At 64.5% G+C, this 56,696-nt stretch carries 58 protein-coding genes and 1 tRNA gene (1 of these 59 running past the window's edge); 11 read left to right on the top strand and 48 right to left on the bottom strand.

The genetic code is table 11. The features are described 5' to 3' along the window. The coding region (locus O3684_RS00005) for a tetratricopeptide repeat protein (protein ID WP_500064197.1) at window positions 1-811 on the top strand (811 nt) is incomplete at its 5' end. Between the two features lie 57 nt (window positions 812-868). On the opposite strand, the gene O3684_RS00010 is transcribed toward O3684_RS00005, so the two are convergent. Both O3684_RS00010 and O3684_RS00015 read right to left on the bottom strand, forming a co-directional pair. Further along, window positions 869-942: transfer RNA gene (locus O3684_RS00010), tRNA-Val, on the bottom strand. A 101-nt stretch (window positions 943-1,043) separates the two neighbouring features. Then, a complete protein-coding gene (locus O3684_RS00015) occupies window positions 1,044-1,445 on the bottom strand; it encodes a DUF3052 domain-containing protein (RefSeq protein WP_034496539.1) in 402 nt (133 codons plus the stop codon). Between the two features lie 323 nt (window positions 1,446-1,768). Between O3684_RS00015 and aceE the strand changes: the two genes are divergently transcribed. Both aceE and O3684_RS00025 read left to right on the top strand, forming a co-directional pair. Further along, window positions 1,769-4,513 (top strand): pyruvate dehydrogenase (acetyl-transferring), homodimeric type, encoded by a 2,745-nt coding sequence (gene aceE, locus O3684_RS00020; protein ID WP_500064199.1) that lies wholly within the window; start codon window positions 1,769-1,771, stop codon window positions 4,511-4,513. Window positions 4,514-4,663: 150 nt separating this feature from the next. Beyond that, the gene (locus tag O3684_RS00025) at window positions 4,664-5,233 is read left to right on the top strand and encodes a flavin reductase (protein WP_500064201.1); all 570 of its coding nucleotides are present in this window, start codon (window positions 4,664-4,666) and stop codon (window positions 5,231-5,233) included. A 73-nt stretch (window positions 5,234-5,306) separates the two neighbouring features. Here O3684_RS00025 and aspA read toward each other — a convergent pair whose 3' ends face one another. The 18 genes from aspA to rpsB form a co-directional block, all read right to left on the bottom strand. Next, window positions 5,307-6,719 carry an aspartate ammonia-lyase gene (aspA, locus tag O3684_RS00030; protein ID WP_500062061.1) on the bottom strand — a complete coding sequence of 471 codons (1,413 nt, stop codon included), beginning with the start codon at window positions 6,717-6,719 and terminating at the stop codon, window positions 5,307-5,309. Window positions 6,720-6,854: 135 nt separating this feature from the next. Then, a complete protein-coding gene (locus O3684_RS00035; RefSeq protein ID WP_500064203.1) occupies window positions 6,855-7,226 on the bottom strand; it encodes an acyl carrier protein in 372 nt (123 codons plus the stop codon). Then, a complete protein-coding gene (locus O3684_RS00040; protein ID WP_048676248.1) occupies window positions 7,226-7,729 on the bottom strand; it encodes a DUF3145 domain-containing protein in 504 nt (167 codons plus the stop codon). Before O3684_RS00040 ends, O3684_RS00035 begins: the two co-directional genes overlap by 1 nt. A gap of 170 nt (window positions 7,730-7,899) precedes the next feature. Continuing rightward, complete coding sequence (gene def, locus O3684_RS00045; RefSeq protein WP_016461051.1) at window positions 7,900-8,391, bottom strand: peptide deformylase; 492 nt, start codon at window positions 8,389-8,391, stop codon at window positions 7,900-7,902. A gap of 1 nt (window position 8,392) precedes the next feature. After that, window positions 8,393-10,201 (bottom strand): proline--tRNA ligase, encoded by a 1,809-nt coding sequence (locus O3684_RS00050; RefSeq protein ID WP_500064204.1) that lies wholly within the window; start codon window positions 10,199-10,201, stop codon window positions 8,393-8,395. 78 nt (window positions 10,202-10,279) lie between these two features. Then, on the bottom strand, window positions 10,280-10,696 hold the full coding sequence (locus tag O3684_RS00055; RefSeq protein WP_500064206.1) for a hypothetical protein: 417 nt from the start codon (window positions 10,694-10,696) through the stop codon (window positions 10,280-10,282). Window positions 10,697-10,805: 109 nt separating this feature from the next. Beyond that, window positions 10,806-11,309 carry a hypothetical protein gene (locus O3684_RS00060; protein WP_500064207.1) on the bottom strand — a complete coding sequence of 168 codons (504 nt, stop codon included), beginning with the start codon at window positions 11,307-11,309 and terminating at the stop codon, window positions 10,806-10,808. Window positions 11,310-11,329: 20 nt separating this feature from the next. Continuing rightward, on the bottom strand, window positions 11,330-12,496 hold the full coding sequence (gene ispG, locus O3684_RS00065) for a flavodoxin-dependent (E)-4-hydroxy-3-methylbut-2-enyl-diphosphate synthase (RefSeq protein WP_500064552.1): 1,167 nt from the start codon (window positions 12,494-12,496) through the stop codon (window positions 11,330-11,332). Between the two features lie 125 nt (window positions 12,497-12,621). After that, window positions 12,622-13,863, bottom strand: a complete 1,242-nt coding sequence (locus O3684_RS00070; protein WP_500064554.1) for a M50 family metallopeptidase — start codon at window positions 13,861-13,863, stop codon at window positions 12,622-12,624. 2 nt (window positions 13,864-13,865) lie between these two features. Then, window positions 13,866-15,137, bottom strand: coding sequence for a 1-deoxy-D-xylulose-5-phosphate reductoisomerase (gene dxr / locus O3684_RS00075; RefSeq protein ID WP_500064208.1), 1,272 nt, complete (start codon window positions 15,135-15,137; stop codon window positions 13,866-13,868). Continuing rightward, window positions 15,137-15,685 carry a DivIVA domain-containing protein gene (locus O3684_RS00080; RefSeq protein ID WP_016461058.1) on the bottom strand — a complete coding sequence of 183 codons (549 nt, stop codon included), beginning with the start codon at window positions 15,683-15,685 and terminating at the stop codon, window positions 15,137-15,139. The genes dxr and O3684_RS00080 overlap by 1 nt, the downstream gene beginning before the upstream one ends. Beyond that, window positions 15,678-16,403: a DivIVA domain-containing protein gene (locus O3684_RS00085; protein ID WP_500064209.1), complete on the bottom strand. Its 726-nt coding sequence runs from the start codon at window positions 16,401-16,403 to the stop codon at window positions 15,678-15,680. The genes O3684_RS00080 and O3684_RS00085 overlap by 8 nt, the downstream gene beginning before the upstream one ends. Next, the gene (rlmN, locus tag O3684_RS00090) at window positions 16,400-17,584 is read right to left on the bottom strand and encodes a dual-specificity RNA methyltransferase RlmN (RefSeq protein WP_500064211.1); all 1,185 of its coding nucleotides are present in this window, start codon (window positions 17,582-17,584) and stop codon (window positions 16,400-16,402) included. Before rlmN ends, O3684_RS00085 begins: the two co-directional genes overlap by 4 nt. Window positions 17,585-17,676: 92 nt before the next feature. After that, a complete protein-coding gene (locus tag O3684_RS00095) occupies window positions 17,677-18,588 on the bottom strand; it encodes a phosphatidate cytidylyltransferase (RefSeq protein ID WP_500064212.1) in 912 nt (303 codons plus the stop codon). Continuing rightward, window positions 18,588-19,145, bottom strand: coding sequence for a ribosome recycling factor (gene frr / locus O3684_RS00100; protein WP_500062072.1), 558 nt, complete (start codon window positions 19,143-19,145; stop codon window positions 18,588-18,590). The genes O3684_RS00095 and frr overlap by 1 nt, the downstream gene beginning before the upstream one ends. 38 nt (window positions 19,146-19,183) lie before the next feature. Continuing rightward, window positions 19,184-19,894, bottom strand: coding sequence for a UMP kinase (pyrH, locus tag O3684_RS00105; RefSeq protein ID WP_500064214.1), 711 nt, complete (start codon window positions 19,892-19,894; stop codon window positions 19,184-19,186). 130 nt (window positions 19,895-20,024) lie between these two features. Further along, window positions 20,025-20,852, bottom strand: coding sequence for a translation elongation factor Ts (tsf, locus tag O3684_RS00110; protein WP_500062074.1), 828 nt, complete (start codon window positions 20,850-20,852; stop codon window positions 20,025-20,027). A 25-nt stretch (window positions 20,853-20,877) separates the two neighbouring features. After that, entirely contained in the window at window positions 20,878-21,708 is an 831-nt protein-coding gene (rpsB, locus tag O3684_RS00115) for a 30S ribosomal protein S2 (protein ID WP_500062075.1), read from the bottom strand. Window positions 21,709-22,326: 618 nt separating this feature from the next. Here rpsB and O3684_RS00120 point away from each other — a divergent pair. After that, window positions 22,327-22,647, top strand: coding sequence for a M23 family metallopeptidase (locus O3684_RS00120; protein ID WP_500064215.1), 321 nt, complete (start codon window positions 22,327-22,329; stop codon window positions 22,645-22,647). 61 nt (window positions 22,648-22,708) lie between these two features. Here the strand turns inward: O3684_RS00120 and O3684_RS00125 are convergent, their stop codons facing one another. The 17 genes from O3684_RS00125 to O3684_RS00205 all read right to left on the bottom strand — a co-directional run bounded on the left by O3684_RS00125 (window position 22,709) and on the right by O3684_RS00205 (window position 38,351). Next, window positions 22,709-23,620, bottom strand: a complete 912-nt coding sequence (locus O3684_RS00125; RefSeq protein ID WP_500064216.1) for a tyrosine recombinase XerC — start codon at window positions 23,618-23,620, stop codon at window positions 22,709-22,711. 9 nt (window positions 23,621-23,629) lie between these two features. Then, window positions 23,630-24,790 (bottom strand): DNA-processing protein DprA, encoded by a 1,161-nt coding sequence (gene dprA / locus O3684_RS00130; protein ID WP_500064218.1) that lies wholly within the window; start codon window positions 24,788-24,790, stop codon window positions 23,630-23,632. Then, window positions 24,783-26,330 carry a YifB family Mg chelatase-like AAA ATPase gene (locus tag O3684_RS00135; RefSeq protein WP_500064219.1) on the bottom strand — a complete coding sequence of 516 codons (1,548 nt, stop codon included), beginning with the start codon at window positions 26,328-26,330 and terminating at the stop codon, window positions 24,783-24,785. The genes dprA and O3684_RS00135 overlap by 8 nt, the downstream gene beginning before the upstream one ends. Beyond that, window positions 26,327-26,767: a YraN family protein gene (locus O3684_RS00140; protein ID WP_500064556.1), complete on the bottom strand. Its 441-nt coding sequence runs from the start codon at window positions 26,765-26,767 to the stop codon at window positions 26,327-26,329. The genes O3684_RS00135 and O3684_RS00140 overlap by 4 nt, the downstream gene beginning before the upstream one ends. A gap of 130 nt (window positions 26,768-26,897) precedes the next feature. Beyond that, window positions 26,898-27,197 carry a DUF2469 domain-containing protein gene (locus O3684_RS00145; RefSeq protein WP_003795316.1) on the bottom strand — a complete coding sequence of 100 codons (300 nt, stop codon included), beginning with the start codon at window positions 27,195-27,197 and terminating at the stop codon, window positions 26,898-26,900. 55 nt (window positions 27,198-27,252) lie between these two features. Beyond that, window positions 27,253-27,924: a ribonuclease HII gene (gene rnhB / locus O3684_RS00150; RefSeq protein ID WP_500064220.1), complete on the bottom strand. Its 672-nt coding sequence runs from the start codon at window positions 27,922-27,924 to the stop codon at window positions 27,253-27,255. Next, window positions 27,921-28,667 carry a signal peptidase I gene (gene lepB, locus O3684_RS00155; RefSeq protein ID WP_500064221.1) on the bottom strand — a complete coding sequence of 249 codons (747 nt, stop codon included), beginning with the start codon at window positions 28,665-28,667 and terminating at the stop codon, window positions 27,921-27,923. Before lepB ends, rnhB begins: the two co-directional genes overlap by 4 nt. Window positions 28,668-28,777: 110 nt before the next feature. Beyond that, a complete protein-coding gene (rplS, locus tag O3684_RS00160) occupies window positions 28,778-29,134 on the bottom strand; it encodes a 50S ribosomal protein L19 (RefSeq protein WP_007588732.1) in 357 nt (118 codons plus the stop codon). Window positions 29,135-29,306: 172 nt separating this feature from the next. Continuing rightward, window positions 29,307-30,659, bottom strand: coding sequence for a tRNA (guanosine(37)-N1)-methyltransferase TrmD (gene trmD / locus O3684_RS00165; RefSeq protein WP_500064558.1), 1,353 nt, complete (start codon window positions 30,657-30,659; stop codon window positions 29,307-29,309). A 4-nt stretch (window positions 30,660-30,663) separates the two neighbouring features. Further along, window positions 30,664-31,176, bottom strand: a complete 513-nt coding sequence (rimM, locus tag O3684_RS00170) for a ribosome maturation factor RimM (protein ID WP_500064223.1) — start codon at window positions 31,174-31,176, stop codon at window positions 30,664-30,666. A gap of 89 nt (window positions 31,177-31,265) precedes the next feature. Continuing rightward, window positions 31,266-31,505 carry an RNA-binding protein gene (locus O3684_RS00175; protein WP_003792828.1) on the bottom strand — a complete coding sequence of 80 codons (240 nt, stop codon included), beginning with the start codon at window positions 31,503-31,505 and terminating at the stop codon, window positions 31,266-31,268. 2 nt (window positions 31,506-31,507) lie between these two features. Continuing rightward, on the bottom strand, window positions 31,508-31,975 hold the full coding sequence (gene rpsP / locus O3684_RS00180) for a 30S ribosomal protein S16 (protein WP_500064225.1): 468 nt from the start codon (window positions 31,973-31,975) through the stop codon (window positions 31,508-31,510). Between the two features lie 214 nt (window positions 31,976-32,189). Beyond that, window positions 32,190-33,296, bottom strand: a complete 1,107-nt coding sequence (locus O3684_RS00185; RefSeq protein ID WP_500064227.1) for an amidohydrolase family protein — start codon at window positions 33,294-33,296, stop codon at window positions 32,190-32,192. A 2-nt stretch (window positions 33,297-33,298) separates the two neighbouring features. Further along, the gene (ffh, locus tag O3684_RS00190; RefSeq protein WP_500064229.1) at window positions 33,299-34,882 is read right to left on the bottom strand and encodes a signal recognition particle protein; all 1,584 of its coding nucleotides are present in this window, start codon (window positions 34,880-34,882) and stop codon (window positions 33,299-33,301) included. A 102-nt stretch (window positions 34,883-34,984) separates the two neighbouring features. Beyond that, window positions 34,985-36,226: a signal recognition particle-docking protein FtsY gene (ftsY, locus tag O3684_RS00195; RefSeq protein WP_500064231.1), complete on the bottom strand. Its 1,242-nt coding sequence runs from the start codon at window positions 36,224-36,226 to the stop codon at window positions 34,985-34,987. A gap of 58 nt (window positions 36,227-36,284) precedes the next feature. Further along, window positions 36,285-36,683 carry an ABC transporter gene (locus O3684_RS00200; RefSeq protein WP_500064233.1) on the bottom strand — a complete coding sequence of 133 codons (399 nt, stop codon included), beginning with the start codon at window positions 36,681-36,683 and terminating at the stop codon, window positions 36,285-36,287. A 126-nt stretch (window positions 36,684-36,809) separates the two neighbouring features. Continuing rightward, entirely contained in the window at window positions 36,810-38,351 is a 1,542-nt protein-coding gene (locus O3684_RS00205) for an RNA polymerase sigma factor (RefSeq protein ID WP_500064235.1), read from the bottom strand. A gap of 145 nt (window positions 38,352-38,496) precedes the next feature. On the opposite strand from O3684_RS00205, the gene O3684_RS00210 reads away from it, so the two are divergent. Continuing rightward, window positions 38,497-39,600 (top strand): polyprenyl synthetase family protein, encoded by a 1,104-nt coding sequence (locus O3684_RS00210; RefSeq protein WP_500064237.1) that lies wholly within the window; start codon window positions 38,497-38,499, stop codon window positions 39,598-39,600. 16 nt (window positions 39,601-39,616) lie between these two features. Here the strand turns inward: O3684_RS00210 and O3684_RS00215 are convergent, their stop codons facing one another. Further along, a complete protein-coding gene (locus tag O3684_RS00215) occupies window positions 39,617-39,970 on the bottom strand; it encodes an Rv2175c family DNA-binding protein (protein WP_500062092.1) in 354 nt (117 codons plus the stop codon). An 83-nt stretch (window positions 39,971-40,053) separates the two neighbouring features. Here O3684_RS00215 and pknB point away from each other — a divergent pair, with 83 nt between their 5' ends. After that, complete coding sequence (pknB, locus tag O3684_RS00220; RefSeq protein ID WP_500064239.1) at window positions 40,054-41,991, top strand: Stk1 family PASTA domain-containing Ser/Thr kinase; 1,938 nt, start codon at window positions 40,054-40,056, stop codon at window positions 41,989-41,991. Window positions 41,992-42,062: 71 nt separating this feature from the next. Here the strand turns inward: pknB and O3684_RS00225 are convergent, their stop codons facing one another. The 3 genes from O3684_RS00225 to O3684_RS00235 form a co-directional block, all read right to left on the bottom strand. After that, on the bottom strand, window positions 42,063-43,502 hold the full coding sequence (locus O3684_RS00225) for a class II 3-deoxy-7-phosphoheptulonate synthase (protein WP_500064241.1): 1,440 nt from the start codon (window positions 43,500-43,502) through the stop codon (window positions 42,063-42,065). 10 nt (window positions 43,503-43,512) lie between these two features. Then, entirely contained in the window at window positions 43,513-44,730 is a 1,218-nt protein-coding gene (locus O3684_RS00230) for a pyrophosphate--fructose-6-phosphate 1-phosphotransferase (RefSeq protein ID WP_500062095.1), read from the bottom strand. Between the two features lie 213 nt (window positions 44,731-44,943). Beyond that, window positions 44,944-45,756, bottom strand: a complete 813-nt coding sequence (locus tag O3684_RS00235; protein ID WP_500064243.1) for a lysophospholipid acyltransferase family protein — start codon at window positions 45,754-45,756, stop codon at window positions 44,944-44,946. Window positions 45,757-45,814: 58 nt separating this feature from the next. On the opposite strand from O3684_RS00235, the gene O3684_RS00240 reads away from it, so the two are divergent. Further along, the gene (locus tag O3684_RS00240) at window positions 45,815-47,548 is read left to right on the top strand and encodes an exonuclease domain-containing protein (protein WP_500064244.1); all 1,734 of its coding nucleotides are present in this window, start codon (window positions 45,815-45,817) and stop codon (window positions 47,546-47,548) included. 13 nt (window positions 47,549-47,561) lie between these two features. Here O3684_RS00240 and trpD read toward each other — a convergent pair whose 3' ends face one another. From trpD to O3684_RS00270, 6 genes are all read right to left on the bottom strand, one after another. Continuing rightward, entirely contained in the window at window positions 47,562-48,617 is a 1,056-nt protein-coding gene (trpD, locus tag O3684_RS00245) for an anthranilate phosphoribosyltransferase (protein WP_500064246.1), read from the bottom strand. Continuing rightward, window positions 48,617-49,009 (bottom strand): response regulator transcription factor, encoded by a 393-nt coding sequence (locus O3684_RS00250; protein ID WP_500064247.1) that lies wholly within the window; start codon window positions 49,007-49,009, stop codon window positions 48,617-48,619. Before O3684_RS00250 ends, trpD begins: the two co-directional genes overlap by 1 nt. Before the next feature lie 113 nt (window positions 49,010-49,122). Next, entirely contained in the window at window positions 49,123-50,112 is a 990-nt protein-coding gene (locus tag O3684_RS00255; protein ID WP_500064248.1) for an FKBP-type peptidyl-prolyl cis-trans isomerase, read from the bottom strand. 19 nt (window positions 50,113-50,131) lie between these two features. Next, window positions 50,132-50,485 (bottom strand): iron-sulfur cluster insertion protein ErpA, encoded by a 354-nt coding sequence (erpA, locus tag O3684_RS00260; RefSeq protein WP_003792846.1) that lies wholly within the window; start codon window positions 50,483-50,485, stop codon window positions 50,132-50,134. Window positions 50,486-50,570: 85 nt separating this feature from the next. Continuing rightward, window positions 50,571-51,539 carry a glycerate kinase gene (locus O3684_RS00265; RefSeq protein WP_500064249.1) on the bottom strand — a complete coding sequence of 323 codons (969 nt, stop codon included), beginning with the start codon at window positions 51,537-51,539 and terminating at the stop codon, window positions 50,571-50,573. Then, the gene (locus tag O3684_RS00270) at window positions 51,536-52,909 is read right to left on the bottom strand and encodes a M20/M25/M40 family metallo-hydrolase (protein ID WP_500064250.1); all 1,374 of its coding nucleotides are present in this window, start codon (window positions 52,907-52,909) and stop codon (window positions 51,536-51,538) included. The genes O3684_RS00265 and O3684_RS00270 overlap by 4 nt, the downstream gene beginning before the upstream one ends. A gap of 97 nt (window positions 52,910-53,006) precedes the next feature. Here O3684_RS00270 and O3684_RS00275 point away from each other — a divergent pair, with 97 nt between their 5' ends. From O3684_RS00275 to O3684_RS00290, 4 genes are all read left to right on the top strand, one after another. Next, on the top strand, window positions 53,007-53,588 hold the full coding sequence (locus tag O3684_RS00275) for a DUF3043 domain-containing protein (RefSeq protein WP_500062213.1): 582 nt from the start codon (window positions 53,007-53,009) through the stop codon (window positions 53,586-53,588). 186 nt (window positions 53,589-53,774) lie between these two features. Next, entirely contained in the window at window positions 53,775-54,329 is a 555-nt protein-coding gene (locus tag O3684_RS00280) for a hypothetical protein (RefSeq protein ID WP_500064252.1), read from the top strand. Between the two features lie 18 nt (window positions 54,330-54,347). Next, on the top strand, window positions 54,348-55,412 hold the full coding sequence (locus tag O3684_RS00285; RefSeq protein WP_500064255.1) for a quinone-dependent dihydroorotate dehydrogenase: 1,065 nt from the start codon (window positions 54,348-54,350) through the stop codon (window positions 55,410-55,412). 8 nt (window positions 55,413-55,420) lie between these two features. Further along, window positions 55,421-56,299, top strand: a complete 879-nt coding sequence (locus O3684_RS00290; protein WP_500064257.1) for a TrmH family RNA methyltransferase — start codon at window positions 55,421-55,423, stop codon at window positions 56,297-56,299. A gap of 96 nt (window positions 56,300-56,395) precedes the next feature. Here the strand turns inward: O3684_RS00290 and O3684_RS00295 are convergent, their stop codons facing one another. Beyond that, a protein-coding gene (locus tag O3684_RS00295) for an HAD-IIB family hydrolase (RefSeq protein WP_500064259.1) crosses the window boundary here: on the bottom strand, window positions 56,396-56,696 show its end. 446 nt of this gene lie beyond the right edge of the window; 301 of the gene's 747 nt are visible here — the last part of the coding sequence; its start codon lies beyond the right edge, outside the window; the stop codon is at window positions 56,396-56,398.

Here is a 56,696-nt window from a genome sequence, read left to right on the forward strand (position 1 = left end):
CGCAACCACATACGAGAAGGCGGGCCGCCTAAATGAGGCGATCACACTGTTCGAGCAGGTCCTCAGCGACCGCATTCGAATCCTAGGCGACAAGCACCCCGACACGCTCGCCTCGCGCAACAACCTTGCAGGCGCTTACTTGGCCGCGAACCGTCCAGAAGAGTCTATCGCTCTGTACGAGCAGGTCCTCACCGACCGCATCGGCATCCTGAGCGACGACCACCCCGACACGCTCGCCTCGCGCAACAACCTTGCATACGCGTATCAGTCTATTGGTTGCTTCACCGAAGCGATTTCCCAGTTGCAGCAAGTCCTCGCCGATAGCACCAGTCTTCTGGGCGAAGACCACCCCCAGACACTCACCGCACGAAATAACCTCGCATACGCATACGTGTCAGCGGGTAACTTCACCATAGCAACCCCCATATTTGAGCAGATCCTCGCCGACAGTATCCGGATCCTGGGCGAAGACCACCCCCATACACTTACCTCACGCAACAACCTCGCATACGCATACCAGGAGGAGGGTCGCCTGACCGAGGCCATCGATCTCTATGAGCAGGTCTCCGCCAACAGCATCCGTATCCTTGGCTCAGTCCATCCCGAAACACTCTCCTCGCGCAACAACCTGGCCTGCGCATATGCCGCAGCTGGCCGCATCACTGAAGCCATCACCCAGTTTGAGCAGGTCCTCACCGACTGTACTCGCGTCCTGGACGAAGACTACCCGCTCACCAAAACAGTGCGAGAGAATCTCGAAGCGACCAAGCACAAGCTGAAACAGCAGAAAGCAAAGCCAGTCATCGAATGACACCTGCGGGTACGCGTTGGGGCCGGAAGCTTTCGCTTCCGGCCCCTGGGCGTTTTGTGGGCCCTACCGGGCTCGAACCGATGACCTTCTGGGTGTAAACCAGACGCTCTAGCCAACTGAGCTAAAGGCCCCACGCACGCGCCAATCTACCAGAACGGGCACGCACGGTCATATCCGAGGCCGAGGGTCACAGCACAGGGCAGCGCTGAGGAGCCCAGGCCTCGTCGAAAAACTAGCGGCGCGAACGCGGACGCGCGGTCAGGCGCACGCCCGCCCAGTTGTCTCCCAGCGCCGTCGAGGTCGTCGCATGCAGGCCAGCGATCTCCGCGGCCTCCTCCACGTCGCCCACACGCACGGAGTTGGGGCGTCCCGGCTTGGGAATCAGCACCCAAATCAGCCCGCCGTCATCCAGGTTCGACATCGCGTCCACGAGGACGTCCGCGAGGTCCTCTTCCTCGGCGTCGTCCGCGCGCCACCAGACGATCGCACCGTCCACGACGTCCGCGTAATCGACGTCAACGAGCGGATGCCCCGTCTCCCCTTCAATCGCTTCGCGCACGGCCTGATCCACGTCGTCATCGACGTAGAACTCCTGCACGATCGCATCGGACGCAAAACCCAGGCTCACTGCCATCACGCAGCACCGCCCATCAACGAGCTGACGCTCAGTGTCATATCAACGTTCACGCCTTCATCCTAGGGCATTGAAGCTGCTGGAATGCAAGGGATGAACAACCATGAAACACCGCCCCGCCTGCGGCCCCGCCTGAGCTGGGAATTTATGCGGCACAGAAGATCGATACGCCGGTGATACGCACCTCATAGTCGATACGCGAGGCAAACACTCGCAAAGGATCCCCAATAGTGGGACAATGGTCCCGATATGCGCGATGTCGCCCGAGGACATCGCCCACGCACGCTGCGCGAGCAGCACCGAGTCAAGCGAGAAGGTACACCGTGAGCCAACTCCACGAGTCCCACCCCGTCGTCAACGGCCTGATTCCTCAGGTTCCCGACAACGACCCCCAGGAGACCGCCGAATGGGTTGAGTCCCTGTCCGGGCTCATCAACGAAAAGGGCGGCCCCCGCGCGCGCTACATCCTGCTGCACATGCTGGACGAGGCGCGCCGCAACGGCGTTCAGCTCCCCCAGGAGTACACGACCCCCTACGTCAACACCATTCCCGTTGACCAGGAGCCTTACTTCCCCGGCGACGAGGCCATGGAGCGCGAATACCGCCGCTGGATTCGCTGGAACGCCGCCGTCCAGGTGACGCGCGCCCAGCGCCCCGGCGTCAAGGTCGGCGGACACATCTCCTCCTACGCCTCGGTTGCCACCCTCTACGAGGTCGGCCTCAACCACTTCTTCCGCGGCAAGGACCACCCCGGCGGCGGCGACCACGTGTTCTTCCAGGGACACGCCTCTCCCGGCCCCTACGCCCGTGCCTTCCTCGAGGGTCGCCTCTCCGAAGAAGAGATGGACGGCTTCCGTCAGCAGGTTTCCACGGAGCACGGCCTGCCCTCGTACCCGCACCCGCGCCAGCTCGAGCACTTCTGGGAATTCCCCACGGTCTCGCTCGGCCTGGGTCCCGCCGAGGCCATCTACCAGGCGTGGTTCGACCGCTACCTGTTCATGAACGGCATCAAGGACACGTCGCAGCAGCACACGTGGGCCTTCATCGGCGACGGTGAGATGGACGAACCCGAATCCCGCGGCATGCTCCAGCTCGCCGCCCAGCAGCGCCTGGACAACCTGACCTTCGTCATCAACTGCAACCTGCAGCGTCTCGACGGCCCGGTGCGCGGTAACGGCAAGATCATCCAGGAACTCGAGGCCTTCTTCAAGGGCGCAGGCTGGAACGTCATCAAGGTTATCTGGGGCCGCGGCTGGGACCAGCTGCTCGCCGCCGACAAGGACGATGCCCTCGTCCACGTCATGAACGAGACCCTGGACGGCGACTACCAGACCTTCCGCGCGAACGACGGCGCCTACGTGCGTGAGCACTTCTTTGGCCGCGACCCGCGCACCAAGGAAATGGTCAAGAACTGGACCGACGAGCAGCTCTGGGAGCTCAAGCGCGGCGGCCACGACTACCGCAAGGTCTACGCAGCCTACAAGGCAGCCATGGACCACACCGGCCAGCCGACCGTCGTCCTCGCGCACACGATTAAGGGCTACGCCCTCGGCTCGCACTTCGCCGGCCGTAACTCGACGCACCAGATGAAGAAGCTGACCCTCGAGGACGCCAAGCAGCTGCGCGATCGCCTGCAGATCCCGATCACGGACGAGGAACTCGAGCGCGATCCCTACATGCCCCCGTACTACATGCCGCCGGCCGATCACCCGGCCCTGCAGTACATGAAGGAGCGCCGCGAGATCCTCGGCGGTTGGGTGCCCGAGCGCCGCGCCGACCGTGCGCCCAAGCTCCCCGAGCTGCCCACCCGCCCCTTCGAGGCACTCTCGAAGGGCTCCGGCAAGCTCGAGGTCGCAACGACCATGGCCCTCGTGCGCCTGTTCAAGGACCTCATCAAGGACAAGCAGGTCGGCAAGTACTTCGTGCCGATCATCCCCGACGAGGCCCGCACCTTCGGCCTGGACGCGATCTTCCCGTCGGCGAAGATCTTCAACACGACCGGCCAGTCGTACACGCCCGTGGATGCTGACATGATGCTGTCCTACCGCGAGTCCGAGCGCGGACAGATCATGCACACGGGCATCACCGAGGCCGGCTCGGCCGCCGCCTTCCAGGTCGTCGGCACGGCATACGCCACGCACGACCTGCCGATGGTTCCGATCTACATCTTCTACTCGATGTTCGGCTTCCAGCGCACGGGTGATCAGTTCTGGGCGGCGGGCGACCAGATGACGAAGGGCTTCGTCATCGGCGCCACCGCGGGCCGCACGACGCTTGCGGGCGAGGGCCTGCAGCACATGGACGGCCACTCGCAGGTCCTGGCTGCCACGAACCACGCGTTCGTGTCCTACGACCCGGCGTACGCGTACGAAATCCGCTACATCATGGCGGATGGCCTGCAGCGCATGTACGGCGACGCGGATGGCCGCGATCCGAACGTCATGTACTACATCACCGTGTACAACGAGCCGATCCGTCAGCCCGCCGAGCCGGAGAACGTCGACGTCGAGGGCATCATCAAGGGCATCTACAACGTCGAGGAGCACCAGAACTTCGGCGGCCCCAAGGCTCAGCTGCTCGCCTCTGGCGTCGGCGTGCCGTGGGCACGCGAAGCTCGTGAGCTGCTGGCTCGTGACTGGGGCGTGGACGCCGCCGTGTGGTCCGTGACCTCGTGGAACGAGCTGCGCCGCGACGGCCTGGACGCCGAGGAGCACAACTACCTGCACCCGTCCGCGCCGCGCCGCACCCCCTACGTGTCGACGAAGCTCGCGGGTCGCGAGGGTCCGTTCGTGGCCTCCTCCGACTTCGATCGCATGCTGCCTGATCAGATCCGTCAGTGGGTCCCGGGCGACTACCATGTGCTCGGTGCGGATGGCTTCGGCTTCTCCGACACCCGCCGTGCTGCTCGCCGCTGGTACCACATCGACGCGGAGTCGATGGTCGTGCGCACGCTGGCCGCCCTCGCCGAGAAGGGCCAGGTCGACCCGTCGGTCGTCCAGCAGGCGATCGACAAGTACGAGCTCTTCAACTACGCGATCCAGGGCAATGACCACGCTGGCGAGGAGTGATCGTCGCTAGGCCCGCGCTCCTCCATCGCGGCGCCCAGCGGTCATGAAGACGAGGCCGGGGATCCCCACGCGGGGTTCCCGGCCTCCTCTCTTTCCCCGACAGGTGGGATAGCCCCTGCCCTCCCGAAGCGCGCGGCGCACAATGGATGCATGCACGTTCCCTACGACACCGAAAAGTTCTACTACGGCTTTCCCGTCTACATCCTGGCCTACCCCGACGATGCTGTCGGCGTCGGAATCACGACGGGGTCTTCCTCGTACTCACTGGGACAGATGGTCATGATCGGCTGCGATTCGACGACGCACGCGGCACGCGCGATCAAGCGCTCCGGCGTGTGCTCACTGAACCTCTTCGGGCCTGAGGCGATGGGCCTCTTCGAGTATGCAGGCACTGTCTCTGGTGGGAATAAGCTTGGCGATGCCCGCGTGGCATCAAGCGACTATGACGGCATTCCCGTCCTCGATGACTCCCAAATGAGTCTCGTTTGCCGCGTCCTGGAGGCCACAGAGGATGGCACCTACACGCACTTCCGCTGCGAGATTACCCAGCGCCTGGTGGTCCCCTCACTCATCGACGAGCAGGGCCGTTTCCGCTACGAGGATCTGCACACCGTCGAATACGTCGGAGACGCGCGCAGGCGCATCTACCGCTACTTCTCGGACCGTGTGGAGCGTTTCGGCACCTTCGTTCGTTCATTCAAAGAGTCGCTCCTCCCCTAGCGCCGTCACGTACCAACAACAAAAGCCGGGGACCCACGCGGGATCCCCGGCCTCGTCTGTGGGCAGCGGATAATCAGCTCTCGTCGGTGCCCGCGTACTTCGGGTGCGCGAGGTTCTCGGGCGAGAGAATACGCTCGACCTCCTCCTCCGAGAGGAGCTCCATCTCGTGGATGACCTCGCGGACGGTCTTACCCTCTGCGGCGGCACGCTTACCGACGACGTCGCCCAGGTGGTGACCGATCACGTCGTTGAAGTATGTGACGATACCGATGGAGTTCTCCACGTAGTGGCGGCACACGTCCGGATTGGCGGTAATGCCATTCACACAGCGCTCACGCAGGGTATCGCACGCGTTGACGAGCAGGTTGATCGACTCGATGAGCGCCTGGGCGATAACGGGCTCCATGACGTTGAGCTGAAGCTGGCCAGCCTCGGCCGCCATGGTCACGGTCTGGTCGTTGCCAATCACCTTGAAGCAGACCTGGTTGACGACCTCGGGGATAACCGGGTTGACCTTGGCGGGCATGATCGACGAGCCCGCGGCCATCTTCGGAAGGTTGATCTCGTTCAGGCCAGCGCGAGGGCCGGAAGCCAGCAGACGCAGGTCGTTGCAGACCTTCGACAGCTTGACGGCGCTGCGCTTGATGGTCGCGTGCATGGAGACATAGGCGCCGGTATCAGAGGTGGCTTCGAGGAGATCGGGAGAGCCGACAACGCGTGCACCCGTGATGCGGCGCAGGTGACGCACGACGACCTGCTGGTAGCCATCGGGCGTGTTCAGACCGGTACCGATAGCGGTTGCGCCCAGGTTCGTTTCCAGGAGCAGTTCGGCGTTGTTGACCAGGCGCTCATCCTCCTCGCGGAGCGTGTGCGCAAACGCGGAGAATTCGCTGCCCAGCGACATCGGGACGGCGTCCTGCAGCTGCGTGCGCCCCATCGTCAGGATGTGGCGGAACTCGGCACCCTTCTCGTCGAACGCGTCGGCCAGCTCATCGATGGCCTTGCGCAGGCGATTCACCTTACGCCACAGCGCAATGCGGAAGGCCGTCGGGTAGGCGTCGTTCGTCGACTGCGAGCGGTTGACGTGGTCATTGGGGTTGATGATGTCGTAGCGGCCCTTGTCCTCACCGAGGATCTCCAGTGCCAGGTTCGCGATGACCTCATTCGCGTTCATGTTGACGGAGGTGCCGGCACCGCCCTGGAACTGGTCGACGGGGAACTGGTCCATGCAGCGGCCGTTTTCGATGATCTCGTCGCACGCGGCGATGATCGCCTCGGCCTTTGACGGCTTCATCGCCTTGAGCTGCATGTTCGCCATCGCGCACGCCTTCTTCACCTGGGCGAAAGCGCGAATCAGCTCGGGCGCCTCATTGATCGTGCGCCCCGAGATCTGATAGTTCTCGATGGCGCGCAACGTATGAATGCCCCAGTACGCGTCGTCGGGTACTTCGCGGGTGCCAAGCAGATCTTCTTCGGTGCGGGTCAACGTTGTTCCTTCCGTCTGTTCTCCGGCCGTTTCCTTCCGGCCGATGCGCCTCCATGGTAGGCCCTGTAGGCCCGAAACTCCGGCACTTTACGAACATTGGAGAAGTCGTTGAGACTCCCGTAATCAGCTCTTTCGTTAGTGATTGGACACGACGTCAGTAACCGCGTCAAGCAGGTCAGCCAGCGTCACCCATTCCTCGATCGCAACATCCGCGAGAGCCACCTTGGCCTCGCGCTCGACGCGCGCGACGACGGCGTAGAGGGAGACATCATCCATGTCGAGGTCGCCACGCAACGTGAGCTCCCCGCGAGCATCGGCGGGGTCAAGCTCCACCTCGTCGAGCACAGCCACCATCGCGGCCTCGCGAGCACGGTCCTGCGCGGTGTCAACCCTGCTCTCCGACGAGGCCGGGGCCGCGCCGGGCGCGTCGTCAGACGCATTGGGATCGACCAGCTGCGCTAAGCCTGCGCGCAGCTGGTCACCGAGCAGATCGGCAATTGAACCCATCAGCCGACCCGGTTATTCAGCCAGCGCACGGGGGCACCGGCACCCGCATGGCGGAAGGACTCAAGCTCATCGTCCCACGCCTGGCCGAGGGCCAGGTCGAGGCCCTCGCGGAGCTCCTCGTACGTGGTCGCAGACTCCAGGGCCGCGCGAATACGATCCTCGGGGACAACGACGTTGCCGACCGTGTCCATCTGCGAGTGGAAAATACCCAGGGAAGGCGTGTGACACCAGCGTCCGCCGTCGCTCGAGGCGGTGGCTTCCTCCGTCACCTCGTAGCGCAGGTGCTCCCAACCACGCAGAGCGGACGCCAAACGGGCGCCCGAGCCAACCGGTCCGACCCACGAGAACTCGCAGCGAACCATGCCCGGCGCCGCCTCTTGATCCGACCACTGGAGGTGGACCTCCTGGCCGAGCGCGGTGCCCAGCGCCCACTCGATATGCGGGCACAGAGCGGGCGGTGTTGAGTGCACAAAAAGTACACCGCGGGTGTATGACCCTCTCATTGTTCCTCCTGTTGGCTTTGTCAGGATCGTCTTCCCCTACGCCCTAAACAGCCGAGAGTCGCAATGATCTGCGCCTTAACAGCGCACACGATGTAGTTACAGGATAGTCGAACGCGCCGGGGAATGCACTCCATTCCCCGGCGCGTCCACGCCACGACAACGCTCGATGCTTAGAAACCGGCGTTGCGAATGTCTCGCAGCGCCTTCTTGCGGGTCGCGCGATCCAGGCGATCGATGTAAATGTGACCGTCGAGGTGGTCACACTCATGCTGAATGCAGCGAGCCATCAGCTCCTCACCCTCGACGACAACCTTCTTGCCGTCCAGGTCGGTGCCCTCGCAGCGCGCATACCAGGCGCGCTCGGTCGGGTACCAGAGCTCGGGAACCGACAGACAGCCCTCATCGCCGTCCTGGTACTCGTCCTCGCTCAACGCCACGATACGAGGGTTGAGCACGTAGCCGATCTCGCCGTCAATATTCCAGGAGAACGCGCGCAGGCTGACGCCAATCTGGTTGGCGGCCAGACCAGCGCGACCGTCCATGTCGACACCCTCGAGAAGATCCTCAACGAGGGCCTTCACATTCGGGGTGATCTCCGTGATCGGGTCACACACGGTACGCAGGACCGGGTCGCCGATAATGCGGATGGGACGAATAGCCATGTCACTCCCCCTTCAGGGCCGCGGCGTGGAGCTCGCGCAGGCGAGTGACGGCTTCGTCGACGGGGACGACGATGGTCTCGCCGGTGGCGCGCACGCGGATCTCCACCTCGCCGTCGGCCAGCGAGCGGCCAACGACCAGGCCGAAAGGCACGCCCACAAGCTCGTAGTCCTTGAACTTCACTCCAGCGCTCACCTTACGGCGATCGTCGACGAGGACGTCCAGGCCGACAGCGTCAAGCTGCTCGCCGAGAGACTGCGCGGTGTCGAAGACCTCGTCACCCTTGCCGGTCGCCAGCACGTGCACGTCGAAGGGCGCGATCTGAGCAGGCCAGCTCAGACCCTTCTCGTCGCAGTTGGCCTCGGCCAGAGCGGCCATCACGCGAGTGACGCCAATGCCGTACGAACCCATCGTGACGACCTGAGTCTTGCCGTTCTCGTCGAGCACGGTCAGGCCCAAGGCATTGGCGTACTTGCGCCCCAGCTGGAAGATATGGCCGATCTCGATACCACGCTCGAGGTGGAGGGGGCCCGAACCGTCGGGAGCCAGGTCGCCCTCGCGCACCTCAGCGGCCTCGATCGTGCCGTCAGCCGTGAAGTCGCGGCCCATGACCAGGTTCAGGATGTGACGCTGCTCGGCGTTCGCGCCGGTCACCCAGGCGGTCCCCTCGACGACGCGCGGGTCAACCAGGTAGCGCACAGAACCGGAGACGTTACCCTCCTCGTCCACGACGCGCCCCGGCGAGTTGGGGCCAAGCACCGTGGGGCCGATGTAGCCGCGCACCAGCTCAGGGTGCGGCTCAAAGTCGGAGTCCGAGGCCATCTCAACCTCGGCGGGAGCAACGGAAGCCTCGAGACGCTTCATATCGACATCGCGGTCACCGGGCACACCCACGACGAGGAGCTCGCGCTCACCATCGGGGTGCGTCAGCGCCACGACGACGTTCTTCAGCGTGTCTGCCGCGGTCCAGGGACGATCCTCGCGCGGGTAGCGCTCGTTGAGCAGGTCCACGAGCGCCTCGATCGTCGACGCGTCGGGAGTCGGCACCTCAACCGGAGCTGGAACGCCGGACGCATCCTGAACGTCAGGAACGGGGGTCGTCACGGCCTCCGCGTTGGCGGCGTAGCCACCCGGGGACGCCACGAAGGTGTCCTCACCGATCGGCGAGGGATGCAGGAACTCCTCGGAGCGCGAACCACCCATCGCGCCACTCATCGCGGAAACAATGACGTACGGCAGGCCCAGACGCTGGAAGATGCGCTCGTAGGTGTCACGCTCGGCCTGGTAGGAAGCGTTCAGCCCCTCGTCGTCAATGTCGAACGAGTAGGCGTCCTTCATCACGAACTCACGGCCACGAATCAGACCCGCGCGCGGACGAGCCTCGTCGCGATACTTCGTCTGAATCTGGTACAGCGTGGCGGGCAGATCCTTGTACGAGGAGTACATGTCTTTCACGAGAAGAGTGAACATCTCCTCGTGCGTGGGGGCCAGCAGGTAGTCGCCGCCCTTGCGGTCGTTGAGCTTGAACAGCGTCGGACCGTACTCTTCCCAGCGGTTCGTTGCCTTGTAGGGGTCTGCAGGGATCAGTCCCGGGAAATGGACCTCCTGCGCGCCCATCGCATCCATCTCTTCGCGGACGATCTCCTCGATCTTGCGCAGGGTGCGCAGGCCGAGGGGCAGCCACGTGTAGATGCCGGGGGCGCAGCGGCGAATGTAACCAGCACGCACCAGAAGCTTATGCGAGTTAACCTCGGCGTCGGCCGGGTCTTCACGCAGGGTTCGCAGGAAGAAAGTCGAGAGATTTCGAAGCATGCTCCAAGAGTACGGCACGCAAAGCCTCTGAGGCCACCGGCACAGCCGTGTAGCCCCTCATCGAGGCAGTAGCAGCACTCAGATCGCGGCGCGGGCGCCGAGCTCGCGCTCACGGGCACCCGGGTGCGACGCGTAGTAACGGCGTGCCATCCAACCCGGGTATGCCCACTCGGGCAGACCACCAAAGTAGAGAGCCTGGACGGCCGCGGCCGCCATGAGCACAAGAACGCCGATCACGAGGCCGAGGGAACCAAGGGTGTCGAGCCCACGCGCCTCGCGGGCCATCAGATCGGCAGTCAGGAACCACAGAACGGACAGCAATGGCATCAGCGGCCACACGACCCGCCCCATTTCGCCAGCCGCATTGCCACCGCCCAGCTCCAGACGCACGGAGACACGGCGCGCGCTCGCACCGATTCCGAACCATGCCCACGCCCAGACAAGAGCGATAGCGAGGCCCACGAGTGCGATCAGAGCGGTGGAGTTGGCGACCATTGCGTCCCCCTTCGGACAAAAGCAACATCCCCGTTGGCGTTGCGTACCTAGCGATACTACAACACCAACGGGGATATCTGTCCAACCGAAAGGTCGGAAACGAGACTAATCAGGCATCAACAAGCCCACCAACGCACGCATCGCGCAAATCGCGCAGCATGGACAGCGACGAGAGGGACTCTGCGGTGACTCCCGCCCACACGAGTACGCGCTCACGGCCCTGCGCCACATGACGCTCACGGATGTGCAGCAGCGTACGCGACGGCGACAGGGGCAGCAGAGCGATCACACACGTGCCCGAGGCCTCGGCCCCCTCCGGGGCGCCAGGCGGTGCGACGCGCATCAGGATATGATCCTCGTCCTCGATATCGATGACCGTGGACTCGTCCTCAGGCTCGAACACATGACCGAGCACGTCCCAGACGATGGACGCCGGTGCGTCAATCGCAATGCCTCGGTCGACAACCACATTCGCGCCTGGAAGAACCAGGTCACCAGGCAGCGACACGTCCGCCTGAGACGCTGTCAGGCCGATGCGCCGCGGGAAGCCCGTGGCCGCCACAGCGCAAGCACCCGCAACGAGTGACAGGCACGCAAGAGTACGAAAACGCATGTGATACTCCTTGTGAAAGCTCAGAAGTCGATGCCCGGCAGCTTGACCTCCGGGGCGGTGATCGGGGAAACCTCGACGCTACCGGAACCCGGTTCGAGCCCGAGCTCCTCGGCAAGGGCATTCGCGCGACGGATGAGAGTCTCGACGATCTGATCCTCCGGCACGGTCTCAACAACCTCGCCTCGAATGAAAATCTGTCCCTTACCGTTGCCGGAAGCAACACCGAGGTCTGCCTCTCGGGCCTCGCCCGGCCCGTTGACAACGCAGCCCATGACAGCAACGCGCAGCGGAACGGTCAGGTCCTTCAGCCCCTCGGTCACGTTCTCCGCGAGCGTCCACACATCCACCTGAGCACGACCGCAGGACGGACACGAGACGATCTCCAGAGTCTTGTCACGCAAGCCCATGAACTCCAGCATCTTCGTGCCGACCTTGACCTCCTCAACGGGAGGAGCGGACAGGGACACGCGGATCGTATCGCCGATGCCCTCAGCGAGCAGGATCGAGAACGCGGAGACAGACTTAATGGTGCCCTGGAAGGCCGGACCCGCCTCGGTGACGCCCAGATGCAGCGGCCAATCCCCCGCCTCTGACAGCATGCGGTAGGCCTGAATCATCGTCAGCACATCATGGTGCTTCACCGAGATCTTGAAGTCGTGGAAGTCATTCTCCTCAAAGAGGGAGGCCTCCCAGATCGCGGACTCGACCAGCGCCTCGGGCGTCGCGCGGCCGTACTTCTTAAGCAGGCGCGGGTCCAACGAACCGGCGTTGACGCCGATGCGCAGCGACACCCCGTGATCGGAGGCGGCCTTGCAGATGTCCTTGACCTGATCGTCGAACTTACGGATATTGCCCGGGTTGACGCGCACCGCACCGCAGCCCGCCTCGATTGCCTGGAAGACGTACTTCGGCTTGAAGTGGATGTCGGCGATCACCGGGATACGCGACTGCTTGGCGATGATCGCAAGCGCATCCGCGTCCTTATCCGTCGGGCACGCAACGCGCACGATGTCGCAACCGGCCGCGGTCAGCTCAGCGATTTGCTGGAGCGTGGCACCGATGTCGTGTGTCTTCGTCGTCGTCATGGACTGAACAGAGATGGGAGCGCCCCCACCCACGGGCACGTCGCCCACCATGATCCGACGCGTCTGCTTGCGCGGGAACGGCGACGCCGCGACGTCGGGCATTCCAAGATTGATTTCACTCACCGATTCATTATCGCGCACTGTGCGCATCCTTCCCACACGGACCACGCACGCGTGGTCAGAGTCGCTTTCACCGTCGAGCCGCTACCGGCTCCCCACGGTGAACGTCAGCCAAGAGACACCGGCTTCACGATGTCCGCGACGATCAAAATGACACTCATGACGACCAGCACACCGCCCACGGCCCACGTCAAGGGAACCAGGCGAGCCGTATCGGCAGGCCCCGGGTCCTGCGCGCCACGCGCACGAGCGAACGTACGGCGAGCCCCCTCGTACAGGGCACCGAGAATGTGCCCGCCATCCAGGGGCGGCAACGGAATCAGATTGAAGACGAAAAGCGCCATATTCAACGAAGCCAACAGGCTCAGCAGCACCGCCACGACCTGGCGAGTATCCTGCAGACCCAGCGCCTGTGAATCGCCGGTCACCTCGCCGGCCAAACGACCCACGCCAACAACCGACACCACACCGGACGCATCGCGCTTCTCGTCCGTGACGATCGAGCGCCCCACCTGCCACACAGCCTGCGGAAGGCGAACAACGACCGACGCCGTCCCCGTGAACATTTGCCAGTTAGCGGCGGCAACGTCCGACACCGACGCCGACACGTACTCGTACCCGGCGGTCACGCCAACAATGCGGGCTCCCTGGGCCCCCGTAACGGGAGACACCGTTAGGTCGACGGTTCCGCCGTCGCGCTCGACGGTTAGGACAGCAGACTCGCCCTCCGCAGTCGCCCCAACAGCTCGCTGCAGGTCCGCGAAAGTCGAGACGGGTGCCCCGTTCCACGCGACGACCGTGTCCCCGGGGCGAACCCCGGCCTCGTACGCGGGCGATGCAACCTGCCCGGAAGCGCTCGTAATCGTCGCCGGGACCTCAGCGATCGTGCGTGAGGCCGTCGGGGCACCGATACCCATCATCGCGATCGCGGAAAGCACGAAGCAGATAAGCAGGTTCATCATGGGACCACCGAGCATAACGGTGATCTTCTTCGGCGCACTCAAGTGATAGAACGCGCGATGTTCCTGCCCTTCGGGGATTTCCTCAGCCGAGGCCTCGCGCGCCTCCTGAGCGAGGGTCGGCTTCCCGCCTCGTCCCACGAGTCGCGTCCCCGGACGCGCCGGAGCGTACATGCCGACGATCTTCACGTAGCCGCCGAGCAGGATAGCGCGCAGCGCGTAGGTGGTGTCCCCAACTTTCTTCTTCCACAGGGCCGGGCCAAAGCCCACCGAATAGTCCGGAACCAACACGCCGAACTTCTTCGCCGGGAGCATGTGCCCCACCTCGTGGAGGGCAACCGACGCAAGAATTCCGATAACAACAACAACGATACCGACGAGAGAACCCACGCTCACATATCCTTCCACTGGCCTGCGCGAACGAGTTCGCGTGCGCGCTTCTCAGCCCAGCGCTGCGCGGCCACAATGTCATCCAACGAGGGATCCACAATACCCTCGTGCTCGTGCACGACCGCCGACACAGTGTCAACAATCGCGAGCCACGGGACCTCCCCCGCAATAAAAGCATCAACCAGCACTTCGTTGGCGGCGTTCAACACCGCGGGATGCGTCGCAGACTCGCCGACGGCAAAGCGCGCCAGATCCACAGCTGGGAACGTCTCATTGTCGACCGGCTCAAACGTCCATTGCGATGCCGCCGCCCACGTCAGAGGACTCTCCACGCCCGCCAGACGCTCGGGCCAGGTCAGACCCAGCGCGATCGGCAGACGCATATCCGGAGGCGAGGCCTGCAGCGTCGTTGCTCCGTCGCACCACGTCACCATCGAGTGCACGATGGACTGCGGGTGAACGGTCGCAATAATGTGCTCAGGTGCCACGTCGAAGAGCAGGTGCGCCTCGATCAGTTCCAGGCCCTTGTTGATCAGGGTCGACGAGTTGATCGTCACGACAGGACCCATCTGCCACGTCGGATGCGCGAGAGCCTGCTGCGCCCTCACGCCACGCAGCTGCTGGCGCGTACGACCACGGAACGGACCACCGGATGCGGTGAGAACCAGGTCAGCGACCTCGGAACGGCCCGACACAACCGGAGAGGTAAGGCCGCGCTCGTGGACGCCCGACGCGAGTGCCTGCGCAATCGCAGAATGCTCGGAATCCACCGGGACGATCTGCCCCGGGTAACGCATCGCGTTCTTCACGAGGGCGCCACCGACAACCAGCGACTCCTTATTCGCCAGCGCCAGGCGTGCCCCGCTTTCCAACGCCGCAAGGGTCGACGACAGGCCCACGCCGCCGGTGATTCCGTTCAGGACGACGGGAACGAGGCCTGGATAGTCCTCCCGCGCCCGCTCCACCGACGCGCGAACGACATCGACCGACGCCTGCTCGCCCACGAACACCTGTGGGCACTGGCCACCCAGGGCGCGCACAGCGGCGTCGAGCTCCTCGCGCACGTCGCGTGCAACGCCCACAAACGCGGGGGCAAGTGCAACGATCTGCTCGGCGAGCACCTCGATCGACGAACCGCCGGCACTCACACCGACGACGTGAAACCGCCCCGGATGCGCATCAATAACGTCTCGAGCCTGCGTACCGATCGATCCCGTCGATCCCAACAGGATGACGGGAACAACGCAGCCGCTTTGCTCCACGCTCGCCAACATCAGTCGACCGCGAGCAGGATCTCGACAGCACGCCCCAGGTAGGCATCCACCGGTCCCTCCGCGTATGCCTTCTTGCCGCGCTTCGGCCGGAAAGTCGCTGTACGGATCTCATCGGCAGTCAGCTCACCGGCCTCGTCAAAGTAAGCTGCAAGACGATCCAGCAGGTCATCCACCTCGTCGCAGGCGTAGCCACGGCCCGAGCTCGGGTGCGAGAAACGCTCACCGCGCGGACGCTGCAGACGCGGATACAGAGTCGTCGCACGATCCGCCACGCGGTCGTACCACGCTGCCTCGCCTTCGGCGGCCACGGAATCCGCACGGTCGCGATTCACGAACGCTGCCTCCAAACGATTCATCGCCCCATCGACAGCTTCGATGTTGTAGCCGCGGCTCTTGAGCTCAAAGGTCGCCAGACGAACCTGCTCCGCGCTGAACTGCTCCGGGGGAACAGCGCCCTCGTATGCACGTCGGGCATCCTCGAAGAAAGCATCGACTTGCTCGCAGTCGTAGCCCTTCGAGAAGAGACCAACCCTAGGGAACTCAGTCATCATTGCTCCTTATACTCTGAGTCATGGAACGAAGAATCTCATCGACGGCCTCCTGGGTGCCAAACTCGGGGGCCACCTGGTCCACGACCGTCTGGATGGGCGGATCGGCTGCGAGGTGATCGACTATGCGGTCAACGCCGAAGCTATCGGTGGCCGCCTGTGTCGCGTCAACGTCCCACACGTGGGCGACCTGCGCTTCGGTCGGCTGCGGGGACACCGCCACGTCACCAGAATCTACTCGGGGCATCCCTGGGGTGATCGGCCGGATATCGGAGGTGGGCACCTGTGAGGCTGCGGGAGGAACCACGGGCGCTTCGGGGGCGCTGCGTGCTTCGGGGGCGCTGCGTGCTTCGGGGGCGCTGCGTGCTTCGGGGGCACTGCGCGCTTCGGTCGACGAGGCCGGGGCGGGCTCGTCGGCGCGAACATCCGCCGCTCCCTCGCCGAGCTCATCCTCATGCTGTGCCGCCCACTCGCGTTCGCGATCAAGCCCCCTCAACACGCCGATTAAGCGATCTATCTCGGCGTCCACCTGGTCCATGTTGAAACCGCGGAGCTTAACGGAAAACTCGATCTCCTCAGCCTTTTGGGCGGTCACGATCTGATCCGCCTCGCTCACCTGCCCCCTGATCGTGCGCTCCACATCGGCGAGGAACGCTCGCACCTCACTCATGTCGTAGCCCTCGCGCAAAAACGTACGCGAAAAATCGGTCGTGATCATGCTCGCTCCTCACCGCCGGGCCTCCACCCCTCGGCAACCGCCGTGGCCAACTGGCCACACGCACCATCAATATCGGAACCGCGCGTATCGCGAATAGAGGTCGCGATACCGTTGTCGCGCAGGCGCTCAACGAACGTATCCTGGGCGTGCTTCGTGGACGCCGTCCAAATCGAGCCCGGGGTCGGGTTCAGGGGGATCGGGTTGACGTGCACCCAGCCATGGCCTCGTTTATTGAGCTCATCGGCGAGGAGCTGTGCGCGCCATTCCTGGTCGTTCATGTCCTTGATGAGCGCATACTCGATCGACACGCGACGCCCGGTCGCCAAGAAGTAGCCCCGCGCAGCGTCCAGAAGCTCGCCAACCTTCCAACGCGAGTTAATCGGAATCAGCTCGTCGCGCAGGTCATCGTCCGGAGCGTGCAGGGATACGGCGAGAGTGACGGGCATCCCCTCCCCCGCGAGCTTCTTAATCGCAGGCACGAGGCCGACCGTGGAGACCGTGATATTGCGGGCGCTCATGCCGAAACCCTCGGGGACCGGGTCAATGAGGCGATGCAGGGCACCGATCACGGTCTTGTAGTTCGCCAGAGGCTCACCCATACCCATAAAGACCACGTTCGACAGGTGGGTCGGTCCACCCGCTAGCTTGCCGTCGCGGCACGAGGCCTGGGCTTCGCGCACCTGATCGACGATCTCGGCCGTCGAGAGATTACGAGTGAGGCCCATCTGCCCCGTCGCGCAGAACGGGCACGCCATGCCGCATCCCGCCTGCGAGGAGACACACAGCGTGGTGCGCTGCGGATAACGCATGAGAACGGATTCCACCTGCGCGCCGTCGTAGAGACGCCACAGGTCCTTGATCGTGCGCCCACCGTCAGCCTCCAGGGAGACCACCTTCGTCACGAGTGTCGGCAACAGTGCTTCCGACACCGCATCGCGCATCCCCGCAGGAACATCGCTCATCATCGCGGGATCAGCCTCAAAGTGCGTGAAATAATGACGCGAAAGCTGATCAGCGCGAAAAGCGGGGAGCCCGAGGTCCTTCAGGACCTGCTTACGGCCAGCCGCATCAAGATCGGCGAGGTGCGCCGGCGCCTTTCCACGGCGCTTCGCCGTGAACGACAGGACGGGCTTGGCATCCTTGTGTGTGGCACCCTCCGGCGGCTGGTCTGTCGGCCGCACCTCACGCCGTGAGCTGCGACGCGTAGGATCCGCCGGCCCCTGTGCTTTCTGCGTACGTTCATGCGCCCCGTGGGGCTGCTTCGTTACTTGGCTCAATGGGTAGACTCCCAAGAAATACCCGGCAGTGCCCACGCGAAAATAAAGTAGGCAACCGGCGCGCTCATCAGCAGAGCGTCCACTCGGTCGAGAACACCTCCGTGCCCGGGCAGGATCTGCGACATGTCTTTCAGGCCGGCCTCACGCTTGACGAGAGACTCAGTCAAGTCGCCCATCGTTCCCACGAAGGCGATGGCGATACCGGCAATCAGGCCCCACCACCACGAGGCACCAAGCAGCCACAGTCCGACCGAGCCCACCGCCATCGCGGTGAGCGCGGATCCAGCAAAGCCCTCCCACGACTTTTTCGGCGACAGTGCGGGTGCCATCGGATGCTTGCCAAACATGACGCCAGCCGCCCAACCTCCCGTGTCGTTGGCGATCACCATGAGCTCGAAGACAACGAACACCCACGGGTTATGCCATGCGGCGAGCATGAGAACGACAAACGAGGCCAGGAACGGAACGTACACAGCAGCAAACGTCGAGGACACGACGTCGCTCATCCGCGATTTCTGTCGATGATCAAGGAGACGCCACGCAGCACACACGAAGACCGTAATGTACAGGGCGAACAGCATGCCCTCAGTGCCCAGCCACCACGCACACGTCACCATGCCGATCGCGCCGACATACAGCGGTGTGACAGTCAACGTAATGCCCATGCGCGCAAACGCGCCGGCAAGCTCCCAAATACCGATAAGACACACGAAGGCGATAACACCAACGAATGCGGGAAGCGAGGTGAAGAGCGGGACTGCGACAGCGGCGATCAGCACGACCGCAGTCGTGATTGCCTGCGGAAGGTTGCGCCCGGCCTTCCCCGTCGGCCCACTCGCGGAATGGTTCTCACGAGTAGGCCCCGGGGAAAAGACGCGGGCGAGGAACGAACGATCAGTTGACGCCATCAGATCGTCAGCAGTTCGCTTTCCTTCGCGGCAAGCATCTTATCGATCAGCTCCGTGTGTGCCTTGGTCGTTGCATCCAGCGACTTTTCCGCGCGCTCAACGTCATCCTCAGAGGCCTCGCCGTCCTTCTTCAGGCGGTCGAGCTGATCCTTCGCCTTGCGGCGTACACCGCGGACGGACACACGACCGTCCTCGGCCTTGCTCTTGGCCTGCTTGACGTACTCCTTGCGCCGCTCCTCCGTCAGAGCGGGCAGGACAACGCGCACGACGTTGCCGTCGTCGGTCGGGTTCACGCCGAGGTCGGACTCACGCAGCGTACGGATGATTTCCTGCGTCGCGGTACGGTCGAAGGGAGAAATCAGAACCGTGCGAGCCTCGGGAATCTGGAAGCTAGCGAGCTGCTGCATCGGCGTGGGGGCGCCGTAGTAGTCAACCAGGAGCTGTTCGAACATCGAGGACGTCGCGCGTCCAGTGCGAATGTTCGCAAACTCGTGGCTGGCCGCATCCACGGCCTTGTCCATCTTTTCCTCGGCTTCGAGGAGAATATCGTCGATCACTATGTGCTCCTTTAAGTCAGTGGTCTGTGAAGGTTATATCACGCCGTCACTAGCGTACCGATTTCATCGCCCATCAGCGCGCGGGTCACCGCACCATCCTCGCCCATGCCGAAGATACGCGTCATCAGCCCATTCTCGCGGCACAGTGCCAGCGCAGAGCCATCAATCACCTTCAGGTCGCGGCGGAGAGCCTCCGAATACGTCAGCGTGTCGAAGCGATGGGCATCGGGGTTCTTGTTCGGATCATCGTCATAGACGCCGTCCACACCGTTCTTCGCGACGAGGAGTTCATCGCAGTGGATCTCCAGGGCTCGCTGCGCGGACACGGTGTCAGTCGAGAAATACGGCAGGCCCGCACCGGCACCGAAGACAACGACGCGTCCCTTCTCCAGGTGACGAATCGCTCGCAACGGGAGGTACGGCTCAGCCACCTGAGCCATCGTGATCGCCGTCTGCACGCGAGCCGGAATACCCGACTGGTCGATAAAGTCCTGAAGTGCCAGGGCGTTCATCACTGTGCCGAGCATGCCCATGTAGTCAGCGCGCGAACGCTCAAGGCCCTCGCGGGCCAGCTGCGCACCGCGGAAGAAGTTACCGCCGCCAACGACGATCGCGACCTGCACGCCATTACGCACTGCCGTCGCAACCTGCTCAGCAATGTTACGGACGACCTTCGGATCCAAACCAATCGATCCACCTCCGAAGGCCTCTCCTGAAAGCTTGAGCAAAACGCGGCGGTTCGTCGACATGACGCTTCTCCTTTATGACGGCCCTGAGAGGGCGGAACGCTTAGGAACCATAGTACCTGGTAAAAGGAAAGCGGCCCCGCCGTTCGGCGGGACCGCTCCCAACTGTCAGCAAGCTGACGACGTCACCAGATCAGGCACCCACGTGCACGCGCACGAAGTTGGTGACCTTGGCGCCGGCCTCCTTGAGGACCTGGCCGACGGACTTCGAGGGGTCACGGGCGAAGGCCTGGTCAACGAGGCAGTTGTCCTTGAAGAACGCGTTCAGGCGACCCTCAACGATCTTAGGAACGATGTTGGCGGGCTTGCCTTCCTCGAGCGTAATCTTCTCGAGGGTGGCGCGCTCCTTGTCGAGCACGTCGGCCGGTACCGAATCGCGATCGAGGTAGGCGGGCATGTAAGCAGCAACGTGCATCGCGATGTCGTGGGCAACGGACTTGCCGGCGGCATCGGTGACGACGAAGACGCCAACCTGCGGGGGCAGGTCAGGGTTGGTCTGGTGCAGGTAGAGGTCGACGTTCTCGCCCTCGACGCGCACGATGCGACCAACCTGGAGCTTCTCGCCGATGATGGCGGCGAAAGCATCCAGACGATCCTTGACGGTGCCCTCGCCCATGGGGGCGGCGAGCAGCGCGTCCAGGTCGGCAGCGCCGGACGCAACGGCGGCAGCCAGGACCTCGTTGGAGAAGTCGATGAACTTCTGGTTCTTGGCGACGAAGTCGGTCTCCGAGTTGACCTCGACCAGCACGCCGACGGTACCGTCGGTCTGAGCGGCCAGCAGGCCCGCGGAGGCCTGGCGGCCCTCGCGCTTGGACAGGGACTTCAGGCCCTTCAGGCGGATAATCTCGAGAGCCTTCTCGGCGTCGCCGTTGGCCTCGGTCAGAGCCTTCTTGACATCCATCATGCCAGCGCCGGTCTGCTCACGCAGCGCCTTCACATCTGCAGCGGTGAAATTCGCCATCGGATGATTCCTCTCAGTAAAAAGTTCAGTCCTGCTTGGTGGCCGACTCTTCGGCAACCTCGGCGGCGGCAGCTTCGTCAGCCTGAATCTCGCCCTCGAGGAGCTCGCGCTCCCACTCGGCCAGCGGCTCAGCGGCGGTCTCTTCGCCCTTGCCCTTACGGACGTCGGAGCGGGCGATGAGGCCCTCGGCGACGGCGTCGGCGATCACGCGGGTCAGCAGGGAGACGGCGCGGATGGCGTCGTCGTTGCCGGGGATGCGGTAGTCGACCTCGTCCGGATCAGCGTTGGTGTCGAGGATGGCAACGATCGGGATGTGCAGCTTACGAGCCTCGGAGACCGCGAGGTGCTCCTTCTTGGGGTCGACGATCCACACGGCCGAGGGAACCTTGGCCATGTCACGGATGCCGCCGAGCGTGCGCGAGAGCTTGTCCTTCTCACGGCGCATCATGAGCAGTTCCTTCTTGGTGTGACCGGAGGCGGCCACGTCGTCGAAGTCGATCTGCTCGAGTTCCTTCAGGCGCTGCAGACGGGTGGCAACGGTCGAGAAGTTGGTGAGCATGCCGCCGAGCCAACGGTGGTTCACGTAGGGCATGCCGACGCGCTGGGCCTGCTCGGCCACGGCTTCCTGGGCCTGCTTCTTGGTGCCGACGAAGAGCAGGGTGCCGCCGTGGGCGACGGTCTGCTTCACGAAGTCGAAAGCGATGTCGATGTCAGCAATGGTCTGCTGCAAATCGATGATGTAAATGCCGTTGCGCTCGGTGAGGATGAAGCGCTTCATCTTCGGGTTCCAACGGCGAGTCTGGTGACCGAAGTGGACACCGGACTCGAGGAGCTGACGCATGGTAACGATTGCCATGGTTCGTCCTTTCCCCGCAAGTCGCGAGTGATCAGTGGGGTTTCCCCCCGGGTTATCGGTTTGCTGTGCGCGTAGCGCACCCTGGTGCCATGACCGGCGACCATCCCCGAAGGGACCGAAGCCGCCGCGCCTCGCTTCCCTGGCGGTTTCCCGTGGTCGGCGATAATGGCACGCGAAGTCACCTGCACACGGCAAGTGCCTGGCCATCTTACCTCAGGTACGGTCAATTCACCGCACCTAGAGTGATGAGACCTTGCCTACTGGTTGTGCGGTTGACGAGGCCGAGGCGGGAGGGTGGAAACGGACCTTCCTCGTGTGTCATCCACAGGCATGTGTGGCGACCTCCGGCTATCCACAACCGTGATCAATCGACTGGATCTCGCGAAGGCGGACTCACACACTGGGGGCATGATGTTGTCGTTCAATAATCGCGCCCGGTCTCGCATGGCATGCCTTGCAGTCGTTATCACCGCCCTGTTGTGTGCGGCGTATCCTCCCAAGGCCGTTGGGACGACACAGGAAGACCGTTGGCAGTGGCCGACGGGAGCGCCTGTCCCGGTTGTCGAAGGGTTCTCCCCGCCGGCTCACGATTGGTTGCCCGGGCGGCGGGGAGTCACGTTGCGCTATCCAGCTCCATCCGCGGTCTACGCCTGTGCACCGGGGACGGTCACCGTCGCTGGTCCAGTCGCAGGCCGTGGGGTCATTTCGATTCACCACAGCGTACGTGGCCACGATATCTGGTCGACGTACCTACCTGTCACTCCCACCGTCACTGTCGGCGATCACGTCGAGAAGGGGGACGTTATCGGCGTCGTTGAGGCAGACTCGCAGACGCTGCACTGGGGCGTTAAAACAGGGCGACGTACCTACATCGACCCGATCCGCCTGACAATCGGGCGCCCGCGTCTGCTCCCCTGGGACGAGGCCACGGCCGGGTAGGGGCATCACGGAGTCCATCTGCGTGTCGGCGGAGCACGCTGAGCGGGTGACACCCCGCCCCTTACGCTCGCGGGTGCGCCCGCTGGTAAATCGCACTCAGCCGCGCGGTATCCACGTGGGTATAGCGCTGCGTGGTCGAGAGCGACGAATGCCCGAGCATCTCCTGGACGGCACGCAGATCGGCCCCACCCTGCAGGAGGTGGGTCGCCGTCGAGTGCCTCAGCCCATGGGGTGCGATGTCGTGAACACCGGCGCGCGCAGCCATCTTGTGCACCATTGAACGCACAACACGCGGGTCGATGCGACCGCCCTTCTCTCCAAGGAAGAGGGCGTTACCGCTCCCCTCCCTCACCAACTGCGGCCGGCCTCGGACGAGCCAGTGATCGAGGGCTTGCGCTGCCGGAGGCCCATACGGAACCACGCGCTCCTTATTTCCTTTACCGACGACACGTACGGTGAGTGCTTCACGGTTCAACGACGACACGTCGAGGGCACAGACCTCGGAAACTCGCAGGCCACAGGCATAGGTCAGCTCGAGGATCGCCCAATTACGTAACTGCGACGGCCCGCCCATCTTGGCTTCATCGCGAGCGTTATTGAGAAGCACCCGCGCGTCCGATTCGTCGAGGGGGGAAGGCAGACGCTGATCGGCACGCGGTGAGGACAGCAGCGCAGCCGGGTCACGCAGGAAGATCCCTTCTCGCAGCGCCCACGCAGTGAAATTACGAACCGCAGCAGTGTGGCGCGCGATTGTCGACCGCGCGCCCCCTGATGCGAGGGTCTGAGCGAGCCAGGAGCGAATAGCGCGCTGCGTCAGCACCTCACGCAGCTGCTCGGGCGACGCCTCCTCCCCGAGAGACACAAACTCCATCAGCGAACGCAGGTCGGCGCGATACGCGCTGATCGTATGGGGACTCATCCGTCGTCCGAGGCGCAAATACTCTTCCCAGCGCTCCCCCGCAGTGCGTGTCATGTGGCTATCCTACGATCTGCTTCCTCCTGCTCGCGCCCAGCCACGCGTCGATCCCGACACGAGGCCCGCGACAGACAGATCCATGAGTGCGCGATTGACCTCCGCGCGTGAGAGACCCGCCGCAATGCAGATCGCTTCAACCGACGACGGTGCGCGTCTGGGCAGCGCTTCCCACACTCGGCGCTGTATCGGTTCCAGGGCAGCAATACCCCTATCCTCTTCGATCGGCATTCCGAAGAGAGGTTCCGTCCCTTCGACACTGACGGGACGCACTAGTTCGAGCGCATCGCGACCATCGCGAATAATCGTCGCGCCGTTGCGAGCCAGTTCCAGGCAGCCGACTGACATCGGTGCATCAACCGGGCCGGGTACCGCGCCGAGTTCCCGGCCGTATTCCATTGCGCGGCGCGCCGTCGCAAGGGCGCCAGAACGCGCTCCGGCCTCGACGACGACGGTTGCCGCGCTCCACGCCGCGATGAGCCTGTTACGGGTGAGGAAACGCCACTTCGCGGGCCTGGCAGTCGGAGCAACCTCAGAGATGAGAGCACCTCCCGCCTCGACGACGGCTCGGAAGTCTCTCCCGTGAGCGGCGGGGTACGGATTGGATACTCCACCCGCAAGAACGCAGATCGTGCGCCCATGCGCGGACAGTGCCCCACGATGGGCCTCTATATCAATCCCAATCGCGCCCCCGGAAACAACCGTGACCCCGGCAGAGGCTACGTATGCCGCCATGTTGCGGGCATGGCGGTTTCCCGCGCCGGTGGACGCACGCGCGCCCACGACAGACAGGTAATCACCCATACGGGCAGCCTCGGGGAGCACCCCCAGGTACCACAGGCCCATCGGTTCTTCCTCGCCCAGACAGACAAGCTGTTCCGGCCATCGAGGATCGCCGGGGATGAGAAACCCCCCACCTGTGCGTGCGACACGTTCGAGCTCGACATCGATATCGACGGCCAGGGCACGCTCACGCCACCTGCCCCACTGCGTCAACCAATCAACCTTCGGGTACCCGACGAGCTGTTCCGGTACGCCGACCCACCTTTTCTGTAACCAGTCACGACCCCCGCGGTCGCCCAACGCGCGACGGACCACCCGGGCGCAGGGGTCGGCCGGCTCAGCAACGGCCGACCACCAAGCGGCCTCCCATAGTTCTGTCTCATTCATAGTGATCTGCTCCATTTCGCAGCTGCTGCGCTGCAACGATGTGGTCAAACGTGGGGCGCGCAGCCCCATCAAGGTCGGCAAGCGTCCATGACAGACGCAGCATCCGGTCCACCCCTCGCATTGAGGAGTGCCCCGATTCAACAAGCCGATCGAGTTCATTCATCAGCGATGTCTCGATGCCTGAGTGGTGGCGTAGCCACGCCCCGGGAAGCTGCGCGTTGAGCGTCCACGGAGTCCCCTCAAGACGCCTCCGCGTCCTCGCACGTGCCTCGATGACGCGCTGCCGAATGGACTCGGAATCGACCATCGTGGTCGCCGCCATATCCGCGCGGCTCGGCGTGTGCACATCTATTCGTATGTCCATACGGTCGAGCAGCGGACCCGACAAGCGCGCCAGGTAGCGCCTCCTGTTGACGGAGGAACACGTGCAGCGACGTCCGCCGCTTCCGCCGCCGCACGGGCACGGGTTCGATGCCATCACGAGCTGGAACGATGCCGGATAGCGTGCTTGAACCCCCGAGCGGTGCAGGTGAATCGCACCGGATTCCAGCGGCTCGCGAAGCGAGTCGAGCACGGAGGGCGCAAACTCCGCGGCCTCGTCAAGAAAAAGAATCCCGCCGTGAGCGAGGGAGGCAGCCCCGGGGACGAGAGTACGGGTTCCTCCCCCAATGAGTGCCGGCATCGTCACACTATGGTGCGGGGCCTGAAACGGGGGCCGCTTCATGAGAGACATGCCGGTAGGAAGCAACCCCGCAACGGAATGCAACGACGTCGCAACGAGCGCGGTATCAGCATCCAGGTCCGGAAGAATCGTCGGAAGTCGGGAGGCAAGCATCGTTTTACCCGCTCCGGGCTCACCGAGGAGAAACACGTGATGTCCACCGGCCGCGGCAACTTCCAACGCCGAAATCGCCTCCGGTTGTCCGCGCACATCCGACATGTCGAGCGCCAGCGAAGCGGCCTCCTGCTCGACCTCGCGGCGTATCCCGAGCCGCCCATGGAACGGCGCCTTGACAGCATCACCCCCGGCCCACGCGACGAGGTCGGCGAAATGGGAGAAGTCAAGGACCTCGATGCCACTGACCAACCGTGCTTCCTGGGCACACGCCGTCGGCACAATCACCCGTCGCACGCCCAAAGAACGCGCGGCCAGCACGGCAGGCAAAACCCCTCGAACCGGCTGAATGCTTCCATCGAGGGCAAGCTCTCCCACGATAACCGCATCCTCAAACGCGGCGGGAGACACAAGACCGGTGGCCAAAGCGACGGACGCCGCAATCGACAGATCGAAAGCAGATCCCGACTTCGGGATACCAGCCGGCGACAAATTCACGGTAATACGCTGGTCCAACACGTCCAATCCGCACGACTCGAAAGCCGCGCGCACACGATCACGTGCCTCACGGACCGAGGTATCGAGCAACCCCACGAGCGTAAACGCCACCAGTCCAGCGCCCGCATAGGTCTCCACATCCACCAGATGTCCCTCGATGCCGACAACACTCATCGAATACGTGCGAGCAAGACCCGGCCCATTCATTGCACACCCCTCAACCAGGTCACCTGCGCGCCCAGAGCGCGAAGATCCACTGCCTCGTCCATGGGCGCAGGCCAGGTGCCCAGCGTCCGCGCGTCCACCGTGATCGCAACGACGTCGATGCGCACGCGGGAGGACAGAGGCCCATGCGCGCGACACCACGCGCCCGTCAGCGCGCGGAGCCTGGTCACCTTGCGTGGATCGATCGATGCGAGCGCACTTCCGCGACTGCGCCCGACCCTCGTGCGTACCTCCACCACCACGGTCCACGACCGCCGTGGATCAGCATCGTCTCGCGCAATAATGTCAAGCTCTCCCCGGCGACCATCACGCCAGTTCGATTCGAGAATGCGCAGACCTTTCTCTTGCAGCAGCAAACGGGCGGTATGTTCACCCGCAGCGCCTAACGCCCGACGATCGGGCCGTATGTTGCATCCCATCACGGATCACCTCCGCACCCACAGTGCTCCCTTCTGGAAGGACACAACAACGCGAAAACCGCCCCCTGTGGACAGGGGACGGTGTGCGACAAGGCCTGTGGATAACTGCGCGCCTCCGCGTCGTCGACGGTTAGGGGATGTCGAGCTCCGGCTTCGAAAGCTCCTCGACATTCACGTCTTTGTACGTGATGACGCGCACCGAACGCACGAAACGGGACGAACGGTAGATGTCCCACACCCAGGCATCGCTCAGCGTCAATTCAAAGAAGACATCCCCGCCGACCGGGCGAGCCTGCACATCAACGTGATTGCACAGGTAGAAACGCCTCTCGGTCTCAACCACGTACTTAAACAATCCGATGACATCGCGGTACTCCTTGAAGAGTTCCAACTCCAGATTGTTTTCGTAACCTTCGATTTCTTCGCTCACGCACCCATCATGCCGGGCCGCGCCCCAGGCGGCGCGGTGCCACCCCGGGCGCGCCCTACTTTGTGGCCTGCGTCGGCATCTTCCACGAGCGGCGGTGATAATCAGAGACGCCTAGTTCACCAATAGCGCGTGCGTGCGCGGCAGAACCGTAACCCTTGTTCGAGGCCCATCCGTATCCGGGATCATCGAGCCCCTGCATCAGGTGATCACGTGCAACTTTCGCAAGAACGGAAGCGGCGGCCACAACCGCGCAGGAAGCATCAGCCTTCACCTGCATGTGCACGGGAAGTTCACGCCCGAAAGGATCATCGGGACCATCGAGCGCTCCGAAGAGGTCATCCGGGGCCGACAGCCAATTGTGGGAGCCGTCCAAGAGGACGCCACCGGGGACGAGGCCCCGGTCAGCGACGTCGGCAAGCGCGCGGCGCCCGGCGAGCCGGAGAGCAGCAATGATGCCCCATTGATCGATCTCCTGCGCGGACGCGTAGCCGACGGATGATGCGAGAGCCCACGAGCGCACAGGCTCAACGAGCGCCTCGCGCCTGCGCGGCGTGAGTGCCTTGGAATCTGTCAGCCCCTCGGGCACGGGTGCTGCATCAATACCAATGAGCGCAACGCCGACAGCGACAGGGCCAGCGAGGGCTCCGCGACCCACCTCGTCCATGCCAGCGACGACACCCCAGCGCCTAGCGAGAGACACCTCCAGCTCACGGGACGCGGTTGTCATGACGCAGAGGGAACGGCGGCAAAAACCTCGTGATGCGCGATGTCGGTCGTCCAGCGAGACGTCGGCCAGATAACGGCCTGGACGGTGCCCACAACCGAGGAGACCGGCACGTAAGGCGACTGACCAGACCCCATGTGATAGCGAGAGTCTGCAGAATTGGAGCGGTTATCACCCATCACCCACAGGTGTCCCTCAGGAACGACTACGTCGAAGGTGCGTTCACCACAGGGGACCTGGCCGTCGGGAACATAGGTCTCATCCAGTTCGACCCCGTTGACGCTGACCTTGCCGGTCGCGCTCGTGCAGGTGACGTGGTCTCCACCAACGCCAATCACACGCTTGACGAGAGTCTGTTCGCCACCGCCTGGGACAAAGCCCGTGAATTCACCAAGCCGACGCAAAACAGAAGGCGCAGTCGTTTCCGGCGATCCGAGCCAGCCGAGTGTGTCATCGAAAACGACGACATCTCCGCGCTGAACATTCGACGTCAACGCGTCAATACGCGAGACAGCAATCCGGTCATCCTCAACGAGCGTGTTGTGCATGGACGGAGAGGGAATCCAGAACACCTGCACGATGAAAGCACGCAGGAGCGAGGAGATAACGAGGGCAACGACGATAATCACGAGAATCTCGCGTAGCCACACGAGCGGGTTACGCCGCGCGCGGGCTTCCGCACGGTCACGATCCCGGAGCGAAGGCGCATGCAACGGTCCGAGCGTCGGGCCTGCTGTCGGGGTCATGCAATCTCCTTGTCGTTACGTCAACTATCCCAGGATACGGCGAGGCCCGACACCGGCGCGCGGTGTCGGGCCTTTCCGTGAAAAATGCCAAGGCTTGCGCCCGGCCGGCCTCACTCGGCCTTGCCGGAACGGTGCTCCTTGATCTTCGCGGCCTTGCCGTGACGCTCACGCAGGTAGTAGAGCTTGGCGCGGCGCACGTCGCCCTTGGTGACGACCTCGATGTGGTCGATCGTCGGGGCGTGAACAGGGAAGGTACGCTCAACGCCAACACCGAAGGAAACCTTGCGGATGGTGAACGTGGAGGACACACCGTGGCCGCGACGCGCGATCACGACGCCCTGGAAGACCTGGATACGAGAGCGGTTGCCTTCGATAACCTTGACGTGCACCTTGAGGGTGTCACCGGCTCGGAACGAGGGGATGTCATCGCGCAGCGATGCCGCATCAACGGCGTCCAGCTTCTGCATTTCTTCTCCTTGACGCATCTGCCGCAGGTCGGAAGCGCCTGGTTGGGCGGGTCTTGCCCGCTCATCTGACGTGTGATCGTGCGCCTCGGTGTCCCCCTGCGGCAGGATGAACCGCGCACAATCTCGGACATTATCCCACAGCCACGAGCCAGTTGGCTAGTGCGACGCCGTGTCAAGCGGTGAGGTCGCGCACCATGACGACGTCGTAGTTGCGCACGCCTCCCACATCAAACGTACGGCTCGAGCGTTTGCGGAAGCCGTGGCGTTTGTAGAAGGCCTGTGCGGACTTGTTGCCACGGTTAGTGCCCAGGACGATGGACGTGTGCCCAGCCTCGCCTGCGTCGGCGAGCGCTCGTTCGATCAGCGCATCGGCGATGCCACTCCCCCGACACTCCTCGTCCACGTAGCACTTGGACAGGTAGGCACTGCCTTCCTCGACGCGCCCGGGGCGCACAAGATCACCGGGCAGCGCGTGGGCACCAACGTGGGTCAGCACATAACCGACGAGCGTGCCCTCGACCTCGGCAACAAAAAGCCGATGCTCCTCAGGAGAGGAGATGACAGCCTCAAAGACGGTCGGCGACAGCTGCGTCACGATGTGTTCCTCGATCGCCTCAGCCGGGAGGGAAGAAGGGCACGCATCCGGGAAGGTACGCGCAGCAAGCTCGCTGACAGCGGCGGCATCGTCGGGCCTTGCGAGGCGCACCTGAACGCGATGCGCCGTTCCGTCACGGGTGTAGGCGACGCCGCAAGAAGCGAGTGCCGCACGATCCTCACCCGTCAGGGAGGAAGCATCCAATGCCAGCGCGAGATCGGGCCGAATCCGCGCGGTTTTCTCTATCGCGCGGTCACGACGCCAGCGTTCGATCGCGGCGTGGTTGCCACCGAGGAGAACCTCCGGAATCTCGAGGGAACGAAAGTCGCGCGGCTTCGTGTACACGGGATATTCGAGTAGTCCCGCTCCCGAGTGTGACTCTTCGACGAGCGACTCCGGGTTGCCCATAAAGCCGTCGAGGAGACGCGCAACCGCCTCGGTCAGAACCATTGCCGCGACCTCACCGCCGTTGAGAACGTAGTCACCAATGGAAAACTCGACGACTTCGATCCCTGCGTCTCGGTAATGCTCAGCGACGCGCGCGTCGATCCCCTCGTAGCGTCCGCAGGCGACGATAATCTGGTCGGCGTGCGCGAGGTCCTCCACTCGGGCCTGCGTGAGCGGCGTGCCCGAGGGCGTCGGGATCGCGAGGACACGCCTCGGCGAGGCCGTGGCCCCTTCCCCGCAACGCTCCGGAAGCGCAGCGGAGAGTACCTCGTCCAAGGCGCGGGCCCACACGTCCGCGCGCATCACCATGCCGGCACCGCCGCCGTACGGGGTATCGTCGACGCTGCGATGCTTGCCCGTGGCCCAGTCGCGCAAGTCATGCGCGTGCAGGTCTACAAGACCCGTCTCTTCCGCTTTGCCCATCAAGGACAGTCGGAGGGGCGCGAAGTAGTCGGGAAAGATAGAGATGAGATCGAAACGCACGAGCTCAGCGACCTTCGCGCTCCGACACAGCATCATCATCAAATAGCCCCGGAGGGGCGTCGATGATGACAACGCCCCCCTCAACGTCGACAGTCGGGACGAGGGCCGTCACGAAAGGCACCATAACGGTTCCACGCTCCGTGGCCACGAGGAGGAGATCCTGCGCGGCACCGGGCGTGAGCCCGCTGACGGTACCGAGAACATCGCCAGACGGAGTGCGCGCCTCAAGGCCCTTCAGCTCGTGCGGATACCAGGCGTCCTCCTCCGGATGAGCATCGACGAGCAGGCGCACGCCGCGCAGCGCCTCCGCTTCCTCGCGGGAATTGCATTCCTCAAACGAGGCGAGCACCCGCTCCTTGTGGACACGAACGCTCCTCACCGTGAGGTGGCGCTTCTCCCCCGCGATATCCAACCGGGCACCGGGTGCCAGGACCTCGGGGTCATCACTGCGCACGTCCACGATAACCTCTCCGCGCAGGCCGTGGGCGGGGCCGACGATAGCGGCGGTGAGCTGCATATGTTCTCCTCACGATGTACGGGGACTCCCCCGAAGGATACAACGAAGGGGCCCGGCAATGCCGGACCCCTTCGCGACGTGTGCGAGTCTTACTCGCGATCCGTGTCGACGACGTCAACGCGGACAGTGCCACGCGTGGACAGCGCACCCATGACGGTGCGCAGCGCGCGAGCCGTCCGACCGCCGCGTCCGATGACGCGACCCAGATCCTCGGGGTTCACACGAACCTCAAGAAGCTGACCACGTCGCATGGAACGAGGCGTCACCTCGACATCTTCGGGGTGGTCAACGATGCCGCTGACCAGGTGCTCCAACGCGTCGGCGAGCATGCTCAGGCATCCTCTCCGGCGGCCTCTTCGGAAGCCTTCTCGGCGGCCTCGGCCTGCGCAGCGGCTGCGGCAGCAGCGGCCTCTTCCTCGGCCTTCTTGGCGGAAGCAGCGGCCTTGGACTTCTCGGCAGCAGCCTCGGCGTCCTTGACGGCCTGCTCGGCCTGGGCGGCCTTGTCGTTCTCCGAGACCTTCACGCGGGAAACCGCGTCGGCCTTACCGTTGAACTTGGCGATGTCGCCGGTCAGGACCAGCAGGTTGCGGACCTGGTCGGAAGGCTGAGCGCCAACGCCGAGCCAATACTGGGCGCGCTCAGAGTCGATGCGGATGATCGACGGGTTGGGCTGAGGATCGTAGTAGCCGACCTCTTCGATGACGCGGCCGTCGCGCTTCTTGCGCGAATCGACGACGACAACACGGTACTGGGCAGCGTGGATCTTACCCACGCGCTTCAGGCGAATTCGAACTGCCACTTGAGTGGTCTCTCCATTTCAGATTGGTGTGGACCGTTGCGTCCCAAGGTGGGAAACACAGGGGTCGCATTGGACCGGGACACGACGATGCGCAGTGAGAGGGTCTACGAACCGCCGGGTACAGCTAGCGATTATGCCATATTTCGCATCAATATCCCAAGCCGGGGACGTGCGCGGCGTCGCATGAGTCGGTTAATTCCATCACGCCGGACGTTCAGGTGGAGGTTCGCTCCCACACGGGGGTTCCACCGAGCGTCACGCGAGCGGGCCTCGACAATGCGAGAGGATCGATCCTCGGGTCCTCATTCAGGAAGAGAAAATCGGCCGGGCCGCCCTCGACGAGGCCGGGGTATCCCAGATAGCGCTGACTCACCCATGTGGCTGCATCGATGGTGAACTGAGCGGGCGCTCCCCACTGGAGCCACAGCGCTAGTTCACCGGCGATTGTTCCGTGGTCCTGGTAGCCACCCGAATCCGTGCCCATCAGCAGCAGGGCTCCGGAGTCCACGAGCATCTGGAAGTGCTCACGACGCGTCTCGTACATACCCCGCATCGTCGCGGCGTAGACGGGATACTTCTGCCCCGCCTGCGCGGCAAAGTCCTGGAAGAGCTCTATCTGTCGGAGGGTGGGCGTCACCGCGATGCCTCGCGCGGCAATCTCGCTGGCTTGATCCGCATCGATTCCGCTTCCGTGTTCAATGTCGTCGACCCCGGCCTCGATCAGCGAATCGATGACGCGATGAGAAAACGCGTGCACCGCGATCCTTGCCCCGGCCTCGTGCACGGCGCAGACCGCGTCACTCAGGACCGCGGGATCCCACAGGGGCATGAGGTCCGAGTCGGCTCCGGCGCTGCGGTCAATCCAGTCTCCGACGATCTTTACCCATCCGTCTGAGGTAGATGCCATCGACGCGAGAACATCGGGAAGCTCACGCTGATCCTCAACGTCAAGCGGCAGATCACGCATGTAGCGCTTCGGGCGCGCGACGTGGCGACCACAGCGGATCAGATGCAGGCCGGTAGCGCGAGCCGCAGGCGAGTTGTCGAGGGGCACGCCGCAGTCGCGCACAACCGTCACGCCGCTCGCAAGCGTCGCTCGTGCTTGCTCCTCCATCTCGGATTCGGACACCGAACCCGTTGACGAGTATCCGATATGACAGTGGGTATCGACCATTCCGGGCACGATGAAAACGACCGCGGGCGCCGTGCACTCGCTGCTCACGCGGCGAATCACAGCGCCATCCACACGCCACGTGCCGCGTACCCACTGCGGGCGTTCGGACTCGTTTTCCGCCCACAGGGCGAGCCCGGAGAACTCCATGCTCAGAGTTGGCCAAGCATGCGCTTGACGTCGTCCGGCAGATCGTCGATGGTCGGACGCGGAGCGGGAGCCTCCTGAGCGACGCCGAAGGACGAGCCCTTGGGCGCGCTGCGCTCCGACGGAGGCAGCATGGCCTCCAGCTCCTGCTGGCGACGCTTCGCGGGATTACCAGAACGCGCGCTCTTCTTCATGCGTGCACGCTGAGCCTGCGCCTTACGGGCGTTAGCCTTCTGCTTAGCCTTACCGCCGCGTCCGGGCAGCGCACCCATGCCGGGCACGCCGCCGCCCATCTGCCCCATCTGCGCCATCATCTCGCGCGCAGCCTCGAAGCGCTGCACGAGCTGATTCACCTCGGTGACCGTCGTACCAGAACCGCGGGCGATACGCGCACGACGCGAACCGTTGAGGATCGAGACATCCTCACGCTCAGCGGGAGTCATCGAACGGACGATGGCCTCGACGCGGTCCACCTCACGCTCATCGAAGTTTTCAATCTGTTCGCGCATCTGCGCGGCACCCGGGATCATGCCGAGCATCTTCTTCATGGAGCCCAGCTTCTTGATCTGCTGCAGCTGGCTCAGGAAGTCGGCGAGGGTCAGCTGGCCGGCCATCGCCTTAGCCGCGACCTTCTCCGCCTCCTCGGCATCCATCTTCTTTTCGGCCTGCTCGATGAGGGTGAGAATGTCACCCATGTCGAGGATGCGTCCCGCCATACGGTCGGCGTGGAAGCGCTCAAAGTCGTCGAGGCCCTCACCCGTCGACGCGAAGAGAATCGGCGCACCCGTCACGCCGCGCACGGACAGTGCGGCACCGCCACGCGCGTCGCCATCCAGCTTCGACAGCACAACGCCCGTGAACCCGACGCCATCACGGAAGGCCGTAGAAGTCGAGACCGCGTCCTGGCCGACCATGGCATCAAGGACGAACATGATCTCGTGGGGGCGCACGGCGTCGCGGATGGCGATCGCCTGGTCCATCATCTCCTGGTCAACACCGAGGCGGCCGGCCGTATCAACGATGACCACGTTAATGCCACTCTGGCGAGCGAACTCAACGCCGCTTCGCGCAACCTCGACGGGGTCACCGACACCGTTGCCGGGCTCGGGCGCCCACACCTTCACACCGGCGCGTTCGCCAACAACCTGCAGCTGCTGGACAGCGTTGGGGCGCTGGAGATCGGAGGCGACGAGGAGGACGGTCTTACCTTCCTCGCGCAGCCACTTGCCGAGCTTTCCCGCCAGCGTCGTCTTACCGGCACCCTGGAGACCCGCGAGCATGAAGACCGTAGGACCAGACTCGGCGAAGGTCAGCTCACGCGTCGCGCCACCGAGGATCTCGACGAGTTCCTCGTGAACGATGGAGACGACCTGCTGGCCGGGGTTGAGAGCCTTGGAGCGGGCCGCGCCGTAGGCCTTTTCACGCACCTGCGTGGTGAACTGACGAACGACGGGGAGCGCGACATCGGCGTCGATAAGCGCGCGACGGATGTCGGAAATCGCGTGATCAACGTCCGACTCGGTCAGGACGCCGCGGCTGCGCAGGCTGCGGAAGGACTGGGTCAGGCGATCTGACAGGTTTCCAAACACGTGTTTACTCCCAAGATGGCGGCTGTACTAGGCACAGGTTAGCGCACCTCGGCCCCGGGAGTCTCCTCACCGGGGCCGAGGTGCGCGTCATGACGAGAAGGTTCAGCCCTGCGCGCAGCCCACGATCGCGTCGACGAAGCCCTGCGGATCGAAGGGAGCGAGATCGTCCGCGCCCTCGCCAAGGCCGACGAACTTCACGGGCACACCCAGCGCACGCTGGACGGACACGACGATACCGCCCTTGGCCGAGCCGTCGAGCTTCGTGAGCACGATGCCAGTCACGCCGGTAGCCTCGGCAAACACCTCGGCCTGCTTCATGCCGTTCTGACCGGTGGTGGCATCGAGGACGAGGAGGACCTCGGAAACCGGTGCCTGCTTGGCCATGACGCGCTTGATCTTGCCGAGCTCGTCCATCAGCGTGGACTTGTTCTGCAGGCGACCCGCAGTATCGACGAGGACAACGTCAACGTCACGCTCAACACCCTCGCGCACGGCCTCGAAGGCGACGGAAGCCGGGTCAGCCCCCTCGCGGTCGCTGCGCACGACGTCCACGCCCACGCGCTCGCCCCACGTGGCAAGCTGATCGGCGGCAGCAGCACGGAAGGTATCAGCAGCACCGAGGATCACGGACTTGTCTTCCGCGACGAGGATTCGAGCCAGCTTGCCGACGGTCGTGGTCTTTCCGGTGCCGTTCACGCCCACCATGAGGACAACGGCAGGCTTGGTGGCACCATCAACCTCTGGGCGCTCGAGGTTGAGGGAGCGATCCATGTCGGGACCAACGAGAGCGAGGAGCTCCTCGCGCAGAATGTCGCGGATGCGCGCCTCGTCCGTGACGGACTCGACGGCGACACGGCGCTTGAGGGCCTCCATCAGCGTGTCGGTAGCCTCAAGGCCGAGGTCGGCGATGAGGAGCGATTCCTCGATCTCCTCCCAGTCAGCAGCGCTGAGCTGGCCTCGGCTCAGAACACCGAGGATGGCACGCCCCAGCGAACCGGAGGATGCAAGACGTTCACGCAGGCGCTCCATGCGCCCGCGCACGGGTTCGGGGCGTTCGATAGACGAGGCCGGGGTCGCGGGGACCTTAGAAGGCTCCTCGGGGGTCGCCTCAGGCGCGTCAGATGGGCCAGCGCGAGGCTCATCGCTTCCTTCTTGCGGGGCAGAAGCAGGCGCGTCACCGGGTGCCTCGGCCGGAACCTGCGGCTCAACGGGAATACTGACGTCCTCCGTGGGCCGGCGCCTGGAACTGACAACAATGCGGATGAGCACACCGATCAGCACAGCGACCAGCAGGCCGATAACGACCGCCCACGGTGACTGGAGAGTGGAAATAAAAGCGTCCATAGGGTCATTATCCCCTATGGACGCTCTTCACAGAAAACCTGAGTGCGGCATCACTACCTTAGGACTGCGCCGACTCCTGCGCGGAGGCATGACCCCCGTCGGAGCCCCGACGGCCGCGATCAAAGCGTTCACTCACGCGGCCGGTGACCGTCTCCAGCCGATCAATGCCCGGCAAGCGGTCAGCGTCGAAGTATGCGCTCCGCGAGTCAGCATTTTGAAGGAGTGACTGCAGGGAAGCTGTCCGAGGCACCACGGGACCATCGGGGGACGTCGAGGCGCGCTTGGGAAGCGAATGGTGAGTCTTCACCTCGTCCGCGATTTCCTCGCTCTCTCGCTTGATGACGCCCTTCCACTCGTCCGCGCTACGACGAGACAGCGCCAGCACCGCGACGACGCCACCGGCGACGACGAGGACAAGAACGACAGTCAGAACCAGAATCAACGCACCCTCAAGCATGTCATCATCCTGCCCTATCGGACCCTGACTATGCGACGTTGGCACCCGAGAACATGCGCTTTGTGACGATATTGTCATGGGGGTCAGGAACGCATGTTCCTGACCCCCATGAATGCCGACGAAGCGTCAGTCGAGGTAATCGCGCAGCACCTGCGAACGCGACGGATGGCGCAGCTTCGACATCGTCTTGGACTCGATCTGGCGGATACGCTCGCGCGTCACGCCGTAGACCTTGCCGATCTCGTCGAGGGTCTTCGGCTGACCATCGCCCAGACCAAAGCGCATCGACACGACGCCCGCTTCACGCTCGGAGAGCGTATCCAGCACGTGGTGCAGCTGCTCCTGCAGCAGGGTGAAGGACACCGCATCCGCCGGGACGATAGCCTCGGAGTCCTCGATCAGGTCACCAAACTCAGAGTCGCCGTCCTCACCCAGAGGCGTATGCAGCGAGATGGGCTCGCGACCATACTTCTGTACCTCGACAACCTTTTCGGCCGTCATGTCGAGTTCCTTTGCCAGCTCCTCAGGCGTGGGTTCGCGACCAAGGTCCTGCAGCATCTGGCGCTGAACACGGGCCAGCTTGTTGATGACCTCGACCATGTGGACCGGAATACGAATCGTGCGCGCCTGGTCCGCCATCGCTCGGGTGATCGCCTGACGGATCCACCAGGTGGCGTACGTCGAGAACTTGTAGCCCTTGGTGTAGTCAAACTTTTCCACGGCACGAATCAGACCCAGGTTGCCCTCCTGGATGAGATCCAGGAACTGCATGCCACGGCCCGTGTAGCGCTTGGCCAGGGACACGACGAGACGCAGGTTTGCCTCGAGGAGGTGGTTCTTTGCTTGCTGACCATCCTGCGCGAGGAAATGCAGCTCGCGGCGCTCGCGGCTGGTCATCTCGTCGGCCTGGTTCTTCAGCTTGTACTCGGCGTACAGGCCCGCCTCAATGCGGCGGGCAAGATCAACTTCCTGCTCCGCGTTCAGCAGCGACACCTTGCCGATCTGCTTGAGGTAGTCCTTAACCGGATCGGCCGTTGCGCCGGCGACCGTCACCTGCTGAACGGGCTCGTCGGTCTCGTCGGAATCCGAGACCACGAAACCACCCTTCACGTGGATGCCAGCGTTGGTACGCTCGCGCAACGCCGCACCCTCAGCGACCTTCGGGTCTTCTTCCTCAGCCTCTTCCTCGGCGTCGGTCACATCCTCGTCGTCGGTGCCTGCCTCGAGATCCGGATCTTCCAGATCGTCGCCCGTAGGCTCGAAGTCCTCCTCGGCAGCGTCACCGAGCTCCTCGACGACAACCTCTTCGACGATTTCCTCGTCCTTCTTCTTGCGACCGCGCGGCTTCTTGGCCGCGGGCTTCTTCGCGGTCTTGTCTTCGCCGGCACCAGCCTTCTTCGCTGCCTTTTTGGCAGGAGCCTTCTTTGCGGCGGGCTTGTCGGTCTCGACGGCGTCGGCCTTCTTGGTCGTCTTCTTCGCGGGAGCCTTCTTCGCCGGTGCCTTCTTCGCGGCAGACTTCTTCTCCTCGGCGGGTGCACTAGCCGCGGCCGTCGTGGCCTTCTTAGCGCGCGTCGTCTTCTTCGCGGGGGTCGTCACCTCCGTGGTTTTCTCAGTCGTCGCGGAGTCCTTTGCCGAAGCGCGAGATGCACTCACACGGGTCCCTTTCATTGATGGGCATGCACAACAGAGCCGATTGCAAATCGGCATACCATCGCCAGTCTAGTGCCTCGCTACGCAGTTTTCCTGGCGGTAAGGTGTGAGGATGCCCCGCCTCGTCCCTCCCGCGCGCCGCAACCTCGGTTAGAGTTGCCTCATGACTTTGAGCGATAGTTTCGCAACGCTGCGTCCCCACATCGATGAAGCAACGGCCTCGAGCCTCGCGCGCCTTCTGGTCCGCGCAGGCGCATCCAGCAGATCCGAGGAATTTTCCGAGGCCGTGCTCGCGTCCGTGCGCGGTGGGAAGCGTTTTCGAGCGCTGATGGCGCATATCGGATACTCGCTCGGAGCGGCTACCCCCCTGGAAGACGTGTCCCTCCCCCACCTCGGCGCCGCGCTTGAGCTCTACCAGGCCAGCGCTCTTGTGCACGACGACATTATCGACAAGGCAGACGAGCGTCGCGGCATCCCGACCCCTCATCGAAGCCTCGCCAACCACCATGCATCGAGGTCGTGGATCGGATCATCGACCGACTTCGGAGCTCACGCTGCGATCCTTGTCGGGGACTTCTTGTTCTCTGCAGCGACCGCCGCTGCAGACGAGCAGGCGCTGAGGCTTGACGAAGAACGCGCACGCGCGTTCGCGCGCCGCTTTGCCGACATGCACGCTGAGGTTGCGCTCGGCCAATACCTGGACATCGCCGCCGAGCAGACCCCGCTCGATCCCGAACGCTCGGACGTGCTCAACGTCAGTGACGCGCTGGAGGTCGCACTCCATAAGTCGGCTCACTACTCGGTCGTTCACCCGGCAATTTTGGGTGCCATCTGCGGTGCTTCCACGCTCGACGACGGCGAGACACTCGCTCGCAGCCTCGAAGAGATCCTGACGCCCTGGGGACTGGCATTCCAGCTGCGCGACGACGACCTGGGCGTCTTCGGAGACCCCGCCGTGACCGGAAAACCCGCGGGCGATGATCTGCGCGAAGGAAAGCGCACCGTCCTCCTGGCACTCACCTGGGAGGCTTCCTCCCCCGCCGAGCGGTCCGCCCTCACCGAGGTTCTGGGGGTGGCAGAGGCATCGCCTGAGCGCCTCAGCGCGGCAACCCGCATCGTCGAGGCCAACGGTCGCGCCCCCCACGAAGCTGAGATTGCGCGCCTGGTAGCCGACGGGCACGCAGCGCTTGAGGCCTCGTCCTTCGACGACGATGCCCGCGCCATGCTGCGCGAACTGTGCGCGATCCTCACCGCCAGGCGAGCGTGAGCCCCACCGACGCGAATCAGAAGGCCAGCGTCGAGGCGATCCGATTCACCCGGTGATGCCGACCCGACGTCAGCGCGTCGATCGGACGCTCACCCAGCTCGTCCTGAACGGTGTAGAGCCACGCGAGCGCTTCCTCAGATGTAAACCCGTCATCCGCCAGCAGGGTGAGTGTTCCCTGCAGGAACGGGAGCGGCTCCCAGCCGTTCTCTCCCTTGATAATGATCTCTCGGGGTACGCCGCGCACGCCCGCGCCGTCGCGTGCCTCGATGAGGACTCGGTCGCGGATCAGCTGCTTGAGGCGGCGTTCCTCAATGCCGAGGAGACGGCAGACCTCGTCGGTGGAGCGCACGGTGATATCAACACTGGTCATGAGCGCAAGACTACCCCATTCATGCGCCGCACCGAGGTGGGCACTTCCGATAATTTCGCGAAAACTCCCATAGAATCGACCGAGTGAGCGACGAACAGACATTCGACCAAACCGACCCACTGATTGGGCTTCTGGTCGACGAACGATACCGAGTCACGCGTCGTCTAGCGCGTGGCGGCATGGCCACCGTGTACATCGCCCAGGACGAACGCCTTGAGCGCCCGGTCGCCCTGAAGGTCATGCACCCGCACCTCGCGGACTCCCAGGACTTCGTCGCACGCTTCCGCCGCGAGGCACGCTCCGCAGCGCGCATCGTTCATCCCGGTGTCGTCTCCGTCTTCGATCAGGGCGTCATCACCGGCCAGGGCTTCCTCGTGATGGAACTGATCGACGGAACGAACCTGCGCCAGCTGCTGCGCGCACAGGGTGCCTTTACGATCCCTCAGGCACTGCGCTATACGACCGATACCCTTGAAGCCCTGCGTGCCGCTCACCGCGTCGGCGTGATCCACCGCGACATAAAGCCGGAAAATATCCTCGTTCCGACCGACGGCCCCGCGAAGGTCACCGACTTCGGCTTGGCACGCGCGGCGTCCGAGGTCTCCATGTCGTCGACGGGCAACATGCTCGGAACAGTGGCGTACATCGCGCCGGAAATCGCCACCACGGCCGAGGCCGACGCGCGCTCGGATATCTACTCCGTGGGCATCATGCTGTACGAGATGCTGACCGGCGCTGTGCCGTGGGCAGGCGAATCACCGCTGCAGATCGCCACCCATCACGTCGCCGACGACGTCCCCAAGCCTTCGGCTTCCCAGTCCTGGATTCCCCGCGAAATCGACGATCTCGTCGCGGCGCTGACGGCCCGCGACCCCGCCTCGCGTCCCGCCGATGCCTCCGAAGCCATCGACCTGGTAACGCGCGCGGCCGCTGCCATACCTGCCGAGCTAGCGAATCGCCGCGCAGAAATCGCCCCCGCCGACCGCAGCGGTGCCTCCGAGACCACCGCGCTCAATACGGAGGTGATGTCCGCGCAGTTCACGAGGCCGCTTCCTGCACCCTCAACCGTGACGACGGTCCACACCTCCGCGCCGATCCCAACGCCAGAGGAGGCGGGCACGACGAAAACGTACAAGCGTGCTGCCCTGTGGGTGAGCCTCGTCGTCCTCCTCCTCGCCGTCGCTGGCATCGGAGGCACCTGGTGGTGGACCGAATACGGCCCCGGTTCCTATCTGACGATGCCCGCTACTGACGGTCGTCCGCTCGCAGATGTTGAGACTGATCTGGGTGCGATGGGGCTTACCTTCACCGTCGAGGAGGAGTTTTCGGACGACGTAGCAACAGGATCCGTCACTCGCTCGGACCCTGAGGGCGGTGCGCCTGTCCATAAGCGCGCTGAGGTTTCGCTCCACGTCTCCAAGGGCGTGGACATGAAGAACGTGCCCGACGTGACCGGCAAGACCCAGGATGATGCGAAGAAAGCGCTCACCGATGCAGGCCTGGCCCTCGGTGCCATAACCGATGCCTACTCCGAGGATATTCCGCAGGGACAGGTCATCTCCCAGTCCGTGCCGTCGGGCACCTCGGTGCCGCACGACAAGGCCATCGACGTCGTCCTCTCCAAGGGACGCGAGCCTCTCACCGTTCCATCCCTCAACGGGATGAGCGCGGACGCCGCAAAGAAGGCTATCGAGGGGCTCGGCCTCGTCGCAGCGCCCACCGAAGCGTTCTCCGATACGGTCGCGCAAGGTCAGGTCATCTCTCAGCAAACAGCTGAAGGAACAGTCCTGCACCGAGGCGACACCGTCGCCTACACGGTCTCCAAGGGACCCGAAAAGGTTGCTGTACCCGACGTTGTCGGCCGCCAGCGCGACGACGCCAGGGCCACACTCGAAGCGGCCGGTTTCACCGTCCAAGAGGAGGCAATTCTCGGCGGCTTCTTCGGAACCGTCCGACAGACCGATCCCGCCGCCGGAACAATGCTGAAAAAGGGCAGCGTCGTCACGATCACGATCGTCTGACCTCGCCCGTCATAAGTATCCCCGGCCTCGTCCATAACAGACGAGGCCGGGGATACTTATGTGCGGTGAACTCACTCCTCGTGGGAGGAACCCTTCGCCAGGTACTGGGCGACCTGGAAGGCCATCTCCAGGCTCTGCTGGTGGTTCAGACGCGGATCCACGAGCGTCTCGTAACGATCACGCAACGACTCATCATCGATGTGCTCACTGCCGCCAATCACCTCGGTCACATCATCACCGGTGAGCTCGACGTGCAAGCCGCCCGGGACAGTTCCCGCTGCCTCGTGAGCCTCGAAGAAGCCACGAACCTCATCCATGACCGTCTCAAAACGGCGTGTCTTGTAGCCGGTCGAGGACGTAATCGTGTTGCCGTGCATCGGATCGGTCATCCACGTAATCGGACGGCCATCTTCCCGCGCCGCTTCCAGCAGCGGCGGAAGCGCCTCGCGGATACGTCCGGCACCCATACGCGTAATGAACGACAGGCGCCCCTCCTCACCATCCGGGTTCAGGCGATCAACGAGCGAGAGCATCTGGTCCGGCGTGGTCGACGGACCGAGCTTGACCCCAATCGGGTTGCGAACGCGCGACAGCAGCTCGATGTGAGCGCCCTCCTCATCGCGCGTCCTCTCCCCCGCCCACAGGAAGTGGGCAGACGTGTTGTACGGCTCTCCCGTGCGCGAATCAATGCGGGTCATCGCCGACTCGTACTCGAGCAGCAATGCCTCGTGCGACGAATACAGGTCGACGTCGCGCAGCGTCTCGAAGTCAACGCCCGCGGCACCCATGAACTTAATCGCACGGTGGATGTCCTCCGCCAGCGACTCATAGCGCGCGTACGCCGGGTTCGACATGAAGCCCTGATTCCAACGGTGTACCTGACGCAGGTCGGCGTAGCCGCCCTTCGTGAAAGCGCGGATCAGGTTTAGCGTCGACGCCGCATGGTTGTACAGCGACAGAAGGCGCTGCGGATCGGGCTCGCGCGCCTCGGAGGTGAATTCGAAGGAGTTCACCGCATCGCCGCGGTAGCTCGGCAGCGTCACGCCGTCACGAGTCTCCAAATCGGAGGATCGCGGCTTGGCGTACTGACCCGCGATGCGGCCGACCTTGATGACCGGCAGAGACGCGCCGTACGTGAGCACGACCGCCATCTGCAGCAGCGTCTGAATCTTCAGGCGCACGTGATCCGCCGTCGCCTCGGCGAATGTCTCGGCGCAGTCTCCGCCCATCAGGACGAAGGCCTCGCCGCGGGCAGCCGCACCCATCCACGTGCGCAGGTCGTCAACCTCACCGGCGAACACGAGCGGCGGCTGGCGGCGCAGCTGCGCCGTCACATCACTGAGATGTTCCGCGTCCGCGTAGGTAGGCTGTTGGGCTGCGCCCAGGCCGCGCCACGTATCCCAGGGAGCACGCTCCCCGGACTCGGGTGACCACAGGCGCTCGGGGACGCGGCGGGAGCGAGGCTTACGCACAGGCTCACCGCCGCGTCCGGGAGTGATCGAAGGAATCACGCGCAGCGACTCACTCGCCAGCGGGCTCGACGGTCTGGCCGATCTCGGCCATCATCTCGACGAACCAGGGGGCGGAAATGTCGAAGGGCTTGCCGCCCGCGATGCGCGGGAACGCGATGGCCTTCAGGCGGTCGCCGTCCTCCTCGTCGTGGCCGATAACGCCGGACTCGCCCTTGAAGGCGCACTCGACGGCGAGGTCGGTCATCGACTTAATGAGGCGCAGGTCGTCGGCGTTGGCACGCGAGGAACGCGAGAAGTAGCCGGACTTCTGGACCATGACCTTCTCGGCGTCGATCTTCTCAGCGAACTGCTTGGCGAACCACTGGCCGGGGTTGATCGTGTCGAGCTTGACGTGGCCGAAGGGGTCGCGCTGGACCTCGCCGCCGGCAGCCTCGATCTCCGCGATGATCTCGGGGACGCCAGCGCCCTCGGACAGGAAGATGTTGACGTTGCCCTGCTCGTCCATGATGGCCTTGAGGCGCTTGGCCTCGGCATCCAGGTCGATCTTCATCTCGGGCAGGAAGATGGCGTGGATATCCCAACGCTCCTTCGACAGGCCGATCGAGGGCACCCACTCCTGGGTCTTGAGCCACTCGTGGTAGCGCTGCGAACCGGCGGCCGTCAGCCAACCGCAGTGGCGGCCCATGATCTCGTGGATGATGAGCATGCGGGGGTTGGAGCGGTGCTCGCCGATGATGTTCTGGGAGTACTCGGAGACCTCTTCAGCGGCGGTCCAGGCACCCAGGGACTGGCGGATCGGCACGACGTCGTTGTCGATCGTCTTGGGCAGGCCCACGACGGTCAGGTGGTAGTCATGCTCCTCCAGGTAGGCAGCCAGGTCGGCGGCCGTGGTGTTGGTATCGTCGCCACCGATGGTGTGCAGGACGTCAACGCCGTCGGCACGCAGCTGCTCGGCAGCCTTCTGCAGCGGGTCCTCGTCCTCAGAGACGAGGCCGCGCTCGACCAGGTTCTTCTTGTTCGTCAGCTTGACGCGGGAGTTACCGATCGGAGAGCCACCGAAGCGGTGCAGGACGGCAGCGTGCTTGCGAGCTTCCTCGTCGACCAGCACGTAGTTGCCGGTGAGCAGGCCGTGGTAGCCGTTCTGGTAAGCGATGATCTCAACCGTGGGATCAATTTCGTTGTAGCGCTCGATGAGTCCACCGACGGCGGAGGACAGGCACGGGGCGAAGCCACCTGCGGTCAGCAGGGCAACACGACGGACCGACATGAATGTCACCTTTCTCAGGTTGGTTGGGTACGGCCCCGCGCGTGCATGCGCGGTCCGCCTCACCCCGGCTACCCGATGGGGCTGCCTAGTGCACGGGCGCGCGCGTGTGCAGGGCACAGTTCATTCTACCCGGCCCGCATCGCCTTTCGCCAAGGACACCCGTCCCACAAACCCCAGTGCCCGAGCCAACCGTGAGATGACGGCGAGGTGCTGTTACTCCTTGTCCGAGGCCTCCTGGTCCTCGCCGCTCTCCTCCTCGGGGGCGGTGGGCACGGGGACGTCGGGAGCGGTGCGTCCGCCGGGCGCCGGGCGACCGTTGGAGGGAACCGGGCCCTCGAAGGCACCCTCGGCTGCCAGCTGCGCCTTGACATCGGCGGCATACAGGTCGACGTACTCCTGGCCGGACAGGAGCATCAGGTTATACATGATCTCGTCGGTGATGGCCCGCAGCACGTAGCGGTCCTTGTGCAGGCCCTTGTAGCGCGAGAAGTCGAGGGGCTCGCCGATCACCATGCCGATGTTGGTACGCGAGGGAATCTTCTGGCCGATCGGCTGCGCGGCGTGCGTGCCGATCATGGCGACGGGGATGACGGGGGCACCGGACAGGAGCGCGAGGCGGGCGACGCCGGTCTTGCCGCGGTAGAGGCGCCCATCGGGGCTGCGCGTTCCTTCGGGGTAGATGCCGAAGAGTTCACCGTCGCGCAGGCGCTTGAGTCCGGCGTTCAGAGCCGCCTCGGACGCGCGGCCACCGGTACGGTCGACGGGGATGGTGCCCACGGCACGCATAAACTCCTTCGTCATCCACCCTTTGAGACCGGTGCCCGTAAAGTAGTCGGCCTTACCCATGAAGACGACCTCACGGTCGAGCATCATCGGCAGGAACACCGAATCCCATACGGCATTGTGATTGGACGCGAGAATGGCGGGTCCTTCGGTAGGAATGTTCTCCTTGCCGCGGATCCACGGGTGATAGGCCGCCTTCAGAACGGGGCTGCCGGTCGCCTTAAGAGCCTGATAGAACGCCACTGTCACTCCTGAAGTCTCGACGGGCGCGCAAGCGCGCGAACGAATTAGTATCAACTGTATGACGAAACAGACTGCCGTGCGCGATTGTGGGGAAACCATAACGCCCGGTGAGTCGGCCCGGCCTTTCGCCCGATCGGTGGTGTCGCAGGCGCTGTCCCGGGCCTCGTCGGTGGAGCTGCAGCCCAGCCTGGACGCCGTCGGCACCCCCGCCACCAGCGGACACTGGGTGGTCGTCGACCTGGAGACGACGGGGCTGGGCGCGGGCGCTGAGATTACGGAAATCGGTGCGGTGCGCGTTCGGGGCGGTGCCGTGGTGGAAGAATTTTCCTCACTCGTCAAACCTTCACGCCCCATTCCCCCTTTCATTACGTCGCTGACGGGGATCACGCCGGCGATGGTTGCACACGCAGACCCGATCGCGTCGGTACTGGAGCGATTCATGGCCTGGTCTGGCCTCGGTACCAAGGAACGCCCAGTCCTCGTCGCTCACAATGCGTCTTTCGACGTGGGGTTCTTGCGCCGCGCGGCCCGCGCGTCCTCGCTCCCCTGGCCTCGTGTACGCGTTGTGGACACCCTTGCCCTCGCGCGCCTCGCGTTGCCCCGCCCGCTCGTGCGCAACCACAAGCTCGCCACGATCGCTTCGTACTTTGGTACCGTCACGGTCCCCGAGCACCGCGCACTCGGAGACGCCCGGGCAACCGCTGAGATCCTCCTGGGATTCATCGAACTGCTCGCAGGGGCAGGAGCCGCCGACGTGGAGGACCTCGTCGCTCTCACCGATCAGGCACCCGCGCGCCGCCCCTCAACGCCGCCCTTCGTCGCGGACTTGCCCGCCTCCCCGGGGGTCTATCACTTCATCGATACGGCGGGTGACACGCTCTACGTGGGATCGGCCTCGTCCCTGCGCTCGCGCGTGGGCAGCTACTACACGAAGGCGGAGAAGCGGCCGAAAGTGCAGCGTATGGTGTCCCTCGCTGCCGGTGTGCGGCCCTATCCCACGGCGTCCATCCTCGAGGCGAGAGTCCGAGAACTGCGCGATATCAGGGAACTCGCACCGCCCTACAATTCAGCATCGACGCGTCAGGGATCCCAGCACTGGGTCATCGCCGATGCAGGCCGTGCTCGCGTCGTATCGTCCATTACGCTCGGTGATCTGCCGAACGCACTCGGCCCCTTCGGCACGCGAGCGCACGCCCTGCGCGCAGCCGGAGCGATCGAGCGCGTTTTAACGCAGGCCGAACCCGACGTTAGGTTACGCCTCCTTGACGAGGCCGTGGCCGCCTCCACGCTCGCCGTTCCCCGCGCGCTCACCGCGCTCATGGAGAGGCTATCCGCCCAGGGACTCTTTGAGCCCGCTGCGGCCGCTCGTGACGACCTCAGCGCCTACATGACGGGCGTCGAACGCGCGACAATGCGACCGATCCTGGCGGCGCCGCGCATCGTGTGGGGATCGCGCAGAGACGGGGGCGAGAAAGGTTGGATCCTGCACGTCGCATCCCACGGCCGACACCTCAGTTCCGTGGTCATTCCGCCGTACACCGACCCCTCCCCGTGGATCGACGTTCTCACGTCCACGACACCCATCGAGACCGACGGCGTCGCCGCCAGCTGCGCGTCGTGGGCAGAAACAGCGCTGCTGTGCGCCGAGCTGGCCCGCGAGGGAACGCGCCTCGTCGAATGGAACGGGCCTCTCCCCTGGGCCCAGCCGACGGCCAGCCCGCTATGCGACGGGCGGCTACGCGAGCTCCTGGCCCACGCAACCGCCCATCCGCATCACCGCCCGCACGCATGACGCGGGCTTGTCCCTATGCGTTCGATGCAGCCACCCAACGCTCGATGAGTCGGGCACCCGAGCCGTCCGCCAGCGTGCCCAGGGCACGCTCGACGGCACCGCGCATGCGCTCTTCGAAGTCGGCCTGCGTCACCGGGTTTTCCAGGCCCTCCCACGCCAGGATGCCGGCGCCGACGTTGAGCGCAACGGCATCGCGGACGGCATCCGCTCCACCGCCCGACAGCACGTCGCGGGCAACAGCCGCGTTCTCGGCCGCCTCACCGCCCGCGAGGTCCTCGATCGAGGAGGAGGCCATGCCCAGGGACTCACGGGCGTCGAACTCCGTGGGAGTCACGGATCCGCCCGACACAATCCACACCTGGTTCGCATCGGTCGTCGTCAGCTCATCGAGGCCCGTGTTCGCACCGCGGAAGACGAGCGCGCTCAGGCCCCTCGAGGCGTAGACGCCCGCCATCAGTCGCGCGTTCTCCTCACGCGACGCGCCGATCGCGCACGCCTGCACGCGCGCGGGGTTCGTCAGCGGTCCCAGGACGTTGAAGGCCGTGGGGAAACCGAGCGCGCGGCGCACGGGGGCAGCAAAACGCATCGACGGATGCATCTTATTGGCAAACAGGAACGCGATGCCCACCTCATCGAAAACGCGACGCAGGGCATCGGCGTCGAGGTCAAGATTGACGCCGAGCGCCTCGATCACGTCCGCGGAACCCGATTTCGACGTCGACGCACGGTTACCGTGCTTGACGAGCGGAATTCCCATCGCTGCGAGCACGATAGCGGACATCGTCGAGATGTTCACGGTCTTGTACCCGTCGCCGCCCGTGCCCACAATGTCGAGGGCGCGGCTGGGCAGATCGACATGTGCCGCGTGATCCTGCATGCCATCAGCGAGGCCGTGGATCTCGTCAACCGTGGCGCCCTTCATGGCCATGGCGGTCAGGAAAGAGGCAAGACGTGCCTCGCCGAGCTCGCCGCTCATCACCTGATCCATCAGCCAGTACGACTGGCCGTAGTCGAGGCTCTCGCCCGCGGTCAGCGCCTGGATGATCGGCGCCCACCCCTGAGCTGCCATCACTCGGCTCCGAGCAACACGTCGGCGACGGTTTCCTGCAGGATGATCGGGTCGATCGGGTCGGCCACGACCGCCGCTGCACCGGCCCACGTGGCCAGCCATTCGTCCTGCGGGCGAGCCGTCAGGAACACGATCGGAGGAACGCCGTCACGGGTCTCACGCAGATCCTGGGCGACGGACATGCCGCCCTCCTTCTTCGTCTCAGCATCAAGGATCAGCATCGCAAAATCCTGCTGATCAAAGGCGTCACGAACGCCGAAAGCCGTGGCGGCCTCCACCCATTCGATGCGGGGCGTGTCCTTGGAGGCACGCAGTCCGACGCCGTTGATGACGGCTTGACGCTTGTCCTTATCGTCGCTGAAAACCAGGATTCGAACGGTATCTTCACTCATGGAATCTCCTTGCGTATGTCGGCCAATTCGACGCGATGGCCCCATTCTAACTGGTAGCGGGCGGCTCCCACACTGGGAGCCGCCCGCTCACGTTCACCTGCGTCGGCGTATCGTCACTGCATCGAGGAGGTGCCGACGATATCGACAACCATCACGTTCGCCTGAGCCGACGTACCCGATTGCGCTTGCGAAGCCGGGATCGGGACAACAAGGAGGATACGGGAGCCAACAGTGTAACCGGCCAGACCCGCGTTCGTCACAGCCTCCTCGACAGGTGCTTGACTCCAACTGGACTGGGTCTGTCCGTTCGCGCCGAAGCCACCAGCGAGCGCCTTGTACAGGAAGGATTCCCCGTCTGCGAGTTCCTCACCCGAGCCCTTGTAGATCGTGTAGATCTTCCGCTCGGTGGGTGCGGCGACGCTCTCATCGATAGCCAGGGTCGGCTCGACACCGGGATCACCGGTCACGGTCACACCGGCGGGAAGTTCCTCGCCGGTCGCAGTCGCGCCGCTGAGAACCGACTCGTCGGCCAGGTTCTCGGTGGCAACGCCCACGATGTCCACGACGAACACGAGGGTCGAGTTCGCGGGAATATCGCCAGCGGCCTGGCTACCGTAGCCTAAAGAGGCAGGAATGACGAGCTCGACACGGTCACCCACGTGCGTGTGGGCCAGGCCGTAGCCCCAGCCCTTGACGACCCGGTCGAGCGAGAAATCGATAGGCTGTCCCTTCTTGAAGGACGAATCGAAAACAGTGCCGTTCCACAGAGCACCCACGTAGTTCGCCCTGATTGTCGCACCCGGACACACGAGCGCACCATCGCCCTGCTTGAGGGTCTTGACGAGAACCTTGTCGGTCGGCTCGCTTCCCTTCCCGGCGGCGATCACGGGGGTGTCATCGCCGGTAATCGACGGGAAGTTTCCCTTGCCGCTGCGGTCGACGTTCGCATTCTGGTCAGCGGAGTCGTCCGTCGAGCAGGCAGAGTAGTCGATCTCCGCGGGAGCGGGAGACGGAGACGACGAAGCGTCGGAGCAAGCCGCGAGCCCGAGAACGAGGGCGGCTGCGCCGGCGAGGGCACCGAAGCGGCGCAGGAAGGACATCATGGAAAAGTGTTCTTTCGGCTCAGTGGAAGGATTCGCCGCAGGCGCAGGTGTTCTGGGCGTTGGGGTTATCAATGGTGAAGCCCTGACGCTCAATCGTGTCGGCGAAGTCGATCGTGGCGCCGCTCAGGTAGGGAACGCTCATGCGATCGACGACGACCTCAACGCCGTCGAAGGAGCGAATCGCGTCGCCGTCGAGGGTACGGTCATCGAAGTACAGCTGGTAGATGAGGCCGGAGCAGCCACCGGGCTGAACGGCGATGCGCAGGCGCAGGTCGTCGCGACCCTCCTGCTCAAGGAGGCTCTTCACCTTCGCAGCTGCGACGTCGGTGAGGATGACCTCGTGGGTGGGAGCCTGAGTTGCGGACTCGGACATGATGCTCCTTTTCGTAACGGATAGACGTATTCGCTTGACACACTACTCCCCCGCGTGGACCACGCGCCACGGCTGGGGTGCGCGCTCAGCGTAACCAGGTGCGGGCGACGCGGCGTCCGGCGTCTTCGAGCGTGACCGATCCTTCCGTCTCAAACACTCCGTGAAGCCCCCATTCGGCCTTCTCGAAGTGCGAGAGACTCGACCTGTGGGTGATAGCGACGACGGGCAGCGCATGCGCTCCAGCGGCACTCGTCACACGCTCGAGCGTCGATTCAGCAAGCAGCGGCGAGGACAGCTCAGGTTCGGCGACGATCACGAGGTCGCAGCCCTCCATCATGCCGTCCAGATCGAGAAGCTGGGACAGCAGATCACCGGTAGAGACGATACGTCCACCGATCGCTGCGATGACGGCCCCCACGCCGCCGCCGGCACCTGAACCGCGCAGGCGCGCCGGATGGACCTCCTGACCCGCCAAAAGCTGGCGGCGCCTCAGCGGACGGTGCGCGAACGCCTGCGTGAGAGCAGCCGTCAGGGCGGTGTCTTGGCTCTCGATCGGCTCCAGGTCGGGTGCAACGGCAAGGATCGAGTCGAGGCCCACAAGCGGCCGCGCGGTGGATGCCGCGCAGACAAGATCGACGTCGGCATCCGCAACCAGGTCCTGGGCGCGCGTCAGCGCATCGGCGAGCGCCTCGGGCCGCCTCGGATCAATACAGCTATCGCCGAGGAGTCCTTCGAGAAAGCCGATACCGCAGTCCGGGGAAGCGTTGTGTCCCCCCTCAACGATGACCGTCCGCTGCATCCCGAGCGTTTCCGCCACGCACACGCCCGCCTCACGCGACGACGAGGCATCCGTGGGCACGCGCACGAACGAGGCCTGGGAGCGCAAGGCCGCCACGGCCTCGTCGAAGGTTGGTCCGGTACCGACGGGAAGCGTCACCACCGTCGAACTGGGGGCGCCGGTAAGAACGCCCCGTCCGATTGCAGCAAGCGCATCGCCGGTCGGTAAGGCGGGAATACCCCCGTCCCACCGACCGGCGACAACAACACGACTCACAGGGACGCCACGCGCGTCAGCAGAAGCGCCTCGGCGAGGATTGCGGCCTTCAGGTCGGAAATCGACTGCGACTCGTCCTCCGAGTGAGCGTTCGTCAGCGGGTCCTCGACGCCGGTGACGACGACCTGCGCGTGGGGGAAGATGCGCTGGAAGTCAGAAATGAACGGGATCGAGCCGCCCACGCCGATGTTGACCGAGGGAACGCCCCAGGCCTCGGTGAGGGACTCGTGCAGCGCCTTCGTGACGGGGGAATCCATGTCAGCCTGGTAGCCGGCACCCGCATCCTCGGCCGTGACCTCGACGCGCGCACCGAAGGGCGCGTGAGCGAGCAGGTAGTCGACGAGCTTGGTCTGGGCCTCGAGGGGATCGACGCCGGGGACCGTGCGCATCGACAGGCGGAAACGCGTGTGCGGGGCAATCGTGTTCGAGGCGTTAGAAACGGGACGCGCGTCAAAACCGATCACCGAGATCGAGGGCTTGGTCCACATGCGGGCGGCAATGTCGCCCGAACCCGCCAACTGCAGGCCCTCGACCATGCCGGCCGCGGCACGCAGCTCCTCCTCCGGCCAATCCACGTCCGCGTGATCCGAACCGCCCAGGCCCGGGACCGCGACATCGCCCTTCTCGTCGAAGAGCGAGGCGATCAGCATCGAGGAAACCGCGACGGAATCGAGCAGCGGGCCACCGAACGCACCCGAGTGCACCGCGTGGTCCGCGACAGTCACATCGACGGTCACGATCGCGTTGCCGCGCAGCGTCGAGGTGACGGCAGGCTCGCCGACCTTCCAGTTCGACGAATCCGTCACAACGATGACGTCGGCGGCAAGCTCATCCTTGTGCGCATCGAGGAACGCGGTGAACGAAGGAGAACCGATCTCTTCCTCGCCCTCAATGAACACGACGACGTTCACCGGCAGGTCCTCGCCAAGGATCGACAGGGAACCTAGATGCACCGTGATGCCGGCGCCGTCGTCGGAAGAACCGCGACCGTAGATGCGGTCTCCACGAACCTCCGCCTTGTAGGGGTCCATGCTCCAACGGCTCAGCTCACCCACCGGCTGCACGTCGTGATGGGCGTAAAGCAGGACGGTCGGGGCACCCTCGATGCGGGGCGAATGCGCGACGAGCGCGGGCTTGCCCTCGGTCCCATCCGCAGCGGTTTCGCGCAGGACCTTGGCGTCCAGACCAAGGGAAGCGAAACGCTCACGAATATGCTCAGCGCTGCGCTCCACGTCGGCGGCGTGCGCAGGATCCGACGACACCGACGGAATCGCGACGAGCTGCGTGAGTTCCTCCAGCAGAGACGGGAAAGCGGCCTCCAGGCGCTCCCTCAAAACGGACGACGACAATGTGTGTGAAGTATCAGCCATACGACCAGGGTAGACCATGGGAGTGCGAGGCGGGCAGGCTATCCGCTAGCCTTGAACCGTGTTTGGACGAAGCAAGAACAACAACGACGAGACCTCGATGCACGTTGAGCCAGTCTCAACGACGCCCGGCGGCAAAAAAGGCCGTCCCACGCCCAAGCGTAAGGACGCCGAGGCCGCGCGTATCCACCCGCTGGTTCCCAAGGACCGCAAGGAAGCCAAGCGTGCCGCACGCGCCGCCCGCAACGCGCGCTTCGACGCCGAACAGCGCGCGCTGGTGACCGGCGAGGAGAAATACCTCCCGGCACGCGATAAGGGCGCTGCCCGTCGCTTCGTGCGCGACTACGTGGACGCACGACACTCCTTCTCCGAGTGGATCCTCGCCGTCATGATGGTCTCCATCATCCTGATCATGTTGCTCTCGATGCTCGGCAACAAGATCCCGCTGCAGTACCAGGCCTACCTGCTCTACGGATCGTCGATCCTCATGTACGGATCCTTCATCATCACCGCGGTTGAGGCCTTCCTCGTGTGGCGCAAGGTGAAGCGCACCTTTGCCGAGGCACACCCGCGCGAGGATATTCCCTCCGGCACCGGGTACTACACCTTCTCCCGCATGATCATGCCGCGTCGCTGGCGCTCGCCGCGCCCCCAGGTTGACCGCGGACAGTTCCCAAAGTAATCCGCAGACCACGTCGGCCCCGCCCCATCCACATGGTGGCGGGGCCGACGCGTTTTATCCACAGGGTCCGTCGCGACCAACCCTGTATCCACAGGGGCCGCCGTCGCGCTGGATTCCCCTTCCTCTCGCAGGCCATCCTGTTCGTGTCGGAGCATCGACGCCCGACAGAGACGACAAGGATGCATCATGCACACAACGACCACACTGCTGCCCACCTGTGATATTGCATGTGAGGAGGACGAGCCCTCCCCCGACGGCATGTACGGCCCCGCCCACTGGTTGGATGACCGAGGCATCTCCGCCCTCCTCGCGCCCTACCTGTGCGACGGGTGGGACCTCGGCGACTACGCACGCTTCGCTGATCTCACAGGTACGGATGCGCGGCGCCTCTCCACGCTCCTGCCGAAGGATGCACGCGATGACAGGCAGAACAACGCGCCTCGGATCATCGACCTGCTGCGCGCCGCCACGCACATCGACGGGCTCACGCTCGAGGGATACGTCATCCGGGCCCCTCGCCGAGACGAACGCGTCAGCATCGACACCGTGCTGGTTCCCGAGTCGGCGATCATCGCACACACCGGTGCCCCCATCGACGAGGATCGATATCCGAGCTTTCAACACTGGCTCACGCTAGCCTCGGTCCTCGGCCTTGGCGAGGAGGCGATACCGCCCGACGAGATGCGCCTGCTCGTTCGAGACGGATCATCCACGCGGTGGTGGTGGGCATGGTGGGACTGATCAACTATCCTAGGAAGCATGATCCGACGCGCGTACAACTGGGCTTTCACACACTTCATCTCACGTTCCGACCCGGAGGATGCACACCACCTGGGTCTGGGAGCGATTTCGCTGGCCGGACGATTCGCCCCGACGCGCGGACTCATGCGCGCCACACTGGGCTACCTCGATCCCCACCACAGCCCCACCCGGACGGTGAACGGAGTCGAGGTCCCCCTAACGCTGGGGCAGCGCCGCCTGCCCTCGCGTCTGGGCCTCGCAGCCGGCATGGACAAGGACGCGCAGGCCGTGCTCGGCATGTGTGCCCTCGGCTACGCCTTCGTCGAAATCGGAACCGTCACCCCGCGCCCCCAACCCGGCAACGACGCACCGCGCCTGTGGCGCCTCATGGAAGAGCGCGGCCTGCGTAATCGCATGGGTTTCAATAACGCCGGCGCGGATGCAGCCGCGCAGAAGCTGCGCGAGCTGCGCTCAACGTCCGCGGGCCGCGCCGCCATTGTGGGCGCCAACATCGGCAAGAACAAGGTGACCTCCGAGGAGGATGCCCCGGCCGACTACGAGTACTGCGCGAAGACGCTGGCCCACTGGGTCGACTTCGTCGTCGTCAACGTCTCCTCCCCCAACACACCCGGCCTGCGCGACCTGCAGTCGGTCGATCACCTGCGCCCGATCTTGCAGGCAGCCCGCCGCGGCTGCGAAGCCGGAGCTCCCGACCGCGTCATGCCCCTCTTCGTCAAGATCGCCCCCGACCTGGCCGATGAGGACATCGTCGCCATCGTCGAGCTGACGAAGGAACTCGGCCTGGCGGGTGTCGTCGCCACGAACACGACGATCAACCACGACCTGGGCGAGGGTGGCGTCTCCGGCGCTCCGCTACTGCCCCGCGCCCTCGAGGTAGTCTCCCTCATAGCTCGCCACCTCGACGAGGAACAGATCCTCATCGGAACCGGCGGAATCTCCTCTCCGGAGGACGCGCTGCGCATGATCGGCGCGGGTGCCGACCTGGTCGAGGCCTTCTCCGCCTTCATTTTCGAGGGCCCGTCCTGGCCGGGCGAGGTCTCTCGCGCCCTCCAGCGCGCATAAGGGGCACCGTGATCATCGAACTGACCAGCGCGGATCTCGCCGCAGACTCGCGCCTGGACGACTACACGCGCCTCAAAGACGTCAAGCTTCGTTCCAAGATCGAACCGGAACGCGGCCTGTACATGGCCGAATCCGCGAACGTCATCGAACGCGCCATCCGCGCGGGGCACCACCCGCGTTCCTTCCTCATGTCCCGGCGCTGGCTGCCCACGCTCGAAGCGCTCATCGCGGAGGCGACGGGCGCTCCAGACGGTGCCGATGTCCCCGTGTTCGTTGCCGACGAGGACATCCTGGAGCAGATGACAGGCTTCCACCTGCACCGCGGTGCCCTGGCGGCAATGCAGCGCCCCGTCCTCCCCTCCCTTGGCGAGTTGCTCGCCACCGCACGCGCGGGCTCGCCCGCCCGCCGCGTTGTTGTCCTGGAAAACCTGGTCGACCACACGAACGTGGGCGCGGCCTTCCGCTCCGCCGCCGCACTCGGCGTGGACGCCGTCCTGGTCACCCCGCAGTGCGCCGACCCCCTCTACCGGCGATCCGTGCGCGTCTCCATGGGAACCGTCTTCCAGGTCCCGTGGACTCGACTCGAATCGTGGCCCGGGGACATCACCGCTCTCCAGGAAGCCGGCTTCACTGTCGCCTCCCTGGCCCTCTCAGACGATTCTGTCTCCCTCCACGACTTCGCCTCGTTGCCAGCCCTCCAGGGGCCGGACGCGCGCCTCGCCATGGTCATGGGCACCGAGGGTGACGGGCTCGGGCGGCGCACCATCGCCGCCTCCGACTACACCGTCAAAATCCCCATGGACCACGGGGTTGACTCGCTCAACGTCGCGGCAGCATCCGCCGTCGTCTTCTGGGCCACCAGGGGCATCGGGGCGCAGCAACACTGAGGTTATCAGCAAGCAGCGCCGTGACCGCCGTCGTACAACGAAACGAGGCCGGAGCTGGTCACCCAGCCCCGGCCTCGTCGTCGTATGTCCGACGGTTCAGCTCATGGACGCGACGATCTCGTCGATGACATCCACGCACTCTTCCCAGCCGCTCACGGCGCGCGTCGCGTAGCCGGCGGCCTTGACCGGATAGTCGTTACCTTCCGGATCCAGGCGGTCGCCGATGAAAAGCATCTCGGAGGCGGGGATTCCCGTCTCCTCGACGAGCTTGCCCATGCCGAATGCCTTGTCGATTCCGCGCGTGGTGATGTCGACCGAGGTCGAGCCACCTCCGCGCACATCGAGTTCAGGCACGTCAGGCTGCACGGCGTCGCGCAGAGCGGTCTTCTTCGTGCCA

The sequence above is a fragment of the Pauljensenia sp. 20925_1_27 genome (assembly GCF_041432835.1).
Classification (GTDB): domain Bacteria; phylum Actinomycetota; class Actinomycetes; order Actinomycetales; family Actinomycetaceae; genus Pauljensenia.

What these genes read in the sequence shown, in the direction of transcription:
- O3684_RS00040 (WP_048676248.1), bottom strand. Translation starts at nt 7,729, where the DNA reads ATGAGAGGGTCATACACCCGCGGTGTACTTTTTGTGCACTCAACACCG.
- O3684_RS00175 (WP_003792828.1), bottom strand. Translation starts at nt 31,505, where the DNA reads ATGCTCGCCGACGCGTTGGAGCACCTGGTCAGCGGCATCGTTGACCAC.
- rimM (WP_500064223.1), bottom strand. Translation starts at nt 31,176, where the DNA reads ATGCAGCTCACCGCCGCTATCGTCGGCCCCGCCCACGGCCTGCGCGGA.
- O3684_RS00285 (WP_500064255.1), top strand. Translation starts at nt 54,348, where the DNA reads ATGATCCGACGCGCGTACAACTGGGCTTTCACACACTTCATCTCACGT.
- rpsB (WP_500062075.1), bottom strand. Translation starts at nt 21,708, where the DNA reads ATGGCAATCGTTACCATGCGTCAGCTCCTCGAGTCCGGTGTCCACTTC.
- O3684_RS00140 (WP_500064556.1), bottom strand. Translation starts at nt 26,767, where the DNA reads ATGGGATGCAACATACGGCCCGATCGTCGGGCGTTAGGCGCTGCGGGT.
- O3684_RS00275 (WP_500062213.1), top strand. Translation starts at nt 53,007, where the DNA reads ATGCACGTTGAGCCAGTCTCAACGACGCCCGGCGGCAAAAAAGGCCGT.
- rnhB (WP_500064220.1), bottom strand. Translation starts at nt 27,924, where the DNA reads ATGACAACCGCGTCCCGTGAGCTGGAGGTGTCTCTCGCTAGGCGCTGG.
- ispG (WP_500064552.1), bottom strand. Translation starts at nt 12,496, where the DNA reads ATGCCCGACGTCGCGGCGTCGCCGTTCCCGCGCAAGCAGACGCGTCGG.
- lepB (WP_500064221.1), bottom strand. Translation starts at nt 28,667, where the DNA reads ATGACCCCGACAGCAGGCCCGACGCTCGGACCGTTGCATGCGCCTTCG.
- def (WP_016461051.1), bottom strand. Translation starts at nt 8,391, where the DNA reads ATGGCTATTCGTCCCATCCGCATTATCGGCGACCCGGTCCTGCGTACC.
- O3684_RS00060 (WP_500064207.1), bottom strand. Translation starts at nt 11,309, where the DNA reads ATGCGTTTTCGTACTCTTGCGTGCCTGTCACTCGTTGCGGGTGCTTGC.
- O3684_RS00125 (WP_500064216.1), bottom strand. Translation starts at nt 23,620, where the DNA reads ATGACACGCACTGCGGGGGAGCGCTGGGAAGAGTATTTGCGCCTCGGA.
- O3684_RS00185 (WP_500064227.1), bottom strand. Translation starts at nt 33,296, where the DNA reads ATGGAGTTCTCCGGGCTCGCCCTGTGGGCGGAAAACGAGTCCGAACGC.
- tsf (WP_500062074.1), bottom strand. Translation starts at nt 20,852, where the DNA reads ATGGCGAATTTCACCGCTGCAGATGTGAAGGCGCTGCGTGAGCAGACC.
- trpD (WP_500064246.1), bottom strand. Translation starts at nt 48,617, where the DNA reads ATGGCAGCTCAGGGGTGGGCGCCGATCATCCAGGCGCTGACCGCGGGC.
- O3684_RS00210 (WP_500064237.1), top strand. Translation starts at nt 38,497, where the DNA reads ATGACTTTGAGCGATAGTTTCGCAACGCTGCGTCCCCACATCGATGAA.
- O3684_RS00270 (WP_500064250.1), bottom strand. Translation starts at nt 52,909, where the DNA reads ATGGCTGATACTTCACACACATTGTCGTCGTCCGTTTTGAGGGAGCGC.
- O3684_RS00080 (WP_016461058.1), bottom strand. Translation starts at nt 15,685, where the DNA reads ATGACTGAGTTCCCTAGGGTTGGTCTCTTCTCGAAGGGCTACGACTGC.
- O3684_RS00250 (WP_500064247.1), bottom strand. Translation starts at nt 49,009, where the DNA reads ATGAGTGAAGATACCGTTCGAATCCTGGTTTTCAGCGACGATAAGGAC.
- O3684_RS00050 (WP_500064204.1), bottom strand. Translation starts at nt 10,201, where the DNA reads ATGCTTCGAAATCTCTCGACTTTCTTCCTGCGAACCCTGCGTGAAGAC.
- O3684_RS00025 (WP_500064201.1), top strand. Translation starts at nt 4,664, where the DNA reads ATGCACGTTCCCTACGACACCGAAAAGTTCTACTACGGCTTTCCCGTC.
- O3684_RS00135 (WP_500064219.1), bottom strand. Translation starts at nt 26,330, where the DNA reads ATGAATGGGCCGGGTCTTGCTCGCACGTATTCGATGAGTGTTGTCGGC.
- O3684_RS00015 (WP_034496539.1), bottom strand. Translation starts at nt 1,445, where the DNA reads ATGGCAGTGAGCCTGGGTTTTGCGTCCGATGCGATCGTGCAGGAGTTC.
- erpA (WP_003792846.1), bottom strand. Translation starts at nt 50,485, where the DNA reads ATGTCCGAGTCCGCAACTCAGGCTCCCACCCACGAGGTCATCCTCACC.
- O3684_RS00215 (WP_500062092.1), bottom strand. Translation starts at nt 39,970, where the DNA reads ATGACCAGTGTTGATATCACCGTGCGCTCCACCGACGAGGTCTGCCGT.
- O3684_RS00095 (WP_500064212.1), bottom strand. Translation starts at nt 18,588, where the DNA reads ATGGCGTCAACTGATCGTTCGTTCCTCGCCCGCGTCTTTTCCCCGGGG.
- O3684_RS00255 (WP_500064248.1), bottom strand. Translation starts at nt 50,112, where the DNA reads ATGATGTCCTTCCTGCGCCGCTTCGGTGCCCTCGCCGGCGCAGCCGCC.
- O3684_RS00205 (WP_500064235.1), bottom strand. Translation starts at nt 38,351, where the DNA reads ATGAAAGGGACCCGTGTGAGTGCATCTCGCGCTTCGGCAAAGGACTCC.
- O3684_RS00280 (WP_500064252.1), top strand. Translation starts at nt 53,775, where the DNA reads ATGCACACAACGACCACACTGCTGCCCACCTGTGATATTGCATGTGAG.
- rplS (WP_007588732.1), bottom strand. Translation starts at nt 29,134, where the DNA reads ATGCAGAAGCTGGACGCCGTTGATGCGGCATCGCTGCGCGATGACATC.
- O3684_RS00200 (WP_500064233.1), bottom strand. Translation starts at nt 36,683, where the DNA reads ATGCTTGAGGGTGCGTTGATTCTGGTTCTGACTGTCGTTCTTGTCCTC.
- ftsY (WP_500064231.1), bottom strand. Translation starts at nt 36,226, where the DNA reads ATGGACGCTTTTATTTCCACTCTCCAGTCACCGTGGGCGGTCGTTATC.
- O3684_RS00035 (WP_500064203.1), bottom strand. Translation starts at nt 7,226, where the DNA reads ATGGGTTCAATTGCCGATCTGCTCGGTGACCAGCTGCGCGCAGGCTTA.
- pyrH (WP_500064214.1), bottom strand. Translation starts at nt 19,894, where the DNA reads ATGTCGACGAACCGCCGCGTTTTGCTCAAGCTTTCAGGAGAGGCCTTC.
- dprA (WP_500064218.1), bottom strand. Translation starts at nt 24,790, where the DNA reads ATGAATGAGACAGAACTATGGGAGGCCGCTTGGTGGTCGGCCGTTGCT.
- O3684_RS00085 (WP_500064209.1), bottom strand. Translation starts at nt 16,403, where the DNA reads ATGATCACGACCGATTTTTCGCGTACGTTTTTGCGCGAGGGCTACGAC.
- O3684_RS00240 (WP_500064244.1), top strand. Translation starts at nt 45,815, where the DNA reads ATGACGAAACAGACTGCCGTGCGCGATTGTGGGGAAACCATAACGCCC.
- O3684_RS00230 (WP_500062095.1), bottom strand. Translation starts at nt 44,730, where the DNA reads ATGTCGGTCCGTCGTGTTGCCCTGCTGACCGCAGGTGGCTTCGCCCCG.
- O3684_RS00055 (WP_500064206.1), bottom strand. Translation starts at nt 10,696, where the DNA reads ATGGTCGCCAACTCCACCGCTCTGATCGCACTCGTGGGCCTCGCTATC.
- dxr (WP_500064208.1), bottom strand. Translation starts at nt 15,137, where the DNA reads ATGTTGGCGAGCGTGGAGCAAAGCGGCTGCGTTGTTCCCGTCATCCTG.